General features: G+C 37.3%; 52 protein-coding genes, 1 other RNA gene, 1 pseudogene and 1 riboswitch. Of the genes and pseudogenes, 37 read left to right on the top strand and 17 right to left on the bottom strand.

The features are described from left to right. Positions 1-100 precede the first annotated feature (100 nt). Together D1839_RS15620 and D1839_RS15615 are read left to right on the top strand one after the other, a co-directional pair. The gene (locus D1839_RS15620; protein ID WP_120380786.1) at positions 101-799 is read left to right on the top strand and encodes an N-acetylmuramoyl-L-alanine amidase family protein; all 699 of its coding nucleotides are present in this window, start codon (positions 101-103) and stop codon (positions 797-799) included. 39 nt (positions 800-838) lie between these two features. Next, the gene (locus D1839_RS15615; protein ID WP_120380787.1) at positions 839-1,852 is read left to right on the top strand and encodes a D-alanyl-D-alanine carboxypeptidase family protein; all 1,014 of its coding nucleotides are present in this window, start codon (positions 839-841) and stop codon (positions 1,850-1,852) included. A 315-nt stretch (positions 1,853-2,167) separates the two neighbouring features. Here the strand turns inward: D1839_RS15615 and tenA are convergent, their stop codons facing one another. Together tenA and D1839_RS15605 are read right to left on the bottom strand one after the other, a co-directional pair. Continuing rightward, complete coding sequence (tenA, locus tag D1839_RS15610) at positions 2,168-2,860, bottom strand: thiaminase II (RefSeq protein ID WP_120380788.1); 693 nt, start codon at positions 2,858-2,860, stop codon at positions 2,168-2,170. 178 nt (positions 2,861-3,038) lie between these two features. Then, positions 3,039-3,138: riboswitch (TPP riboswitch) on the bottom strand. Positions 3,139-3,859: 721 nt separating this feature from the next. Continuing rightward, complete coding sequence (locus tag D1839_RS15605; RefSeq protein ID WP_286164832.1) at positions 3,860-4,483, bottom strand: serine hydrolase; 624 nt, start codon at positions 4,481-4,483, stop codon at positions 3,860-3,862. A gap of 91 nt (positions 4,484-4,574) precedes the next feature. Here D1839_RS15605 and D1839_RS15600 point away from each other — a divergent pair, with 91 nt between their 5' ends. Next, the gene (locus tag D1839_RS15600; protein WP_120380790.1) at positions 4,575-5,264 is read left to right on the top strand and encodes a copper homeostasis protein CutC; all 690 of its coding nucleotides are present in this window, start codon (positions 4,575-4,577) and stop codon (positions 5,262-5,264) included. 228 nt (positions 5,265-5,492) lie between these two features. On the opposite strand, the gene D1839_RS20440 is transcribed toward D1839_RS15600, so the two are convergent. The 7 genes from D1839_RS20440 to D1839_RS15580 all read right to left on the bottom strand — a co-directional run bounded on the left by D1839_RS20440 (position 5,493) and on the right by D1839_RS15580 (position 8,766). Continuing rightward, positions 5,493-6,083 (bottom strand): ABC transporter permease, encoded by a 591-nt coding sequence (locus D1839_RS20440; RefSeq protein WP_199690246.1) that lies wholly within the window; start codon positions 6,081-6,083, stop codon positions 5,493-5,495. A gap of 133 nt (positions 6,084-6,216) precedes the next feature. After that, positions 6,217-6,447 carry a hypothetical protein gene (locus D1839_RS20435; RefSeq protein ID WP_199690247.1) on the bottom strand — a complete coding sequence of 77 codons (231 nt, stop codon included), beginning with the start codon at positions 6,445-6,447 and terminating at the stop codon, positions 6,217-6,219. A gap of 135 nt (positions 6,448-6,582) precedes the next feature. Then, positions 6,583-7,431 carry an ABC transporter permease gene (locus D1839_RS15590; RefSeq protein WP_199690248.1) on the bottom strand — a complete coding sequence of 283 codons (849 nt, stop codon included), beginning with the start codon at positions 7,429-7,431 and terminating at the stop codon, positions 6,583-6,585. A 31-nt stretch (positions 7,432-7,462) separates the two neighbouring features. Continuing rightward, a complete protein-coding gene (locus tag D1839_RS20430; RefSeq protein WP_199690249.1) occupies positions 7,463-7,822 on the bottom strand; it encodes a hypothetical protein in 360 nt (119 codons plus the stop codon). Between the two features lie 84 nt (positions 7,823-7,906). Further along, positions 7,907-8,227, bottom strand: a complete 321-nt coding sequence (locus D1839_RS20425; protein ID WP_199690250.1) for an ABC transporter substrate-binding protein — start codon at positions 8,225-8,227, stop codon at positions 7,907-7,909. Positions 8,228-8,279: 52 nt separating this feature from the next. Continuing rightward, positions 8,280-8,612 (bottom strand): ABC transporter substrate-binding protein, encoded by a 333-nt coding sequence (locus D1839_RS20420; RefSeq protein WP_199690251.1) that lies wholly within the window; start codon positions 8,610-8,612, stop codon positions 8,280-8,282. After that, positions 8,581-8,766, bottom strand: a complete 186-nt coding sequence (locus tag D1839_RS15580) for an ATP-binding cassette domain-containing protein (RefSeq protein ID WP_183030253.1) — start codon at positions 8,764-8,766, stop codon at positions 8,581-8,583. The genes D1839_RS20420 and D1839_RS15580 overlap by 32 nt, the downstream gene beginning before the upstream one ends. A gap of 197 nt (positions 8,767-8,963) precedes the next feature. Between D1839_RS15580 and D1839_RS15575 the strand changes: the two genes are divergently transcribed. From D1839_RS15575 to D1839_RS15565, 3 genes are all read left to right on the top strand, one after another. Then, on the top strand, positions 8,964-10,055 hold the full coding sequence (locus tag D1839_RS15575; RefSeq protein ID WP_120380792.1) for an oxidoreductase: 1,092 nt from the start codon (positions 8,964-8,966) through the stop codon (positions 10,053-10,055). A gap of 669 nt (positions 10,056-10,724) precedes the next feature. Continuing rightward, on the top strand, positions 10,725-11,261 hold the full coding sequence (locus D1839_RS15570; protein WP_120380793.1) for an HD domain-containing protein: 537 nt from the start codon (positions 10,725-10,727) through the stop codon (positions 11,259-11,261). Between the two features lie 389 nt (positions 11,262-11,650). After that, a complete protein-coding gene (locus tag D1839_RS15565) occupies positions 11,651-12,862 on the top strand; it encodes an MFS transporter (protein ID WP_158589678.1) in 1,212 nt (403 codons plus the stop codon). Positions 12,863-12,949: 87 nt separating this feature from the next. Here the strand turns inward: D1839_RS15565 and D1839_RS21395 are convergent. Further along, positions 12,950-13,293: pseudogene (locus D1839_RS21395) on the bottom strand (hypothetical protein). Positions 13,294-14,465: 1,172 nt separating this feature from the next. Between D1839_RS21395 and D1839_RS15555 the strand changes: the two are divergent. From D1839_RS15555 to D1839_RS21390, 5 genes are all read left to right on the top strand, one after another. Then, positions 14,466-15,701, top strand: coding sequence for a dicarboxylate/amino acid:cation symporter (locus tag D1839_RS15555; RefSeq protein ID WP_120380795.1), 1,236 nt, complete (start codon positions 14,466-14,468; stop codon positions 15,699-15,701). Positions 15,702-16,249: 548 nt separating this feature from the next. Next, the gene (acsA, locus tag D1839_RS15550; RefSeq protein WP_199690272.1) at positions 16,250-17,953 is read left to right on the top strand and encodes an acetate--CoA ligase; all 1,704 of its coding nucleotides are present in this window, start codon (positions 16,250-16,252) and stop codon (positions 17,951-17,953) included. A 71-nt stretch (positions 17,954-18,024) separates the two neighbouring features. Continuing rightward, positions 18,025-18,885 (top strand): aminoglycoside phosphotransferase family protein, encoded by an 861-nt coding sequence (locus D1839_RS15545; RefSeq protein WP_120380797.1) that lies wholly within the window; start codon positions 18,025-18,027, stop codon positions 18,883-18,885. A gap of 592 nt (positions 18,886-19,477) precedes the next feature. After that, positions 19,478-19,600, top strand: coding sequence for a hypothetical protein (locus D1839_RS20900; protein ID WP_286168752.1), 123 nt, complete (start codon positions 19,478-19,480; stop codon positions 19,598-19,600). Next, the gene (locus D1839_RS21390) at positions 19,563-19,907 is read left to right on the top strand and encodes a protein rep (RefSeq protein ID WP_158589679.1); all 345 of its coding nucleotides are present in this window, start codon (positions 19,563-19,565) and stop codon (positions 19,905-19,907) included. The genes D1839_RS20900 and D1839_RS21390 overlap by 38 nt, the downstream gene beginning before the upstream one ends. Positions 19,908-20,033: 126 nt before the next feature. Here D1839_RS21390 and D1839_RS15535 read toward each other — a convergent pair whose 3' ends face one another. Beyond that, entirely contained in the window at positions 20,034-20,630 is a 597-nt protein-coding gene (locus D1839_RS15535; RefSeq protein WP_120380798.1) for a hypothetical protein, read from the bottom strand. Between the two features lie 38 nt (positions 20,631-20,668). Then, a complete protein-coding gene (locus tag D1839_RS15530; RefSeq protein ID WP_199690256.1) occupies positions 20,669-21,190 on the bottom strand; it encodes a matrixin family metalloprotease in 522 nt (173 codons plus the stop codon). A gap of 742 nt (positions 21,191-21,932) precedes the next feature. On the opposite strand from D1839_RS15530, the gene D1839_RS15525 reads away from it, so the two are divergent. The 3 genes from D1839_RS15525 to D1839_RS15515 all read left to right on the top strand — a co-directional run bounded on the left by D1839_RS15525 (position 21,933) and on the right by D1839_RS15515 (position 24,145). After that, positions 21,933-22,496 (top strand): helix-turn-helix domain-containing protein, encoded by a 564-nt coding sequence (locus tag D1839_RS15525; RefSeq protein WP_120380799.1) that lies wholly within the window; start codon positions 21,933-21,935, stop codon positions 22,494-22,496. Between the two features lie 420 nt (positions 22,497-22,916). Then, positions 22,917-23,417, top strand: a complete 501-nt coding sequence (locus D1839_RS15520; RefSeq protein WP_120380800.1) for a nucleotidyltransferase family protein — start codon at positions 22,917-22,919, stop codon at positions 23,415-23,417. 113 nt (positions 23,418-23,530) lie between these two features. Next, positions 23,531-24,145, top strand: a complete 615-nt coding sequence (locus D1839_RS15515) for a class I SAM-dependent methyltransferase (RefSeq protein WP_120380801.1) — start codon at positions 23,531-23,533, stop codon at positions 24,143-24,145. Between the two features lie 219 nt (positions 24,146-24,364). Here the strand turns inward: D1839_RS15515 and hmpA are convergent, their stop codons facing one another. Continuing rightward, entirely contained in the window at positions 24,365-25,597 is a 1,233-nt protein-coding gene (hmpA, locus tag D1839_RS15510; protein ID WP_120380802.1) for an NO-inducible flavohemoprotein, read from the bottom strand. A 140-nt stretch (positions 25,598-25,737) separates the two neighbouring features. Here hmpA and D1839_RS15505 point away from each other — a divergent pair, with 140 nt between their 5' ends. Together D1839_RS15505 and D1839_RS15500 are read left to right on the top strand one after the other, a co-directional pair. Further along, positions 25,738-26,172, top strand: coding sequence for an RrF2 family transcriptional regulator (locus tag D1839_RS15505; protein ID WP_120380803.1), 435 nt, complete (start codon positions 25,738-25,740; stop codon positions 26,170-26,172). 63 nt (positions 26,173-26,235) lie between these two features. After that, positions 26,236-26,751 (top strand): type 1 glutamine amidotransferase domain-containing protein, encoded by a 516-nt coding sequence (locus D1839_RS15500; RefSeq protein WP_120380804.1) that lies wholly within the window; start codon positions 26,236-26,238, stop codon positions 26,749-26,751. Between the two features lie 122 nt (positions 26,752-26,873). Here D1839_RS15500 and D1839_RS15495 read toward each other — a convergent pair whose 3' ends face one another. Then, on the bottom strand, positions 26,874-28,166 hold the full coding sequence (locus D1839_RS15495) for a glycoside hydrolase family 18 protein (protein ID WP_120380805.1): 1,293 nt from the start codon (positions 28,164-28,166) through the stop codon (positions 26,874-26,876). Between the two features lie 66 nt (positions 28,167-28,232). Next, positions 28,233-28,766, bottom strand: coding sequence for an isochorismatase family cysteine hydrolase (locus D1839_RS15490; RefSeq protein WP_199690258.1), 534 nt, complete (start codon positions 28,764-28,766; stop codon positions 28,233-28,235). A 153-nt stretch (positions 28,767-28,919) separates the two neighbouring features. On the opposite strand from D1839_RS15490, the gene tadA reads away from it, so the two are divergent. Continuing rightward, positions 28,920-29,393, top strand: a complete 474-nt coding sequence (gene tadA, locus D1839_RS15485) for a tRNA adenosine(34) deaminase TadA (RefSeq protein ID WP_183030254.1) — start codon at positions 28,920-28,922, stop codon at positions 29,391-29,393. A gap of 134 nt (positions 29,394-29,527) precedes the next feature. After that, positions 29,528-29,793, top strand: an RNA gene (ffs, locus tag D1839_RS15480) — signal recognition particle sRNA large type. 692 nt (positions 29,794-30,485) lie between these two features. Here ffs and D1839_RS15475 read toward each other — a convergent pair. After that, positions 30,486-31,049, bottom strand: a complete 564-nt coding sequence (locus D1839_RS15475; RefSeq protein ID WP_120380808.1) for a beta-class carbonic anhydrase — start codon at positions 31,047-31,049, stop codon at positions 30,486-30,488. Positions 31,050-31,621: 572 nt separating this feature from the next. Here D1839_RS15475 and dnaX point away from each other — a divergent pair. The 16 genes from dnaX to rsmI all read left to right on the top strand — a co-directional run bounded on the left by dnaX (position 31,622) and on the right by rsmI (position 43,727). Then, on the top strand, positions 31,622-33,313 hold the full coding sequence (gene dnaX, locus D1839_RS15470) for a DNA polymerase III subunit gamma/tau (RefSeq protein WP_120380809.1): 1,692 nt from the start codon (positions 31,622-31,624) through the stop codon (positions 33,311-33,313). Between the two features lie 32 nt (positions 33,314-33,345). Continuing rightward, complete coding sequence (locus D1839_RS15465) at positions 33,346-33,660, top strand: YbaB/EbfC family nucleoid-associated protein (protein WP_050350515.1); 315 nt, start codon at positions 33,346-33,348, stop codon at positions 33,658-33,660. Between the two features lie 17 nt (positions 33,661-33,677). Then, positions 33,678-34,274: a recombination mediator RecR gene (gene recR, locus D1839_RS15460; protein ID WP_120380810.1), complete on the top strand. Its 597-nt coding sequence runs from the start codon at positions 33,678-33,680 to the stop codon at positions 34,272-34,274. 15 nt (positions 34,275-34,289) lie between these two features. Further along, positions 34,290-34,502: a YaaL family protein gene (locus D1839_RS15455; protein ID WP_120380811.1), complete on the top strand. Its 213-nt coding sequence runs from the start codon at positions 34,290-34,292 to the stop codon at positions 34,500-34,502. Positions 34,503-35,068: 566 nt separating this feature from the next. Continuing rightward, complete coding sequence (locus D1839_RS15450) at positions 35,069-35,335, top strand: pro-sigmaK processing inhibitor BofA family protein (RefSeq protein ID WP_050350512.1); 267 nt, start codon at positions 35,069-35,071, stop codon at positions 35,333-35,335. A 91-nt stretch (positions 35,336-35,426) separates the two neighbouring features. Continuing rightward, on the top strand, positions 35,427-35,618 hold the full coding sequence (locus D1839_RS15445) for a sigma factor G inhibitor Gin (RefSeq protein ID WP_050350511.1): 192 nt from the start codon (positions 35,427-35,429) through the stop codon (positions 35,616-35,618). 573 nt (positions 35,619-36,191) lie between these two features. Further along, positions 36,192-37,622 carry an aminotransferase class I/II-fold pyridoxal phosphate-dependent enzyme gene (locus D1839_RS15440; RefSeq protein ID WP_120380812.1) on the top strand — a complete coding sequence of 477 codons (1,431 nt, stop codon included), beginning with the start codon at positions 36,192-36,194 and terminating at the stop codon, positions 37,620-37,622. Between the two features lie 2 nt (positions 37,623-37,624). Next, positions 37,625-38,254 (top strand): dTMP kinase, encoded by a 630-nt coding sequence (gene tmk, locus D1839_RS15435; protein WP_120380813.1) that lies wholly within the window; start codon positions 37,625-37,627, stop codon positions 38,252-38,254. A gap of 17 nt (positions 38,255-38,271) precedes the next feature. After that, positions 38,272-38,601, top strand: coding sequence for a cyclic-di-AMP receptor (locus tag D1839_RS15430; RefSeq protein ID WP_050350508.1), 330 nt, complete (start codon positions 38,272-38,274; stop codon positions 38,599-38,601). A gap of 29 nt (positions 38,602-38,630) precedes the next feature. Next, the gene (locus tag D1839_RS15425; protein ID WP_120380814.1) at positions 38,631-39,065 is read left to right on the top strand and encodes a YaaR family protein; all 435 of its coding nucleotides are present in this window, start codon (positions 38,631-38,633) and stop codon (positions 39,063-39,065) included. A gap of 15 nt (positions 39,066-39,080) precedes the next feature. Beyond that, the gene (holB, locus tag D1839_RS15420) at positions 39,081-40,070 is read left to right on the top strand and encodes a DNA polymerase III subunit delta' (protein ID WP_120380815.1); all 990 of its coding nucleotides are present in this window, start codon (positions 39,081-39,083) and stop codon (positions 40,068-40,070) included. 6 nt (positions 40,071-40,076) lie between these two features. Continuing rightward, a complete protein-coding gene (locus D1839_RS15415) occupies positions 40,077-40,901 on the top strand; it encodes a PSP1 domain-containing protein (protein ID WP_120380816.1) in 825 nt (274 codons plus the stop codon). A 13-nt stretch (positions 40,902-40,914) separates the two neighbouring features. Then, positions 40,915-41,262 (top strand): DNA replication initiation control protein YabA, encoded by a 348-nt coding sequence (yabA, locus tag D1839_RS15410; protein WP_120380817.1) that lies wholly within the window; start codon positions 40,915-40,917, stop codon positions 41,260-41,262. A 567-nt stretch (positions 41,263-41,829) separates the two neighbouring features. Beyond that, positions 41,830-42,573: a tRNA1(Val) (adenine(37)-N6)-methyltransferase gene (locus D1839_RS15405; RefSeq protein WP_120380818.1), complete on the top strand. Its 744-nt coding sequence runs from the start codon at positions 41,830-41,832 to the stop codon at positions 42,571-42,573. Next, positions 42,563-42,838, top strand: coding sequence for a GIY-YIG nuclease family protein (locus D1839_RS15400; protein ID WP_120380819.1), 276 nt, complete (start codon positions 42,563-42,565; stop codon positions 42,836-42,838). The genes D1839_RS15405 and D1839_RS15400 overlap by 11 nt, the downstream gene beginning before the upstream one ends. Further along, positions 42,831-43,727 (top strand): 16S rRNA (cytidine(1402)-2'-O)-methyltransferase, encoded by an 897-nt coding sequence (gene rsmI / locus D1839_RS15395; RefSeq protein WP_120380820.1) that lies wholly within the window; start codon positions 42,831-42,833, stop codon positions 43,725-43,727. The genes D1839_RS15400 and rsmI overlap by 8 nt, the downstream gene beginning before the upstream one ends. 75 nt (positions 43,728-43,802) lie before the next feature. Here the strand turns inward: rsmI and D1839_RS15390 are convergent, their stop codons facing one another. Beyond that, the gene (locus D1839_RS15390; protein WP_050350500.1) at positions 43,803-44,081 is read right to left on the bottom strand and encodes an AbrB/MazE/SpoVT family DNA-binding domain-containing protein; all 279 of its coding nucleotides are present in this window, start codon (positions 44,079-44,081) and stop codon (positions 43,803-43,805) included. A 695-nt stretch (positions 44,082-44,776) separates the two neighbouring features. Here D1839_RS15390 and metG point away from each other — a divergent pair. From metG to D1839_RS15375, 3 genes are all read left to right on the top strand, one after another. Further along, entirely contained in the window at positions 44,777-46,732 is a 1,956-nt protein-coding gene (metG, locus tag D1839_RS15385) for a methionine--tRNA ligase (protein WP_120380821.1), read from the top strand. 568 nt (positions 46,733-47,300) lie between these two features. Then, positions 47,301-48,065: a TatD family hydrolase gene (locus D1839_RS15380; RefSeq protein ID WP_120380822.1), complete on the top strand. Its 765-nt coding sequence runs from the start codon at positions 47,301-47,303 to the stop codon at positions 48,063-48,065. 275 nt (positions 48,066-48,340) lie between these two features. Continuing rightward, positions 48,341-49,597 carry a G5 and 3D domain-containing protein gene (locus tag D1839_RS15375; RefSeq protein ID WP_120380823.1) on the top strand — a complete coding sequence of 419 codons (1,257 nt, stop codon included), beginning with the start codon at positions 48,341-48,343 and terminating at the stop codon, positions 49,595-49,597. Positions 49,598-49,742 lie beyond the last annotated feature (145 nt).

Genomic DNA, 49,742 nt, shown 5'->3' with positions numbered 1-49,742 from the left:
TGTGTGGTAACTTGATTCTACAAGAAAAGGTCTTCCTTTTTCTATTTATTCATTTACACAAATTATTTTACGCTCTCCTTGAGCGAAAGGAATGTGATTTATGCAAAGAAATATATTTAAGTTTATTATATTTCCTTTTTTATTTATTGTATTAACTGCATGCGGAGGTGACAATGCAGAAACCTCTAAAGGAAAGACGAAAACAATTAGTGAAACAAAAGAGGTGACAATAAATGCTACAACTGATTCTGTAGCACTAAAGGGGCACACGGTTATGATTGATCCTGGACACGGCGGAAGAGATCCAGGTTCCGTAGAATCTAACGTTGTACATGAAAAAGATTTAATTACGAATACATCAGATGCGATAAAAAAAGCATTACAAAATGCTGGAGCTAATGTTATAATGACAAGGACAGAAGATGAAAAAGTATCGTTAGAAGATAGAAGAAACATGAGTAATGAAGAATCACCAGATGCTTTTATCAGTGTTCATTACAATACATTTACTGATCCAAGTGTAAGTGGTTTTAGTACGTTTTATTTTTCTAAGGAAAAGGATCATCGGTTAGCGCAGAGTATTAATCAATCACTTACAGCAGCTATTGAATTACGGGATCGGGGAGTCAAGGAAAACAATTATTTTGTATTAAATGATAACGATGTCCCATCTATACTGTTAGAATTAGGTTTTATGAGTAATCCAGATGAATTAGCAACCATCCAGTCTGAGGAATATAATCAAATAGTGGGTGAAGCAATTGTAGATGGATTGAAAAACTATTTTGAAGTAAGCTAAAATGCTTCAATTTAGGAACGTTTCGAAGGAGAGGGAATCATGAAACGGAAACATATCATCACCTTTATTGTTTTATTGCTTATGTTTATATTTACATCAGCATGTACGAATAACGATAAAGAAGAATCAACTGGTAAGCAGTCCAATGCTGAAAAAAACGGTGAAACAAATCAGAGCTTACAGCTTCCTGAAGGGGATTTGCAAAAATTAGATAGTGGCAAAGATGTAAAAGCTTTACAACTTGCTTTAAAGAATATTGGCTACGATATAAAAGATAATGGGGAATTTGATGATGCTACTGTATGGGCAATTACAGACTTACAGATGCAGAAAGATTTACCTTTAACTGGTATCTATGAACAAGAAACTGCAAAAGTGGTTCAACAACTACTTGAAGATAAATCTAGTGGTTTTGAAGCAGGGAAAGAATTGCCTGCTAAAGCAGAGCCTGTTACCACAGATAGTGGGACAAATGTTACTACAAACCCTCACGAACAATTAGTATTAGTAAATAAGGAAAATGCCCTACCAGCAGACTACACACCTGTGGACTTAGTGACACCTAATGTCCGTTTTCCTTTTACAGAAGATTTACCGAAAAAACAAATGCGTAAAATTGCTGCTCCTGCGCTTGAAGAGTTATTTGCAGCTGCAGATAAGGAAGGGCTGGAGTTGTTTGCCCAGTCTGGATATCGTTCCTATGATCGACAAACGTCGGTATTTGCTTCCAATGTACAATCTTTAGGTGAAGCAAAAGCAAACCAAGTAAGTGCTCGTCCAGGTGAAAGTGAACATCAAACGGGTTTAACGATGGATGTGACTAGTTCTGATGTTGATTTCCAATTAAACGAGGATTTTGGCAATACAGATGAAGGTAAATGGTTGGCAAAGAATGCAGCTGAATATGGATTTATCATTCGCTTTCCAAAGGGAAAAGAAGAAATTACACAATATCAATATGAACCATGGCATATTCGTTATGTAGGTAAGAAAGCCGCTCAAGAAATCATAAAGAATGACCTGACATTAGAGGAATATATATATCAAGAATAAATGTATATCCGAAAGCAGAAAAACTCCCTTCTCAAATAGAAATATGCAGGGAGTTTTTCCCTTAAAAGATAAGAAAGAATAAAAATTGTTGCTTTGGGGATACGGTCTTAACGGAATAGCCACATCCGGCGCATGAGCCCAGCAACTAGGGGACTTCACGAAATCGCCTTCCGATAAGTCATCATCGGTACGTGCCTCACCATGATTCCTAAAACTTTAGTTGATTTGTTCCAGTCACTACGTTGCTAACCGGACGCTCTGCGCCTTTGTTCTATTAATTTGATAAAATATATAGTAATGGAATGCCATGCACATTTAAACTAATGCTGTGGATGGGATTGGCCACATTGCTTGATTTTCTGCCATATCCCAGAACATATACTCAAAGTAACTTGTCTTGACAACGATATCTTCTAATATAGCCAACTCATGCTCTGGTTTATCTTTAGCAATGGCATTTATTAAATCAATGCAGTCGTTAGCAAGTGCTGTGAATTCATCTGAGGAATACATTTGTATCCAATTTCCATAAAATTCATGTTCCAATGCGTTTGGCCATGTTGCTAGTATTTTCCCTATATAGTTGTAGCTCCAAGCACATGCGAGAACAGCAGCGATTGTATTTTCTATGCCACCTCGTTGAGAGACATTTAGCATATAACTTGTGTATGCAGTCGTTGTCGCAGCCGCTGCTGTTTTTTCTAACTCTTGGTTAGAAATACTGAATTTATTTGCATAGTTACGGTGCAAATCCATTTCCATATGTAACGTGCCGTGTAATAGATTGGCAAAGGTTGTCATGGTTGTTAAATCATTTGCCTTTGCACTACCTAGTGCAAACAGGCGAGAATATTCGATTAAATAAACATAATCTTGCTTCATCCAATGTTTAAACTTTTCTTTGTCTAGCCAACCTTCTCCTATTCCCTTCACAAACGGGTGTTCCAAATATGACTTCCAAATGGGCTCCACCTTTTTCCATAAACGGTCTGTAAATAATGGTTGCACGTTTAATTCTCCTCTTCCATGTTATTATTTTAATGCTAGAGAGGTTATGAAAACAACTCACCTTTGCATTATGAGGAAAGATTACTTAGCTCTTTGATGAAATGAAGCAAAAGCCATAAAAAAATCCCATTCAACGCGTGTAAAGAATGGGAGTGCATGCTTGACTAGCTTGTTAATCTGTTGCAAGTCATCACTTCCCTACGCTAGTGTAAACTAGATCAGGTTCAAAGGGTCAAGTTTCCTTTCTCAGCAATAAAATTGCTCCCCTAGCGAATTTATAATATGAAACTATTTACAGGCTATTTAACCATATATGATGGAATAGAGCAAATAAAATGAGAAAATAAGTGTTTTTTAATAGATTGATAACTTAAAATAGCACACTATGTTTGTATATTTAAATCATTAAAAAAGGAGATGGGAATGGGATTTATTCCAGATTTTTGTATTAATCAGTTGCATTTTCATGTTATTGGGGTGGTTCATTTTGGAAAATGAAATTACTCGTTGTGATTGTAGGCTATAATGAGTCAACTTTTAAGGGGAACAAAAATCAGTTAGCTAAAGTAAGATTATTTTCAATAGGGTATGGTGGTTTATTGATTCTACTCTCTGTTGTGGAATATCTTTTATACGACTGGGGATTATGAATAGTTAGCGCCTGCTTACTCTCGCATCAATTGGAATATTTATATAAGGGTACTTCTGTTACTTTAGAAGTTAATTTGCACCTATTTTAAAGTTCTATGTTGCACATTTAGCTGATAAACTCTCTTTACATTTGGTGACATCAGGAAATCATATTTAAAATTTTTGGAAAACCCAAAAATAAAAAGCTGAATTTCTCGGTGTTGTAAGTGAGAAATATGGCTTTAGTTACTTTATAAAAGCGCCGTTGTTGGAAGACTAGCTATGCTGTTAAAAACAAGTTTTCTCTCCATCCGCACTATTCTTTAAGTCATTTTTCCTCTTCGTTTTTAAGATAATAATGAAAAATAATTAAAACCCATTACCAGCCAGTACACCTACTAGACACTTAATTAAAAAAGCTGTATCAGGTGCATAATAGTAAATAGTATGCCAAGGTGAACCAAATAAATAGATTAATGTTGGGATTAAAGCAATTGAAAAAATAATGGACGTTAAACCAACCACACTCCATAATTTTACTCGTACGATGTTTTTCTTCTTCAAATGGAATAGATTCCATATAGAAAATAAAGTCAATAAGATAGTCACAATTAATGTCATCCATTGCATCTGATGACTTGCCGCCGGGACTTCAGAAAACTTACCGTCTTCTATAATTGTTTTAATACCTTCCCTAATATGGACTGTTTGTAGAACTTCAGAAAAGTTGTTCTTATTTGTCAGCAGTATGAATCCATAATTCTTTTTGGGGTTTACCAAAAGCTCAGTGCGTGAATCAGGAGTTTCTCCCCCATGAAAGAAATAAGTATCTTTCTCCTCTGTAGAAATTCTCCAACCTAATCCATAATACATATCTTCCCTTCTATGAACTTGTGGTGAAGTATAAATTTCAAAATAATGATCAGATAATAAGTCTCCACCCTTTAACAAGAATTGTATGTATTTCGTCATATCGTTAGCTGTGGAAGCAATGTATAATGGATACTTTGCATCTTTTTGGTCTATTAAAAGGTGCTCCCATCAGGTAGGATGAGGGTAGAGTATGTAAAGGAGAGGAATATTCATGCTTTTAGAAGTAATTGCAACGAATTTAACAGATGTGATTGAGGCAGATCGGTATGGAGCGGATCGGATTGAACTTAGTCCTGCAATGGCTGAAATTGGCTTAACACCTAGCTTTGGTTTACTAAAAAATGCGGTAGAAGCTGTAAACATTCCTATGAATGTAATGGTTCGTCCACATAGTCAATCGTTCGTATATAATAAACATGATTTAGATACAATGAAAGCAGATATAGAGTTAATTAAGAAAGTTGGAGCAAATGGGATTGTGATTGGTGCATTAACGGTTAAACAGACCATTGATGAGGAAGTTTTAAAACAGTTGTTGGATGTGGCTGATGGTTTGGAAGTAACCTTCCATCGGGCGTTTGATTTTGCTCGTGATCAAGTAGAAGCATTACAATGCTTAGCAAAATATAAGCAAATTACAACGATTTTAACAGCCGGTGGTAATTATAAAGCTCCTGACGCAATTCCACAACTGCAGCACATAATTGATTTAGCCAATGATACACATTTATCCGTTATGGTTGGTCACGGCTTAAGGCCAGAGACGTTTGCCGATGTGTATCATCAGGTAAAGCCACAAGCTTTTCACTTTGGTTCAGGTGTACGAATAAATAATTCGTTTGCTCATTCGCTTGATCGTAGTAAAATACAACAAGTAAAAGGAACAATGAAAGGAAATTAGCCTGTTTAAGAACAAAGGCGCAAGGCGCCCGTGTAGCCACATAGCGATTGGAACGAATTAACTAAAGTTTTAGGAATCATGCTACTAAAACAGGGGTGAGCGGCAAGCCGGGTATTTAGTCGGTCTTCCTCTTAGCTACGAACCAATGATGACTTATTGGAGGACGATTCGTGAAGACGCCTAGTTGCTGGGATCATGCGCCGGACGTGGCTTATTTAGTTCAATTCGTTATCCCAAAGCGATAAAATTTACTTTCTTATCTTTTGAAAAGACCAGGGTTCTATCATTGATAAAACTCTGGCTCAAACTATTATTTCTTTGTTTTTGGGTTAAAAGCATCTTTAAACCCTTCACCGATAAGTTGATGGATAAAATAGTTAATGTAATTAATAAACCTGGTGGTAACCATACCCACCATAGGTTTTCGAACGTACCAGGGTCACGGGCTGCTTGTAGCATATTCCCCCAGCTTGGCGTGCCAACTGGTACACCGAAGCCAAGGTAACTCAATCCAGTTTCGGCAACAATCATCGCTGCTAATAAAAGTGTTGCCTGAACGATAGTGGTTGATATGACGTTAGGGAGTATATGTTTAATCATTACTTTAGAAGGCTTGGTACCGATTGATACCGCACTTAATACATATTCATTTTCCCTTTCAGACATAACCTTACTTCGAATTACTCTTGCGGCTTCGGTCCAGCTGAGTAAGCTAATAACAAGAATTAATGCTAACACACCACTGTCAACAAAAATCGCTTGTAATACAATAACAAAAATCAGGAACGGGAAATTCATCATAAAATCAGTAAATCGCATAACCTGAGATCGTTCCTATTAAAGTAGCAATGAATATAATGATGGCCGTACAAGAAAATCCAATTAATAACGATGTCCGTCCACCATATAATAGCATGGTAACGATATCCCTACCTGCACTATCTGCACCAAGTCAATGTTCAGCAGAAGGCGGTGCTTCAACAAGCCTTGGATTTATGCGACTTGGATCAATATCAGATAAAAGTGGTGACGCTATGGATAATGCTGTTACAACTAATAGGAAAATAAGACTTGCCATTGCAGGCATATTTCGGATGAATTTTTTTCGGGCTATTGCCCATTGTGATAAACTTTTCTTCTTTGGAGGGGTCTGCTGAACAGTTTGGTTTGTTATTGGTTCCATTTAATCTACCTCTTCCATTAATCCAATCGTATTCTAGGATCCACTAACGCATAGAAAATATCAGCTAGCAGATTTCCAATAAGTGTCATAACGGTTAATAGCATCGTGATCGCCATAACTACTGTGTAATCTCGATTAATTAATTGAATCTACAAATAGTTGGCCTACCCCTGGATACGTGAAAATGGTTTCAATAATAACAGATCCTCCGATAATACCAGCTAAATCAAACCCTAATAGCGTAACAATAGGGATAACAGAATTACGTAAAATATGTTTATTATATACTTTCTTTTCAGGTGTTCCTTTTGCGCGTGCCATACGCACAAAATCTTTTTGAGAACTTTCAATCATGTCATTACGTAAAAATTGCGTATAGCTAGCAATTGGCAATAAACCAAGACATAATGACGGTAAGATAACATGTTCTACTTTACTAACGATATATTCCCATGTCCCAAGATCTACCCCTGAACCAATACTTCCAGTTGCTGGAAGCCACCCTAATTGAAAGGAAACAAAGTAAATGAGCAATAAAGCTGCTACAAAACTCGGCATGGCAAGTGCTAAGTAATTTAATACTTGTACACCATAGTCGCCTAATGTGTAGGGATGGCGGCCTGCATATCTTCCCATTAAAAAGGACACTATGTATGTAATGATCATGGCTACAACAGCTAGTAATATGGTATTAGGCAGTCGCGATAAAATTAATTCTGAAGCGGGCATCTTATGCACGAATGATTGCCCAAAACCCCCTTGAAAAAATCCACTGACCCAGTTTAAATACTGAACATAAGTGGGATCATTATAGCCAAGCTTTTCTCGCATTTCTTCAATATACGCTGGGTTTGTATTTAATGGATCAATTCTCCCTGTAAGGGCATCTCCTGGCATGAGGTTTGCCAGGAAAAACACCACTACAGAGACAAGGAAAATAATGGGGATCATGATGGCTATTCTTCTTAATGTGTATATGAGCATATTATTTCCCCCTTATCGTTAATTTTATATTTTATTCTTCGTTAGCGTCTGTTACCCACCATAAATGTGTGTTTTGCTGAGATGTAAATGAATTGGTGTGGACATTTTGTAGACGTTTGTTTACTGCATATACATCCACTGGTGCGTATAGGAAAATGTTTGGCAATTCGTCGTTAATCAGTTTTTGCCATTCAACATAAACATCTTTACGGTATTCTTGATCAAAAGCTTCATCGCTAAGCCCTTTTTCAATTAACTTATCTGACTCTTCATTTACCCAACGCGCATAGTTCGATATACTATCTGATTTCCATAAACCTGTTGGGTCTGGATCAGAAGCAAGTCCCCAAGCGCCCATAAAGGTTTCGACAGAGGGTTCATCCTTTTCCAAGACATCATAGAATAAATTAAACTCTTTTAGACCACCGTTTAATTTCGCATTGATGCCAACATCCTGCCAGTTCTGTAGAATGTATTAAGCACGTGGTTCAGAAATATCTGAACCTGACATCGTATCGAAGTTTACCGTAAACTCTTTTCCGTCTGGATCCTCTCGCCATCCATCATCATTGACATCAACATAACCAGCTTTATCCAATAATTCTTTTGCTTTTTTAGGGTCGTAATTGTATTGTTCAAGCTCTGATTGATCCGCATATGCCCAGCTGACAGGAGGTACAGGTGCTCCAATTATCTCGCCAAGGCCATTGGAAAAGGAATCGAGAATTCCTTGAACATCAATTGCATAAGCCATTGCTTTACGAAGCTCTTTGTTTTGGAATTTTTTATTGTCCATCACGTTTACGCCTTTCTCGGCATCCCAATGACCTAATTTAAAGCCGATATAGTTAGCTCAGTGCTGGCTCCTCAATCGCTTCTACGTTATCAAGCTTTTTAATTTCAGGGTATTGGTTACTTGGAGCTTGCATGATATCTATCTCCCCATTTTTAAGAGAGCCTGTTGCTACGGAAGCATCGATAACCTTATAAACGACACCGTCCAAGTATGGCTCGCCTTGCCAGTAATCGGCATATTTCTCCATTTCTACCATTTCGCCTGGTACGATGTTTTTTATCTTAAACGGTCCAGTACCAATTAGGTTTTTACGTACGGCATCTGATTCCGGTAAATCAGCTACTTCTATTCCCTCATAATGGTGCTTCGGCATTTGACATAACACTTTTTCCACATCCTGATTCGCCAACGACGCAAACAATTTCTTTAGAGTTGACGTTGAAACTCACATCCATTACGGCATGATGTAATTCATTATCTATTAAAAAACCTGTATGTAAATTTTTTATTTCAAGTACGCTTTGGTGTTTCTGCGACAAAATAAAACCCCCTTATCCTCCAAAAATAATACATGGAACTTTAAGGTATTGAAAAAATATGCAATGTACTAAAGATGTTTGTTAAAGTTTGCCTTGAGCTGATGAGTTGTAGAATATTAAATTATCTGGAATAATAAATGGCATAAAATTAACGAAATAGTTAATTTTAAAATAACAACAAGAATAGGGTGATTATGATGAACAGGCTGTTTGAACAAGGGTATTTAGGTACACAAGTATTAAAAAATCGCTATATTCTAGCGCCCATGACTAGAGTAAGCTCGGAAGCAGATGGAACACCCAATGAACGTGTACACCGTTATTACGAACGATACGCAAAAGGTGGTTTTGCCGTTGTTATTACGGAAGGTGTTTACCCTGATACAAAACATAGTCAAGCCTATGCATTTCAGAGCGGATTAGCTACTGAACAACACGCTGCGAATTGGAAACCAATTGTAGAAAGTGTCCAATCCCATGGTGCATTAATGATTGCACAATTAATGCACGGTGGGGCACAAACTCAAGGGAATTATTATACGAATGTTACTGTGGCACCATCTCCATTCACTCCTCCGAGTGATAAAGCTGAAATTTACGGAGGTAGCGGTTCTTACCCTAAAGCAAAGGAATTAACACTTGCTGAAATTAAAGAAGTGAAACAAGGATTTGTTCAAGCGGCTAAATATGCGAAAACAGCTGGTTTTAATGGAGTGGAATTGCATGGAGCAAATGGTTATTTACTCGATGAATTTTTATCGCAAGGGATTAATCAGCGTACGGATCAGTATGGCGGCAGTATAGAAAATCGGGTCCGCCTTTTAAAAGAATTGATAACTGATGTTCGTGAGGCGGTAGGGGGGACAATGATTGTAGGTATTCGCATTTCCCAATTAAAAGCAACAGATAAAGATTATAAGTGGCCTGGTGGAGAAGAAGAAGCAGCTACTATTTTCTCTGAGCTTGGAAAAACAGATGTGGATTATATTCATATCTCGGATGATGACGCCACTACGCCAGGATTCGGTGTGGGAACGATGACAATGTCAGAATCAGCCAAAAAATATTCCGGTAAGCCAATTATTGCTTGTGGAAGCTTGGGCGACCCAGAAAAAGCTGCTACGGTTATTGAACAAGGACTAGCTGACTTTGTAGCAATTGCCCGTCAGGCGTTAGCCAATCCTGATACGCCAAATCGAGTGAAAAACGGGAAACCGTTAAATACATTTGATGGAAAAGCGATTCTGACACCAAAAGCATATGTAAAAGATTTTGAGCTAGAAATGTAACGTGTCCTGAACGACTGTCGTAAATAGAAGCATGCTATTGGGTGCTTTTATTTACGACAGTTGTTTTTTAGAAGATAAGAAGTATAAAAATTTTGGCTTTGGGGATACAGACTTAACGGAATAGCCACGTCCGGCTTAAGCACCCAGCAACTAGGCGACTTCACTCCATTGCCCTACGATAAGTCATCATCGGTTCGTTACCTCACCGTGATTCCTTTATCTCACGTAATTCGCTCCAGTCGCTACGTTGCTAACCGGGCGCCCCGCGCCTTTGTTCGAAGATAAGAAAGTATCCTTTTCAACATCATTATCCCGCATGTGGCTTTTAAGTAATAAGACTAGCCTTTCTCTTCTGCAAGCTAAACCAAAGGCGGATAGATAAAGCTCTAAAAAATATCCAATCTTGTTTAGGCTACATTCTTGCGTAACTAACAATTAAAGGTAGAAAGGAGAAAAATCCTCGCTGATGATGTGGTTGCGATTTTATTAAAGCGGCTTAATAGAAGAAAAGACAAGATGAGAGAAAGCCCGGTAAATATTTGCAGACTTGTGGGATTAATATAACTTGCAATCAATGCCTTTTATATGCTATAGTTTTTAAAATTTACTCATATTACTTGAGTAATATTGGTGGGAAATATGTCAAATAATTAAAGGAGGTATGTTTAAATGAGAAATGTAACATTAGAAGCTGTATTTTTACATCCGATTACGCAACGATATCTGAAACGTTCAGGTGTGGCTCACGCGATTGCTGTAGCAGAGCATGCATTTGTATTAGCGGAGCAATCTCACGTAAACCCTGACCATGCTACAAAGGCTGCATTATTACACGATGTGGGTCACTACACCTGGTACCGGGATGGCAAATGGGATTATGATATGTATCGAAAAAATGATATTCATGCGATTAAAGGAGCAAGCCGTGCGCATAAATTACTAATTCGAATTGGTGAGGATCGTCAGGTGGCTAAGGAAATAGCAGTAGCTATCCTCCTTCATACAGATTCTTATTTGCCAAACGGGGAATTGCAATTAAAGCCATTACAGCAAGTGGTTCACTTGGCGGATGAAGCTGATGAAGAAAGTGGCGGAAATCATCATTATAGGCGCATTGATGATAAAGTAGCGTTAGAACGAGTTCAATTATTAGACCAAAAGATTGAGCAATGGTTAAGAGTGAACGAGATGAAACATATTATTTAGAATCGAGAAAAAGTAGGAAAGCACATAATTAAGGGTCGAAGCTATACGCCTTCATCCCATTTCTCTTGCTTTCTGGTTTACATATTTTCTGTTAACTGCTAAGGACTCCGATATTATCCGCTTTGAAAATGTCCTCCCATATAGATCTTATTCACAAATATTCGTCTTTCCCTCTATCCATGACATCCAATTCTATGATTTTCAACTTGAAAAAGATTTGCCTGCCAATAAAATTTTGCTTCAATTCCTCTTTACCCCACCTTTTTAAACCGACTTTATATTACATGTTTTAAAGGTTTTTCGCTTTTTCTGAATTAGACTATCAGCACATGAATCAGCAGGGAATCATATAGTTAAAACAAGAGTGAAGTAAAGTGGGAGGTTTGATGGTGAAGCCACCATTACTTAAAAATAATTATATCTATACGATTCTCTTATTTTGGGGTGCCCTTGTTGTTGTCTCTGCTGTTTATATAATAATCCCTATTACGGATTCTTTAGCAGCTTATTTTCAGGTAACAGAACAACAAGCCGCTTGGATGAGCAGTGTATTTTCTGTTTTTTATGCTTGTGGTTTTCTGTTGTTTGCTCCTTTATCACAAAAATTTGGAAATAAACAGATTATCGTTTTTGGACTCTTGGTACTAGCTTGCTTTACGTTCTTGACAGCCCTGCCCCAAGCTTATAATACGGTTTTAACTTTCCGAGCATTGCAAGGCTTGTTTGCGGCAACATTCGCTCCCACAGCTCTTGCATATGTGTTTGAACTATTTCCTGACCATTGGCGTATTACCGTAATTGGTTATATTAGTTTTGGCTATGTGTTATCTGGTGTTATTGGTCAAGCTGTTGCAGATCACGTAAGCCAGTTATTGGATTGGCAGTCGGTGTTCTATTTGTTTGCTGCTATTTATATCGTTACGGCTCTTTTGTTTATATGGTTATTACCAAAAGTAAGCAATGAAACGAAAAAAAATGTTATGGCTGAATACATGCGACAATGGAGAGTGATTTCAAAACGGAAAAATTTACTATTATGTTACGGTATTACTTTCCCCCTGCTGTTTACTTTTATTGGCATGTATACGATTTTAGGAGACTATTTGCAAGCAGCACCCTATTATTTATCAGATGAGGATATTTTCTATGTGCGGGCCTTAGGAGTTATTGGTATGATTTTTTCGCCAATTGCAGCGAAAATAGCTTGTCGGGTGAAAGAACTGACGCTTCTCCGCTTTAGCTTGTGCCTCAGTATGATTAGTTTAATTCTGATGGGTGTAAGTAGTAGCCTGCCGCTTATCGTGATTATGAGTATAACGTATGTAGCTGGGATAGCTTGTACCTTCCCGGTTATTATGAAGATAATTGGTGACATTAGTGGACTAGAAAGATCTGCTGCTTCCTCATTTTATGCATTTGTTCTATTTATTGGTGCTTCTCTTGGTCCGATTATTTCGCTGGTTGTGGTAGAAATATGGGGGAGAGCAGGTACACATTTATTCCTAGCAGGATGTATAGCAATAGCCTTCTTAATGACACTAAGTATGAAGCTTCATGGAGGATATAAAAGAGCAGACCCATTCTCAGAAATCCACCTGTAATCACACATGCATAAACGATAAGGGAATAGTTTGCTGTCATACTTTATCGTTTATCCATAGATGCCGCATCCAATTATAGCTGGTTCTTTAATATACAGATGCTTTCGTTTCTCCATAATCAATTTCAAAACCAAGATCTTTTAACATTTGAAAATCTTTTGTGGCTACTTGTCCAGTGGTGTTTAAATAGTCTCCTATGAACATAGAATTTGCTGGATATAAGCTTAGAGGTGTAGACTTCTTAAATTTACTTCATGCCCTCCAGACATTCTAATTTCGGTGGTGGGGTTCGTAAAAAGAAACAAGCATAGAACTTTTAAGCAATACAATGGGTTTAACTCATCCGTTCCTTCAAGTATCGTTCCTTCCATTGCGTGTAAAAAATTTACAGGAATAGAAGCAGCTTCTAATTCTTTTAAGGCCAATGCCATTTGGATAACATCTTGTTTCGTTTCTTTCATTCCGATAGGTATGACTTGTAGCAATATTATGGTGGTGAGCTTTAGACGTATTTATATGGTGATTATATTTGTCAACACCTGCATCTTTTAGTTGCTCTGCTTGTCCTGGTTTTGAGATGCCAAGACAAACACAAATTTTTAAAGGGTAACTTTTCTTTAATTTCCTTAACGGCACTTGTAATGTGGTTCAATTCCCGTTTTGTTTACCCTCCCACTGGCAACAATGCAGTACGTACCAGCATTCATTTGCTTGGATCTTTCTGCCTCTTTTATAATGAAAGCTTTGTCCATCATTTTGTATTTTTAAATGGGATTTGTGGAAACGCGGAACTGTGCACAATACCCATAATTTTCTGAGCATGCTTTCGTATTTATAATCATAGTTAATTTTACTTTATTGCCGTAGTAGAGTTTTCTAATAGAATAAGCACTATGCAATAGCGGTAGAATAGCATTGTCTGGGCAATTTAAAATGGCTAGACTTTCACCCTCGGTTAATGCGTACCCTTCTATAATATCATTTGCTAAATATTGAAAATTTAACATAAATAGAATTTCATCCTCTCATATTTATATGTAAGTAAAAACAACATAAAATCGTATTATTGTTAACTTTTTTTTTTTTGATTAACGATAATGCAAATGTAAGAAAATGTAGGTATAACTAGTGTTAAAAGTGTTGAAACTTAACTCTTACATTAAAGAAGAGATTGCGATATTCTATTGCATTATGTGAAGCTGATAATTTAATAGATATGATAAAGAGGAGAAAATGCTCTTTTTCTTTCTTCCAAAAAATAGAACTATTCAAGCAGCAGAAAAAATGGTAAAATAAAAAAGCAACTCTAATTTTTTTTAACACCTTGCTAGACGCTGCTCGTTATATCCCATTTCTTAAACTCTACCACTCATCCAAATATTCAATAGGATAAGGTTGTACAAAAAGCAAGTTCTTATATCTGAAGAAAGACCTTCTACAACGAAAAAGTAAAGAAAGCGCATTCTTTTAACTAGACTAAAGGCTTTAAAAGCTGAGACCTAAAAAAGTTGAGAATACTGAGTAGTCTTTCGCTTTCTATTTTATTAATTATTCGGTTTTTGGTCTACGGTTAACAGAGATAGAACAAGAGAGGAAGATGCTTATGAGTCTTACAAAGAAAATATTAATTGCCCTAATATTAGGAGTTGCTGTAGGTATTGGCTTAACGTTTGCACCTACTAATGTGTTTTCTGTGATTGATACGTATGCATTGAACCCAGTTGGAGAAATATTTTTAAATTTAATTATGATGATTGTAGTGCCAATTGTCTTTGTGTCTATTGTACTCGGCACAGTGGGATTAGGTAATCCATCAAAATTAGGAAAAATAGGAATACAAACGATTAGCTTTTACTTAATAACTACAGCTATCGCTTTAGTTATAGGTTTAGGGGTAGGAGTGGTTCTGAAACCAGGTGAAGGTGGAACGTTTGACATAGGTGATGCTTCATATGAAGAAGAGGCAGCGCCACCAATTATGGATACAATTGTGCAAATTATACCAAAGAATCCAATTGAAGCAATGTCTACAGGAAACATGCTACAAATAATCGCTTTTGCTATTTTTATTGGAGTAGCATTAGCTGTGCTTGGTAAGAAAACGAGTGGTATACGCAATTTATTTGAACAGGCAAATGAAATATTGATCTTCCTTGTTAATGCAATTATGAAAACTGCTCCCTACGGTGCGTTTGCCTTAATTGCCTCAGCAGTGGGAGAAGCTGGGTTAGATGCGTTAGGTTCGATGTTTATGTATATGTTTGCAGTTATTTTAGCCTTAGTGTTACACGGTGTCATTACGTACAGCATTGCTATTAAGACATTAGGAAAAGCAAGTCCAGTGAAATTTTATAAATCGTTTTTCCCGGCAATGTCCGTTGCTTTTAGTACTTCTAGTTCAAGTGCTGCATTGCCAGTATCGATGAAGATGGCGCAAGAAAAACTGGGTGTAAAAAAATCAATCAGTAGTTTTGTTCAACCATTGGGTGCGACGATTAATATGGACGGGACTGCAATTATGCAAGCAGTTGCTACAGTCTTTATTGCACAAGTTTATGCAGAACCGTTAGGCTTAAGTCAAATGCTAATGGTTGTTTTAACAGCTACGCTAGCAAGCATTGGAACTGCAGGGGTACCTGGGGTAGGATTGATTATGTTAGCGATGGTGTTAAAACAAGTAGGCTTACCTGTAGATGGAATTGCCTTAATTATTGGAGTAGATCGATTATTGGATATGTTACGTACATCCTTAAATATAACAGGAGATGCGGCGTGTGCGTATATTATCTCAGAAAATGAAAAACGCAAAAATGATCTGCTGGAGGAAAAATCAGCTTAAACCATGTTAGCTTTAAAACACGTCTATCCGTAGGCGTGTTTATTTTGAAGGATAAGAAAGCATAAAATTAGTGCTTGAGATAACGAAATAACCGAATAGCCACGTCCGCCGCATGCGCTCAGCCACGCGTGACTGTAGAAATGCGCCATAAGTCATCATTGGTTCGTCTCTAAGAGGAAGACCGACTAAAAACGGGCTTGCCGCCTGATGTCGGCATACTCAGTTTTAGTGGCATGATTCCTTTACCTTTAGTTGATTTGTTACATTCGCTACGTTGCTAAACAGGTGCCCCCTTTCTTCATGGGGTTCCTGCCCTCTTTTTCATTCATCGTATGGATGTAAAATAAAGATAACACTTTAAAAATGTCACAAAATGTTCTAAAATAGATACTAGTTACCTAAATGTTTACATAATTTTAAAAAGAATGCCTCTTGGCTGCTTTCATATTTAGGTAGTGTTTAGTATGAATCAGCTTAATTAAAGTGTAAACAGCAGGAATATGTAACCGATACCAATTTTAAAGCATACGAGGTGATGATACGTGGATATGGAAAAGATCCCTGCTAGAGAAGGGAATCATAATCTTAAGGATTATGAACGATCGAGACAAACATTTTCGTGGGACAGTATAAAATCGAACTTTTCTTGGTTTGAAACAGGCAAGGTAAATATGGCTTTTGAGGCAGTGGATCGTCACGCTGATAACCCGGAGAAAAAAGATCAGACTGCGTTGTTATTTTCATCACCGGATCGAGAAGAAAAGCTAACCTTTGACGACCTGCGTCGAGAGAGTAATAAGTTTGCGAACGTATTAAGGAAATATGGAATAAAAAAGGGGGATCGAGTATTTTTATTTATGCCGAGAACGCCAGAGTTTTATGTTGCTTTCTTTGGTATTTTAAAAGTTGGTGCCATTGCAGGGCCATTATTTGAAGCATTTATGGAGCAGGCAGTTAAAGATCGACTTCAAGATAGTGAGGCGAAAATGCTGATTACAACGCCTGATTTATTAGAACGTGTACCAGAAGCTGAATTACCAGCACTTGAGAAAATTATTCTAGTTGGCGAGGAGCGGGCTGAATCATACATTTATTATCACGAGGAAATGAAAGCAGCTAGCGATCAAACAGAACTGGAATGGGTTGATTTAGAAGATGGTATGCTTCTTCATTACACCTCTGGGTCGACAGGAAAGCCAAAAGGAGTTTACCATGTGCACAATGCAATGCTTCAGCATTATGCAACAGGTGATTGGGTGCTGGATTTAAAGAGAGATGATATTTATTGGTGTACCGCTGATCCTGGCTGGGTAACAGGTACGAGCTATGGAATTTTTGCACCTTGGCTCCACGGTGTGACGAATGTTGTCCGAGGGGGAAGATTTACCCCTGATGATTGGTATCATACGCTTGAAAAATATCGTGTAACAGTTTGGTATACAGCACCAACTGCATTACGTAAATTGGTCAGTGCAGGGAAAGAAACGGTTGATAAATATGATCTTTCTCCATTACGTCATATCTTAAGTGTTGGTGAACCTTTAAACCCAGAAGTAATTTCATGGGGACTGAAGGTCTTTCATCTTCGTATTCACGATACATGGTGGATGACAGAAACCGGAGCACAATTAATTGTCAATCTTCCCTGCTTGGAAATACGCCCTGGTTCCATGGGTAAACCGATTCCAGGCATCGAAGCAACGATTATTGATAATGAAGGAAATGAATTACCCCCTTATCAAATGGGGAATTTAGCTATTAAAAAAGGTTGGCCATCGATGATGCGTGCCATTTGGAATAATCCTGGGAAATTTGAGAGTTATTTTATCCAAGGTTGGTATGTATCTGGGGATAGTGCTTATAAAGATGAAGATGGATATTTTTGGTTCCAAGGACGCTTAGATGACGTCATTAATACATCAGGGGAAAGAGTTGGCCCGTTTGAAGTGGAAAGCAAGCTTATCGAGCATCCTGCTGTAGCAGAAGCTGGTGTAATCGGTAAACCGCATCCAGAACGAGGAGAAATTATTAAAGCATTTATTACGTTAAATGATGGGTACGAGGACTCGGAAGCATTACGAGATGAAATAAAACAATTTGTAAAAACCGGATTAAGTGCTCATGCTGCACCTAGAGAGATAGAAGTAAAAGATTCTATTCCAAAAACGCGCAGTGGAAAGATCATGCGGCGTTTATTAAAATCCTGGGAACTCGGATTGCCAACTGGCGATACATCTACATTAGAAGAATAAGAGGTAACAAAACTGGTTATCCCATAGTTGGATGACCAGTTTTTATCGCGCTTAGAAAAAGGGGGGGTTTGATGTTACGCCGCGTCATCGAAAAATTTGGATTAAATGTACTACAATGGAATGAGGTGGACGACTCACATAGCTCAACCGTTTATCAATGTACTTTGTTATATGGTAAAAATATTTATTTGAAAATTCCTTTTACAAGGCTGAAATTCCAACGTGAGTTAGCGGCGTATAAAATTTTACAAGGAAGTGTTCCAATCCCTTATTTGATAGATTATTGGCCCGGGGATGAGGAGTGCCCTGGTGCTTTGTTATTATCTGAATTAAGAGGAAAGACGTTAACAGCAAGAACAACAACGAAAGTAATTTATCAAGTTGGGACGCTTCATGCTAACATGCATTCGGTTACCCCATCTTACGATAATTTTATAGGCATAAATAACGAATTTGACAACTGGTCTAACTTTATTGAACGCCAGTTTCAAAGTTTTGCTGCAGATGTAAGAGACATCTTGGATGAACGGTTATACGAAAAAGCTATTGAAAAATATAAACAGATGAAACAACAATTGCCACCTCCAGATGGTCCAAGTTTTGTACATATGGATTTTCGCCCAGCAAATATCATTGTTCATGATGGTAGTGTTTCAGGAGTAATAGATTTTGAAAGTGTAAGGTTTGGCTCAACAGAAATAGATTTTACTAAGCTGTATCGCGATATTTTAAGTTTGGATAGTAGTTTGTATCAAGCATACAAAGATGGCTATAACAGTATTCGACCACTCATTAACTTAGAGGATGTATTACCTTTTTATCAATTTACGGATGCTTTTAATAGTATCGGTTGGTGTAAACGTAGAGGAGTGGAAAAAAATGCTCTGTTTTTAGAGGAAAACGTAGCGAGGCTAAAAAAATGGGTACGATAAAAGAAATAGCCTTAAAAAATTGGTGATCAATCAAGATTTCTAATGTTATTGACTCTCATGAATTAAACCTGATGTTGAAGCACTAATAGCCCCGCTTAAAGTTAAAAACAAAACACCTAATAAAACAATAAACTTTTTACGAATATTCCCTCCTTTTAAAATAAATATAACATTTCACATATATAATTGAAATGTTATTCAGATAAATGGTAATTTTGCTGTATATTGAGTTTTTTAAAAAGCAGGTTACCATAATATAAAGGAGGGATAAAATTTTGGATTTCATATTATTTATGCTACTTGGATTTATTGGAAGCATTGCTTTGATTTTTTTATGCATAGTCGGTTTATTGAGGTATTTCAGGAAATAATTCTACACCATACAAAAAAGGGATTGGATAAATTATGTTATAATCCCTTTTAAACTAGATAGATTATAATACCAAAGATGATGTTTTAGTTTTGTTTTCTGTCTTCAATTTTTACAAATAAACCGGATTACTGAAAATTTAAAGATGCAATTCTAACTAGCGTAAAATAGCCTACATCTACGTAATAGGTGCTAATAATTTATAAATAGAGGGTGAAGCGATTGTTATCAACGAAAGAAGATATTATGAAGGCTATTGAGCAAGACGTTGAAATGATGACGATATTAAAAGCAGTGAAGTCACTAGATTTACCAGATTGCTGGGTATGGAAAAGAAGTTTCTGAGCTTGCTAAGTACTCCGCAAAAGACAGTGATTATCTTGTAGATAAGCATGTATTTGAAGTTTTTTATAAATCGTTAAAAGGAAAAAGGCTTATTGTTTATTCGGGTTTATTTAAAGATACGTTAAAGAAATTTAAAAATGGGGAACTTGACAAATATAAGGAACTCGATCAAACCGAATATGTGTATGCATTAATGTATAACTGGGGAAAGAGAAATTATGTTTTGAAGGAACAAAGAGAATTAACAGAAGAGGAAAGAAAGCAATTAAATTGTGAGTTAATAGATGAGATGGATATAAGAGATTAAGAATTACTAAACGTCTTTTCTATTCCCAGGCTCCATCGCTCAGCAACTCCATTCCAGTTGCTACGTTGCTGAACGGGAGCCTCGATCCTTTTTTGAGTTTTGGAAAAGATCTTCGAGAAATTTTGGTTAGTATTTCTGCTTTGCTTTATTAAAAATTTTATCTAAATTGTTCGATTCACTGTCACTGTATAATTCCAAATCCGTGGTTTCTAGAGGCACTTTTCCATAAGTAACACCCCTTGTTGCATAACTTCCATCATTTTCTGGCTGTAAGAAAAGTAAATATTTTCCTTTATTGTTCATATTTTTGTACCCATTAACTGAGTAAATTTTATTAGTTTCTTTATCTTTAAAAGCACTTTCTAATATAGTTATATTACTATCTACTTTGATTTTACTATCTTTTACATCGTTTTTATGAACCGATTCAATTTTGAAATCCGATAATGTATAGCCAGCGTTTACGTTTCCATTAATTTCTGAACGGAATATTTCTGTTTTGATATCTTTCTCTTTTATTCCGGAAACTATAATAAGACTTCCATTTTCCAATTCTTCCAGATTATCAAATCCATCTGCCTTTGCATTAAGTATTTCAAATTTATTTTCAGCAGTATTGGTTTTATCTTGAGTTTTAGCGTTGTTTTTCGTTGGTTCAGAATAAAACAATAAAATTGCGACTAAAGCTATTAATGATACTGCAATAGTTATAATTTTTTTCATAATATCCCCCTCCGTGCCTTAGTTTTTGTAAAATAGCTTTAATACTTTTTCTTTATTCCAGCTAAATCATCGCTTAAAGGAACAGTTTTATTATTAAATCCAAGTGCTCTCATTACAGCTTTGCTGTTATTTTTTTCTTGTGTATGAGCTAACCCCAAAGCGTGACCGACTTCATGAACAGCAGTTTCTGTTCTTTTAGTTTTGTTTAATTCCGTTTTCCATTTTTTATTAAATGTAATAATCTCATCACTAGCCCTATATTGCGCGTAATAATCCCCTAAATTTCTATTTATATATTCAATTCGAACCTCTGCTCCAGGAGTATTTACTCTTTTTGTAAATTGTATTTCTGGAGCTTTATTCCAAGCCAAAACGCCTTTTTTCACTTCAGCAACAAGACCACTAGTAAAGTTGCTATTAGGTCCTTGAATATAATAATGAGCATCTTTAGGATTACTAATTTTTGACCCGTTAAATTTGTATGCACTTACATTAACTGGCATCATTAGAAGCATAAGAATAACAACAATTAAAACTTTAGTTCCCTTTCTTTTTTTCATTTTTTCTCCCTCCTCTTTATTTTATTAAAAACTATCATCAGCAGATATAAATGTCAATTTAATATATTCCAATAAATCTGAAATGTAAAAAAACGATAAATATGATAGTATATTTAGTTATAATCAAAGTTTGTTTGATGGAGGGTGATTAGTTATCAAGAAAGTAATTGTATTTGCATTAGTAACAACAATTATTTTATCTGCATGCGGTAATACTAAAGAAAAAAACAAAGAAAAATATAATGAATCAATTAATAAAGTTATTTTACTTGAGAAAGACAGAATACAAGAAGAAGGAGTTAACAGAAAAGATATAGGGATCGCGGTTTTTAAAGATGGCAAGTATATTAAACTCATTTATACATTAAAATCTAGGCAAATTGATTCTGTATACAAACTAGATAAAACTCATAATTCATATACATACTTAGATTTAAACCAATTAAGTGAAAAAGATCAAAAAAAAATGGATGAAATTTTAGATGAAGAACCGGAATATCTTGAGAACCTTGGTTTAAAATAAAATTAAGTGAACTTGTTTTGTGAAGTAAATATTTAAGTTCAAAATAAAAGAAGAAAACAAGTTAAATCAGGAGAATTTAATATGAATTTACCGCACCCAACCCATCTTGGCACTGGCACTGAATCGTTCGAATAGCGAGCTATCTCTTTTGCAATTAAACAACAATTGTTGTAATGTAAGCGTAATGAAACAATTGTTGTTTAAAAGGTTGGGGTAAGAATGGAAATCTATGATGTCGATCAAGCTTTTGCATTGCTGAAACAATACAAGATTACAAGTAACAAAGAAAGTGTACGCAGATGGCTCCGTACTGGTGTCATCAAAGGAATACCGCCAAAATCTCGTAAAGAAGGCTGGCGGATTACCAAAGATGATTTACAAGCGTTTATCAAAAAGCGTTTGCCAGAAGAAATGCTGTTTTCAAACACAACATATGTTGCAAAAGAACAACCAAAAGAAACTGTAACAGAACAACAAGCACGGGAAAAAATGTGGTGGGAACTCGTTCGGCAAAATATTTTTGAAGGATTTATTGATATCAAGAAAACAAGAATGTATGAATGCGTAGAACATGCAGGTCACTCGAAAAAGTTTGCCCATGAAGTGTGGGATGAGGTAAAGGAACATAAAAGAGGAGCTACCAAACCACGTATACCGTATTTACTAGATGCCTTTCTCTATGACGGAGAACGCGTTTTGATGGATGAAAACTATGAAATACATGAAGAAAAAATTCTTTTTGCGTTGATGGAACATATACGACAAAAACGCGTCAACAAATAAAACAACATGTGTTGTATAACCCGTGTTGTTTTTAAATATATAGTTATATATAAAAATGTGCACGGCGTGTAAAACGAGAGGCAACAGAAATGATGCGAATGTATATATATTAAAACAACATAAGTTGCATAAAACATAAAAGATTTGAGGAAATCGAAAGACTGGTTTAGCCAGTCTTTTTTTATTGGAAAGCTGATTCTCCTCCAGTAAAAGAGATGAAAGGAGGGAATCAAAATGAAAATAAGAGTTCATTTTGAAATTCAAGTGCATCGTTATATGTTGCACTTTTTAATGGCATTAGCAAAGGTCTTTATTCTTTTTAGTTAACATGTTGTAAATGAAAAAAAGCAACATCAGGCATTCGTCAACGGTAAATCGGACGGAATGAAGCGATAGCGGAATGAAGGAGAATTTAAGGAGTTGACGAATTCACTGCACCCAAACCCTTGTGGCATCTGGGTATGTGCAGGTTTTGTAAGGACGAAAATTTGGGATATATTGCATGGAATAGAAAAGACACCACTTCCTGATATTGATGTTATTTATTTGAATCATCAAAACACGGCAGAATATTTGGATAAACAACTTGAGGAGAAACTTCACGCCATTTTGCCTGCCTTTCCATGGTCGGTAAAAAATCAAGCAAGAATGCATACTAGAAACCATGTTCCACCATATTTTTCATCCGAGGATGCTATTGCGAAATTTCCAGAGACCGCAACAGCGTTAGGAGTAAGACTTGACCAGCATGAAAATGTTATTCTAACAGCTCCGCATGGTATAAAAGATGTTCTTAAGCAAGAAGTAAAACCGACGCCATTTTTTTTGCAAACGGAAGCAAGAATGCAAATCTATCGACAAAGAGTAAGTAAGAAGAATTGGCAATCTACGTGGAAAAAGCTAAAGATTTATAATATGTAAATACGATAGAAGCCCATTTTATTTCGCATCTAATGCTTATCTGTTACATTACGTATAGGGGTATTTTATGATATATAACTATTTAATCTATCATGAAGCAAGGAGAGGAAACAATGTCAAAGGAATTTTGGGATGAAAGTTTCTCTGAAAAGGAGTTTGTTTATGGGAAAATAGCGAATGCGTTTGTTCGTTCGATGAATGAGGTGCTTGCAGCAGGTTCGACAGTAGCTTGCTTTGCAGAAGGGGAAGGAAGAAATGCGGTCTATTTAGCGGAACGGGGACATCATGTAACAGCATATGATCAATCCAATGTAGGGCTTCAAAAAACAACTCAACTAGCTCAAGAAAAAGGCGTAACTGTTAAAACCGTCGTCAAAGATCTTATCACAGAAAGCGTACCTGTACAACAATATGACGCTGCTGTTATGGTGTTTGGCCATGTTCCTAAAGAAAAGCAATCCTTTTTTATTGATAATATGTTTAAGTCGCTCAAAACGGGTGGCTATTTCATATTTGAAGTTTATTCAGAAGATCAATTAGCATATAAAAGTGGAGGACCAAAGGATAAATCGATGTTGTATCATCCTGTAGATTTGTTGAACTGGTTAGGTGGTCATAAATGGGTTCATTTTTATTATGGAGAGGCAGAACGGCATGAAGGAAAGAGACATTCAGGACTTTGCCATGTTGTACAAGCAGTCGTTCAGAAAACAAAAATGAATGGATGAAGAAATTGAACCATAGGTGAGGAGTTCGCAAATTAGCACCTAAGGAAAGTAGTCCATTTGAGAATGCAAAGCGAAGGGAGTTCCTATAAACATTTAATAATACTCAGCCGTAGCTACGGCTACTTGCAGTCAGTGAGGGGTAAACCCACCCTACCCCTTACTGATTAGATTTTCTCTTATTCCAAATTTAATACGAGCTTCAAAACAGAATAAAAACAGTTACGAAGCGCTCATATCAGCCGCAGGACCAAAAATTTCATAATGGATATCTGTATCGTCGACATGTAACTGTTTAAGGATAAGCATGGTTGTTTTCATAAATCCTTTTGGACCGCAGAAATAAAAGGATGCATGGATAGTTGGCAGCACAGATTGTAGCCAGTTGTAACTGATATAGCCATTTACATCACATGGATGCTCTTTTTCAGGTTGACTATATAAAGTATAGCTTGAAACATTGGCATGTTGCTTACTAATTGTACTTACACGATCCCTAAATGCGTGATAATTACCTGTTTTTGCAGCATGAATAAAGACGACTTTTCTATTGGGTTGTGTTTGAATAGCTGTTTCCAACATGCTCATCATCGGCGTTATCCCTACTCCGCCACTAATGAGCACGATAGGTCTGTTATCGTTTCTATTTAGAAAAAAATTACCAGCTGGAGCTGTAAGTGGTAAAACACTTCCTTCATTTACGGATTCATGTAAGAAATTGGATACCATTCCTTTTGGAGTTTTGTCATCACCTGTTTCACGTTTAACACTAATTCGGTAGTAATCTTTGTTAGGCGATGTAGATAAACTGTATTGGCGCAGATGGGTATAAGGTTCTTCTGGGATTTCTGCTTTCAACGTTATATACTGCCCGGGAAGGAAACTAGGTATGGCAAGACCATCTTCGGCTTGTAAATAAAATGATGTAATGACGTCACTTTCTTTTATTTTTTGAGTGACTTTAAAGTTACGGAATCCTGCCCATCCACCCAATTGTGCTTCTGCTTCTTTATATAGCTGTTGCTCCATGTCGATAAAAATTTGCGCAATGATACCATATGCTTTTTCCCATGCAGCCATTATTTCATCATTCGCTGCATCTCCTAACACATCTTTCATCGCTAATAATAAGTATTTACCTACAATTGGATATTGATCTGGTTTTACATTTAAACTTCTATGCTTATGGGCAATTTGCCTGACGTGAGGTACAATTTTGGCTAATTGTTCAATGTTTGCTGCAGCCGCATACACCGTATTGGCTAATGCGACAGGTTGGTCGCCACGTCGTTGATTCGTTTGATTGAAAAGGTGATTTAATTCAGGGTGATTACTTAACATCAGTTGATAAAATCGCTTTGTAATGGCTGTTCCTTGCTTTTGTAAAATTGGAACCGTAGCTTTAATCAATTGTTTACTTTGTTCATCTAATTGAGTTTTTGCTGTTGTTTTCATAAAAAATCCTCCCATACAATAAAGATGTATTGAAAATACATCTTTATTGTATGATAAAGAAAAACGATATAAAACCACTTCCACCACATTTGTGTTACAATATTGTGAAAAACAAAAACAATTATTTAGTAGGTGACATCATGAATCTTAAAAAATACACCGACTTCTCACTTCGCGTATTAATATTAGCTGGAATGGAAAAAGAACAGGAACTAACTACTATTAAGGAAATTTCTACCGTTTATCATATATCACAGGAGCATTTACGAAAGGTCGTTCACAACTTGACAAAGCTAGGACTTATCGAATCCATTCGAGGCAGGAATGGGGGTATCCGTTTGGCAAAGGCAGCGGAAGAAATCAATATCGGCCAATTAGTTCGAACATTGGAAGATGATTTTGTATTATTGGAGTGCTTTAACAAGGAATCCAACCACTGTGTTATTTCGCCAGCCTGCACTTTAAAACATGCACTAAACAAAGCATTGGTGGCTTTTTTTCAAGTGTTAGATGAATATACATTGAAGGATTTGATCCATAACGAACAAGAATTACGTAAGCTAATGGGCATATGATGTTTTAGTTTATGATTTTCGGGAAAACTTACTTATGTAATATTCATAAAGGAGGAATCGTTTGTGAGTAAAAGAATTGCTACTGTCATCACAGATATGTTTGAGGATGTAGAATATACAGATCCAGCCAAAGCTTTTCGAGATGCTGGGTATGAAGTAGTTACAATTGAAAAAGAAAAAGGGAAACAGGTAACAGGGAAAAACAACCAAGCTACTGTTACCATTGATTACGGAATTGACGATGTAAATCCGAGTGACTTTGATGCGTTGTTTATACCAGGTGGTTTTTCTCCGGATATGCTACGGGCAGATGAACGGTTTGTTACATTTGCTAAACATTTTATGGATGAGAAAAAACCTGTCTTTGCCATCTGTCATGGTCCACAGCTGTTAATTACAGCGAAAACGTTAGAAGGAAGAAAAGCGACTGGATTTAAATCCATCCAAGTGGATATGGAATATGCAGGCGCTAAGGTTGTAGACGAAGAAGTAGTTGTTTGCCAAAATCAACTCGTTACAAGCCGCCAACCAGATGACATTCCGGCTTTTAATCGTGAGTCTTTAAATGTATTAAAATAGGAATTAAAAAATAAGTCCTCTTTCAGCAGAGGGCTTATTTTTTCCAACTATTTGAATTAAAGTTGTATCGTACAAGCAGTTTTCTAATGCTCCATAAACGTAGTAAAAGTGACTGCATAAACTTATGTTAACTTTGTAATCTTAAACTGATCTTGTAATAATAACCAATTTTGTGGGAAGGCGAGCCCTAGCTTCCAATAAGAAATGCCTAACAAGCCTAATTCTTTAATTAGATTAAACTTTGCCTGAATGGATCTTGCATCCTCAAACCAAACCTCATGTCTCGTTCCTGTGCTATCCGTATAGGTGAAGAACGGAGCCTGTGCTCCTTGATCAAACATAATTTCCGCATTATTTTCCCGAGCGATAACAATTGCTCGTTGCGGACTAATAGCTTGTGCAGGCTTTCCATCATCCGCCGCATAAGGCAGTGTCCAATCATAACCATACAGATTTTGTCCTAATAAAATTTTGTCCGCAGGCATTTCTGTGAGAGCATAATCCACTACTTTACGTACTTCATCAATAGGGGAAACCGCTAATGGCGGACCATAGCTATAGCCCCACTCGTAGGTCATTAAGACAACAAAGTCAGCAACTTCCCCATGCACAGCATAATCATGTGCTTCATACCACTGACCGGGTTGAGTGGCACTTGTTTTCGGTGCTAATGCAGTTGACATTAGTAATCCTGCTTGGGAAAGTCGTTCCTTTGCCTTACGCAAAAATGCGTTATATGCTTCGCGATCTTCACTTGGCAAAAATTCAAAATCAAAATGGACATCCGTATATCCACCAGTGGTTGCGGTATTAATAATATTATCGAGCAGTGTATTTTGTACGCTTTGTACAGTTAAAATAATATGACCGAGTTCCTGACTGAATTCTCCTCCCTCAAGGTTGGTTACGACGAGCATTTTTGCTGTATTATTCTGCTCTGCAATTTCTGCAAGCCCATTTAACGGTGGTGGCATTAAGCTTCCATCCCGACCTACTCGATAGCTAAAGATGGCTAAGTAGGTTAAATAAGGTGCTGCTTTTTGGGCTGAGTTTTTAAGTGTTTCCGAAACGGTATCGCCGGTAGGCTCAATGTAAGCATTTGTAGTTATAGGGACCTTAGGAGCGGGCGGTATATAAAGACGAAATCCTACGGGTAAAACATTGCCTGGAGGAATACGATTAATTTGTGCCAGCCTTTCATAGGATATCCCAAATTGTTGTGCAATTGAAAACAAGCTGTCACCAGGCTGGACAAAATAAAACTGTCCAATGATAGGAATAACCAAAGCTTGACCGACCACAAGGTTATTAGGCGCATCTAGCTCATTAGCATTGATTATTGCCTGGGTCGATGTACTGTATGTAGTAGCAATTTCAAACAACGTATCTCCAGCAGTAACGACGTGGATTTGCAAACAAACTCCCTCCTTTCAAAGTTTTGCTACTTTTAGTTTATGAGGAGGAAAGCTTGGATATGTCAATTATATTGCTGTAGTATCTGCTTTCATGACAGCATGTAATAAATATAAAGCATAGTCATTGTTATCCTTTCCTTCTGAAGCCATACAATTTTCTGGTATATACATGCTGTACCCATACATATAAGCGTCTTTAGCCGTGAATAGAATGCAAATATCTCCAGCAATACCCGCCAAAATAAGATGTTTTTTCCCAAGTTCTGTTAATAATGCTTGTAAAGGAGTTTGAAAAAAAGCAGAATGCTGTGGTTTAATTAAAAAATAATCATCGTCGTCTGGCTCTAACTTTTCAATGATATTTTTACTTTTATCGTTATAGCAATAATCGGTGATTTTCCGAAAGTCTGCTTGCCAAAGTCCGTAATGATCATTAACATAAATGATTGGAAGCTTCTTTTCTTTAGCGAAGTTACGTAATTTAATTAGATTTGGAAGGATTTGTTTTGTATTCGCTTCTAATTCCTTCCCGCCAGGAAAATTAAAATCATTAATAATATCTACAAACAAAACAGCGCTATCGTTTAAAGGTACGTTCACTATTGTTGCTCCTTTCTTCATGTATGCGCAATTGCTATGGAAAAGTGGATAAACGAGGATTCTAGTAACATCTTTGCTTTTCCAAAAGTGCTTTTATGTATTATTACCGATTCTCTATTTTTCAAACTAAAATGAAATGTTGGGATACCTTTGATGGATGAATATATGATGAAAATGGCTATTCAAGAGGCAAAACAAGCAGCAGAGCAAGGGGAGGTTCCGATTGGGGCTCTTATTGCATATGATAATGAAGTGATTGCTACTGCGCATAACTTACGTGAAACGACCCAAAGCACATTAGCACATGCAGAACTACTTGCCATTCAAAAAGCGAATGAAAAGATTGGCAGCTGGCGCCTGGAGGATTGTACGTTGTATGTTACGTTAGAGCCATGCCCGATGTGTGCGGGTGCAATAGTACAATCACGAATAAAACGGGTAGTCTACGGTGCATATGATCCGAAAGCTGGCTGTGCCGGCACACTGTTTAATTTACTAGATGATGCACGATTTAATCATCAGGTTGATGTGACTGCAGGCGTATTGGAAGAAGAATGCGCCAATTTGTTAAAGGATTTTTTTAAAATGATTCGCGAGCGAAAGAAGTTGGATCAAAAAGAGAATTAGAAGTTTTAGGATGCCTTCCATAAATTTCAGCAACTACGTTTTCTCTTTTAATGTCCTTTTTTAACAAATTCGGTTCCGATCTTTCCATCATCTTCTATTGCAATTTGCTTGTATTCTCGTTATAATGGTTAGTACCGTGCTAAGCGGGGAGGTAGCGGTGCCCTATACTCGCAATCCGCTATAGCGAGGCCGAATTCCCGTCTGAGGTACGATGACTTTATGGTCTGCCTTAAGGGATTGGTGTTGACGCTTAGGTCCTGCGCAACAGAAACCCATGAACCCTGTCAGGTCCGGAAGGAAGCAGCAGTAAGTGGTCATTTCTGTGTGCCGCGGGGAAGCCTAATCCGAGCCATGAACTTAAGTAACGCATAGGGTCACCGTATCGATGAGGGGTGCACGGTATACATAATGACTATAAAAAGCTCTGTCCAATATTGGATAGAGCTTTTCTAATATTATAAGAAAACCCAATCGTTTTGCCGAAAGAATGGCTCTGATTTTCTTATGCAATAATGGGCTTATGGAAAATAGTAGGTAAATACGTTTGCATCTACCTACTTTAAATTGCCCGTTTTTAATGTCATGATAGGATCTCCATAAAGCAAAATCTTCACATTGTCTATTACGCTATTCTTCAAGTCACGCACTCCTTGTTCTGTATTCTTGTATGAAAACAAACGCCTAGATTATAACTCATTAAATAAAGAGCTGTTGTAGACTCCCTAAAAACAATTTACCAAAAGCTCTGTATGTTGGGTTACTCATCTACAGTTATGGCTTTCAGTTTAAGTTACTATACAAAAAAAGTACAAGAGGAGGTGAAACTCATGTACTTTCATATAACAAAACGGACAAATAAGGCGAACAATCTATTCCTAATTATCTAATGGGCTTATTCCCATGAAAAAAATCTATCACCGCTATGGTAAAATACTTCGCTTTCCTGTAGGATCTTTAGCTCTTCCCATTCCCGCAGATGTCACCTATCTTTACTTGGGTAAAAACTTTGCGTGTATATAATTGGCGATTCGATTTATGGTTAGTTTTTTAATCAGTTGCCAATTATTTACCAGCTCTTTAATTTTCATTAGACTATTTCTTATAACCATCCACAACAAGATTAAGCTTTCCTGTTTCTGGATCCATCACAAGTCCGTGAACAGGGACTGTTCCAGGCATTAACGGGTGGTTTCCAATCGTGGAGACGCTATGTCTTACACTATCTTCCACACTATCAAACCCTCGAAAGAAACGGTTGAAATCAACTCCTGAATACTGCAGTGTGTCCAATGTTTCTTGAGAGATGCCACGATGCTTTACTTTCTCTAACGTTTGCTCTGCTTTTACACTGGCCATACCACAATCATGATGCCCAACAACATAAATTTCATCTACTTCAAGCTCATAGACACCTACTAAAATACTACGCATAATACTTCCGAACGGGTGGGAAACAAGCGCTCCTGCTGTTTTAAGTATTTTTGCATCTCCATTAGAGATGTTCATTGCTTTTGGTAGTAGTTCCACAAGCCTTGTATCCATGCAAGAGAGAATAAGGACATGCTTATTAGGAAACTTACTGCTTTGATAGCTTTCATACTCCTTTTTTTCTACAAAATCTTTATTATGTGTTAAGATTTCTCCTAAAAGTTTCATATACAAAACCCCTTTTTAGTAAATATAAAAGCTGTTAGCTTGCTGTTTAGCAATTAGCTTTTCAAAGAAAAAACTCTATCAACTTTTAAAAGCTAGACTGTTTTAATATATATTTATTATATCGAAAAAATTGGCATTTCGCATATTCATTTTAAAAAAGTCTGTCTTACGTTTCTCTCGATATAGATATATCCTCTATATTTTCAGTACTCTATTTATGACACTTTTATTGGTTTTTAGTGCAATAATTGTTTTAAAAAACATACAGGCGTAAGTGATCGCGGAGGAAAAACACAACGCTTTCCAGAGGCTTGTTGTCATAGCCTCCTCGTTAGAAAAGCTTGGCTTGTCAAGGCGAAAGTTTTTGTTTTACATAAACGAAAAAAACTTATACTCTCCTAATAGCGAAAAAACAATTTGCATTTTTTTCTGCGGGTCTCCCCAACAGCATTCGCTCTTGTTTAGCCATTAGCAAATAATTCAATGTTTGCTTTCACTATATATCGCTATGGTTCACATTTCCCCCATAAATAGAGTATAATTAGAAAGAGATTTTAAAGGAGAATCATATCATGAGCTATCAGGCTTTATATCGCGTTTGGCGTCCGACGGTTTTTGCCGATGTCGTTGGGCAAGCCCATATTACTCGAACATTGCAGAATGCGATTGCACAGGAGAAATTCTCTCATGCTTATTTATTCTCTGGACCAAGAGGGACAGGAAAAACGAGTGCTGCGAAGATTTTTGCCAAAACAATTAACTGTGAACGTTCCCCAGTTAAGGAGCCGTGTAATCAATGCGCTGCATGTAAAGGAATTCAGAATGGATCGATTTCCGATGTCATTGAGATTGACGCTGCTTCCAATACAAGCGTAGAGGATATAAGAGAGATTAGAGAAAATGTAAAATACGCTTCCAGTCAAGTACCTTACAAAGTATATATCATTGATGAGGTACACATGATATCGGTAAATGCTTTTAACGCCTTACTGAAAACGCTGGAAGAACCGCCAAGCCATGTAGTATTTATTTTGGCGACAACGGAACCACATAAAATCCCACTAACCATTTTATCCAGATGCCAGCGGTTTGATTTTAAGCCGATCTCCAACACTTCTATTGTCGACCGGTTACAAACGATTGTGGAAGCGGAAGGAGTTACCGTATCTAAGGAAGCTTTAGACACCGTAGCATTGGCTGCTGAAGGTGGGATGCGTGATGCGTTAAGTATTCTTGATCAAGCTATCTCCTACAGTGCTGAATCCGTAGAACTGGAGGATGTTTTAGCTGTTACTGGCGGGGTCTCCCAACACACATTAACGAATATCATTCGTCATATGTATGAAAAAAATATCCAGCAAGCGGTAATGGAATTGAATGAATTAATTCAAAAAGGAAAAGATCCTGCTCGCTTCGTTTATGATATGATTTATTTCTTGCGTGATTTGCTGTTATACAAGAGTGCTCCAACATTGGAAGGATTATTGGAACGGGCGAGGGTGGATGAGCCTTTTCAAGTGTTAGCAGATACTGTACCAAACCAATGGATACAGGAAGCCATGAGACAATTAAATCAGTGTCAACAGGAAATAAAATGGACGAATAGCCCGAAAGTTTATATTGAAATTGCTATTTTAACAATAGCCAATGGTATACAGGAACAAGGGGTAAACAATAATTCCTTAGCCGATTCAGATACGATTACAAGACTTTCTTCACAAGTTGGCAAGCTGGAAAAGGAGATAAAGTTGCTGAAGGAAAATCCAGTCATACCAGCACAGCTAGCACCACAGCGCGAAAGCAGAAAAGCACCTAATCGGTCTGCTAAAAACACGTATAAAATACCTTACGAGCGGATCCGACATGTGTTGAGTGAAGCAGAAAAATCAGCCTTAAAGCAAGTTCACTCCCAATGGGGAACATTTTTAGGGCAATTGAAAAAGGCAAGCGCTCCTGCACATGCTACGATTCAGGATAGTAAACCCGCTGCAGCATCCGATCAAGCTCTTGTCGTAGCATTTAAATATGAGATTCACTGTTCATTGTTTTTAGATAATCAGGAAACGGTAGAATCCGTTTTGACTTCTATATTAGGGAAAACGCTGACCATTATTCCGATCCCAGAGAAGGATTGGGTGGAACTTCGCAATGAGTATGTTGCTAAACAAGAAAAAACCTCATCCCAAGAGGAAGCTGTTGAAGATCCAGTAGTTATGGAAGCGCAGAAGCTATTTGGTGATGATATAATAGAAATTCACGATTAATTTGATTACAATTTTAAAAAGGAGGTATTTCCATGAAGGGAAATATGAATAATATGATGAAGCAAATGCAAAAAATGCAAAAGAAAATGATGAAAGCACAGGATGAACTGCATGAGATGACATTCGAAGCATCTGCTGGTGGTGGCATGGTGACAGTTGTTGCTAATGGTAAAAAGGAAATAACTGATGTGCAAATAAAAGAAGAGGTAATCGATCCAGATGATGCAGAAATGCTGCAAGACCTTATCCTAGCAGCAACGAATGATGTATTAAAGCAAATTGATGATAAAACAAATGATACGATGGGACAATTCACGAAAGGGTTAAATATGCCTGGAATGTTCTAATTCTAGGAGGCACATGAATGTATTATCCAGAACCGATTTCTAAACTGATCGACAGTTTTACCAAATTGCCAGGTATTGGCCCAAAAACGGCTGCCCGTCTGGCATTCTTTGTATTAAATATGCAAGAAGATGATGTCTTGGACTTTGCTAATTCATTAGTAAATGCCAAGCGTGAGCTGACACATTGTTCTGTTTGCGGACATATTACCGATCAGGATCCTTGTGCGATATGTCAGGACACATCAAGAGATCAATCTATTATTTGTGTCGTTCAAGATCCGAAAGATGTTATTGCAATGGAAAAAATGAAAGAATATCATGGAAAATACCATGTATTAAATGGTGTTATCTCCCCAATGGACGGTATTGGACCAGAAGATATTAATGTACCCAGTCTGATTCAGCGATTAAAGGACGAAGAGGTAGAGGAGTTAATTCTTGCTACCAATCCAAATATTGAAGGAGAAGCAACAGCGATGTATATTTCCCGACTTGTTAAACCATCAGGCATTCGTACCACACGGATTGCTCACGGTTTACCTGTAGGCGGTGATTTGGAGTATGCAGACGAGGTTACACTTTCCAAAGCACTGGAAGGTAGAAGAGATGTGTAGGAATTAGGTGGATACATGGCAAAAAAAATAAAGAAAAAAGATGTAGATGAGGAATTATTACGTACGATGAGAGAACTGGAATTAGAGTGGAAGCAAATAGCATCCATCGTTTCCAAGAGTGTAGAGCCTACCATAGATGGGCACTATTGGGAAGCTATTTCCAGGGCTAAATATATCTATTTACTCAGGGAAGCTAGGCACCGAAAATTACGTGCCAACTTTCATTAGTATTTTCAAAGACAAACTAGCGGAGCGGATTGATATAAATGCTGTCTTAGCCGCTATATTGAAGCAACATACAACAGAATACTATATTCAAAAAGACAAGACGAGAGAGCTTGTCTTTTATTTATCTTATAAGATAAAAATGCTGTATAATTCCTACTTCTGGAATTGGATAATTTGCATTACAGCAAGTCTTAAGTGAGAGATTATATCATCACCTAGATGGCCAATTCGTAGACCTTTAGATCTTAACATACGGTATTAACAATCAGAGAGGTGGTGAATGAAGTAGCTCTTACTGACATTCCCTTTATATAGGAATTGTTTCATTTGGTCTTTCTATCCATGGAAGAAGTAACCTATCTATAAGAGTGGCTAGTTTCCGCTTTGTTTAACGCTCGAGTTTTGGAGAATGGAATGAACAACTATATTCATAGGATGATGTTTTCCTGTCCTAACGAAGCGAAGGATTAGCTCAGGTAAGTTCTTTTTTATGTTATACATGCATACATAGTAGAAAGAGGTCATAGAAAAAAATTGCGATTGGTTAAGAAAAAGGGGTGAAGGATTTGAGCTCGACATTAGTCATTTCGATTATGGTAGGATTAATCATCCTGTTGTTGTTAGTAGGAACGCCTGTTAAATTTATGCGTATCATTGGGCAAACTACTGTAAAGTTAGGGATAGGAGTTTTGCTGCTATTTTTTATTAATGTATTTGGTGGTGCCATTGGATTACACATCCCGATCAATTTTTTCACGGCTGTAGTATCTGGTTTTCTTGGCATTTTTGGTATAGCTTCTTTAGCCGCAATTCATTTGTTTATTATTCCGTAAGACAAGCTATGAGTCCATGGAAAAAGTTTCAAAGATTCCCTGTATAAAATTCATTAGTTTAGGAGAAGCTAATGAATATGGAGGTGGGGATATGAAACAGCGAACCATATATGAACGTTGTGGCATTTGTGAAGAGGAAAAGAAGGATGGTATTCATTTATATACCATGTTTATTTGTTGCGAGTGTGAGCACAATATGATTCATACAGAACCTAGAGAAGAGAAATATAACTATTATTTACGTAAATTAAAAAATATCACGAAACCGAAACTATATTCCTAGTTTAAAAAGTCTTTGCTTGCAAAGGCTTTTTTCGAGAGATAAGAAAGTATAAAAATTTTGGCATTGGAATAACGATATAACGGAATAGTCACGTCCGGCTTAGCCCCCAGCAACTAGGCAACTTCACAAACCGCCCTACGATAAGTTATCATTGGTTCGTGGTTAAGAGGAAGGCCGACTAAAAACGGGCTTGCCGCCCGATGTCGGCATACTCCTGTTGCAGGACCATGATTCCAAAAACTTTAGTTGATTCGTTCCAGTTGCTACGTTGCTAAACGGGCACCCCGCCCGCGCCTTCGTTCGATCTAAGAACCATGACAAATAAACTTGCTATGCATCCAAGATATGTTAAGCTAGATAAAAACGATATTTGACTACTTTATTTCTATGATGTTGTTGCAAAATTCCCAATTTAGGCATTGATAATGTAAACTGCAACAAGTACGAGAGATCATAGCGCCTAATGTGGATTCGTTGATCTAACAATCATAGAGAATAAACGAGCCCCCTTTTTATCACCATGTTTAATATGGGGTGAAGTATTCAGTAGATAATATTTAGGAGTATACATATATGGAACAGCAACAATTGCCTTTGTATCATGCATTACTAGAATTTCAGAAAAAGCATCCTATTTCTTTTCATGTGCCAGGTCATAAAAATGGTCATGTATTCCCAGCTGAAGCAAGGGATGTTTTTCAATCCATTCTAAAAATAGATGTGACAGAATTAACTGGCCTAGATGATTTACATGCGCCAGAAGGGATCATTGCTGCCGCAGAGCGATTAGCGGCGGCGTTTTTTCAGGCGGAGCAGACATTTTTTCTTATTGGGGGAAGCACTGTAGGTAACCTAGCGATGATTTTAGCCGCATGTAAACAAGGCGATACCGTTATCGTCCAGCGTAATTGCCATAAATCAGTAATGAATGGGTTAGAATTGAGTGGCGCCAAACCAGTGTTTGTTGCACCACAATACGATGAAAAAGTACATCGATATACGCATCCGCCTTTTTCTGGGTTGCAGGCAGCGCTAGAACAGTACCCAAATGCAAAGGCAGTTATTCTTACTTACCCAGATTATTTTGGATCCACTTATAACCTTGGTGACATGATTGAACTTGTACATTCTTTTGATATCCCTGTGTTAGTAGATGAAGCTCATGGAGTTCACTTTTCGCTTGGGGAGCACTTTCCAGCCTCGGCTTTAAGTCAAGGGGCTGATGTGGTTGTCCAATCCGCTCATAAAATGGCACCAGCGATGACGATGAGCTCCTATTTACATTGTAATTCCAAGCGGATTTCGATCGGGCGAATAGCACAATATTTACAAATGCTGCAATCGAGTAGCCCGTCTTATCCTCTATTAGCTTCATTAGATTTGGCGCGTTATTATTTAGCATCGATGACACGAAAGGCGATTACAGAATTAATGGAAAGTGTCCAGACGGTTAAACATATTTTTGCGAACTCTTCCTATTGGGATATTTTACCAAGTGATGATCCATTAAAAATCACGCTCCATGTTAAAGATGGCTTAGCAGCAAAAGAAGTTGGTAATTTGTTGGAGCAACAGCAAATATATCCAGAACTTGTGACGGAGAAGCAGATCTTATTAATTCATAGCTTGGTACCTTTTATAGACACAGAGTATTTAAGAAAAGCAATGAAAACAGTGAACGGGCAATTAAAAAATATAGTAAAGCATGGTACAATAGACATAAATCATTTTACACCTGCTCGTATACAAGAGTTGGAATTATCCTATGGTATAATGAACCAACTCTCTATTAAGTGCATCCCTTTGAACGCTGCTGAGGGATATATTGCTGCAGAAGCAATTATTCCATATCCTCCTGGAATTGCGTTGCTTCTTAAAGGAGAAAAAATAACCAAAGCACATATTGAAAAGATACAACATATGAAAAAACTTGGATTACGCATACAACAACGACATACAAATGGCATTTATGTATATGCAGAAATAGAAAAAGGGGAAGAATGACATTGGGCGGATACTTTATCACATTTGAAGGCGGCGAGGGAGCTGGGAAGACAACCGTTTTGCATACCGTAACAAAAAGGCTAAGCCAAGCTGGTTATGATGTGCTTGCTACCCGTGAGCCAGGTGGAATAAAAATTGCAGAAAAGATTAGAAAAATTATTTTAGATCCGCTCCATACAGAGATGGAAGAGCATACAGAGGCGTTACTATATGCAGCAGCGAGAAGCCAGCATCTTGCCGAGAAGATCGTACCAGCACTTAAGCAAGGTAAAATAGTACTTTGTGATCGCTTTGTAGATAGCAGTCTTGTATATCAAGGTTACGCTCGTGGGCTAGGTATGGATGAAGTATTAAAAATTAACCAATTTGCAATTGGCGATTGTATGCCAGATCTGACATTATTTTTTGATATAGAGCCAAAAAAAGGATTAGAACGAATTGCGGCGAATAAAGATAGAGAACAAAACCGCTTAGATTTAGAAAATCTTACATTTCACGAACATGTATACAAAGCGTATCATATACTTGCAGAAAGATTCCCAGCACGAATTCAGTCTATTGATGCGAATCTGACGCTGGAAACTGTTGAGCAGGAAGCCTTTGACCGTATCCTATCTTTATTAAAAAAATAAAAAGGAGCTGGCTAACAATGAAATTACTTATTGCAGTGGTTCAAGATAAAGACGCTAATCGTCTGGTGGATGCATTAGGAGAAGAAAATTTTAAAACAACCAAGCTTGCTACAACAGGCGGATTTTTGAAAGAAGGTAACACGACGCTTATGATTGGTTGTGAGGATGATTACGTTGATGATGCTTTATCGATTATCAAAGATAATTGCTCACACCGTGAACAAATGGTTGCACCAATCTCTCCTATGGGAGGGAACGCCGATTCTTACATTCCAAAACCGGTAAAAGTAGAGGTTGGCGGTGCGACGGTGTTTATTTTACCAATCGAATCATTTTTTCAATTTTAAGGGTTAAAAACGAAAAAGGGGCTGAAGGTATGAAAATAAGTCAAGAAGTTAGAGCACAACCAGAAACGCATGTTCCTCGCATGTCTAATGAGGGAAAACGTGCTTTTCAAAATATGCTTCAGTCCCAATCCGCACATATGAAACAGCAGGAGCTACAAGTGATTGTGAAGAATATTTCACTGCAAGGGGAAAAGCTGGCTCGATTTCGCTCGTTTCAAGACTTGGCAAAAATTAAACGATTAGTGAAAGGTTTTTTACGAGAGACGGTAGGCAGTGGTCTCCGTTTACAAAAATCACAGAGCTTTAGTGTGAATGGTAACAACCGACAACTAGCAATTGTAAAACAAATTGATGAAAAACTAATGCAATTAACGGAAGATATAATGAATCAGGAAAAAAAAGCAGTAGACCTACTCGGCTTAATAGGAGAGATTAAAGGTCTGCTGATTAACTTATATATGTAAATGAAGGAGATACATATGGAAACATGGTCAGAGGTTGCTAACATTCAACCATTAGCAAGCAAAATTATCTTAAATAGTATAAGAAAAGACCGGATTTCTCATGCGTATTTGCTTCAGGGGGAACGAGGGACTGGTAAAAAAGCGATTGCCCTCCTGATTGCTAAAGGGTTATTTTGTGAAAAAAATCCAGTTTCTGACCCTTGTTTAAAGTGTAATGCATGTAAACGTATTGCTTCAGGCAATCATCCAGATGTGCATTGGATTGATCCTGATGGACAATCTATTAAAATAGAACAGATTCGCAATTTGCAAAAGGAATTTACATATTCTGGCATGGAGTCTGACCAAAAGGTATATATTATTAATGGTGCCGAGACATTAACGGTCAATGCAGCTAACCGAATCTTGAAATTCTTAGAAGAACCGAGCAAAAAGACTACCGCTATTATGTTAACAGACAATAGTCAGGCTATCCTTCCGACCATTCGATCCAGATGTCAGGTTATTGATTTACGCCCCCTTCACCCAGGCGAATTTCAAAAGCAATTAATAGAGCAAGGATTGGATCAACGCAGTGCGATATTAATGAGTGCTATTACAAATAATTTACAAGAAGCATCGGACAAAAGTCACGACGAGTCGTTTGCCACAGCCCGACGGATAGTGATACAATTAGTTGAAATACTTTTAACCAATCCTGAAGATGTTTATTTATTCATTCATCAGCATTGGGTGACTCATTTCAAAGAGCGAAATGAGCAGGAAGAAGGATTGGATCTCTTGCTTTTTGCCATAAAAGATATTCTTTATTACCAAATAGAACATGAAGCTGGGATGGTGTTTTTCGCCCCTTCTGATGAATTGCTGAAAAGAGCAGCCATGTACGTTTCACAGGAGAAACTGTTAACTGATTTACAGGCTGTTTTACAAGCAAAGCGAAAATTGAAGCAAAATGTTCATCCTACATTAGTGATGGAACAGCTTACACTTCAAATGCAGAGGTGATGGGGAATGATAGAAGTAATTGGCGTCCGCTTTAAAAAAGCGGGTAAAATATATTATTTTGATCCAGGGGGAGAGTCGATTTCACTAGATAGTTATGTTATTGTAGAGACGATACGTGGCATAGAGTTTGGGAAAGTAGTTATTACAAACAAGCATGTCGATGAAGAAGATGTCGTCCTACCATTAAAGAAAGTCATCCGTTTAGCGACTGATAAGGATAAATTAACGGTTGTAGAGAATCAGGTACAATCACAAAAAGCCTTAGAAGCTTGTACAGAAAAAATTAAACAACATGACTTAGATATGAACTTAGTGGAAGTGGAGTATACATTTGATCGTAATAAAATCATATTCTATTTTACAGCAGATGGCCGAGTGGATTTTAGAAATTTAGTAAAAGATCTGGCGGCCATGTTTAAAACGCGAATTGAATTGCGCCAAATTGGAGTTCGTGATGAAGCAAAGATGTTAGGTGGAATAGGTCCTTGTGGTAGAATGCTTTGTTGCTCTACCTTTTTAGGGGATTTTGAACCAGTATCTATTAAAATGGCGAAAGATCAGAATCTATCATTAAATCCAGCTAAAATATCTGGGTTATGTGGCAGATTGATGTGCTGTTTAAAATATGAGAATGACGATTATGAGACAGCTAAACGTGAATTACCGGACTTAGGAGAAAAGATGGAAACTCCCTTTGGAAGCGGTAAAGTGGTTGGCTTAAACATCCTGGAACGACTCATCCAAATAGAAATACCTGATAAAGAACGGGTAATCGAATATACGTTAGATGAACTAATTGATGAAGGAATTTTAGCGCAAGCCACAGAATAACGGGGTGAGTAGCGTGAAGAATAGGCGAATATTTGATCAGGTTTCGGATATGGAAAAACAAATAGGCGAGTTATATGAGCAATTAGGTGATTTGAAAGGGAAATTGAGTGATCTATTAGAAGAAAATCATCGTCTAACTATGGAAAACCATCATTTGCGCAGTCATTTAGAACATACAAATAATAATGCTGATGTAACGGACGAAACAAAGCAGCAAGAAAAGACTTTTCCGGGGGAAGGCTATGATAATTTGGCTCGCCTGTACGAGGAAGGATTCCATATTTGTAATCTGGAATTTGGCAGTCCAAGACGAGATGAGGATTGCATCTTCTGCTTAGACTTTCTTAATAAGACGAAATAACATAGACAAAGTAATTTTGTTTTCCTTTTCTATTAAAGGAAAAGTAAATTTGGCTGCCTGAAACGGGCAGCTTTTCTTTTCACGTTATTTTAGTTATGACTGCACGGCGTTTAAATGAAGGAAGTTGGAAAATAGGGGAAATAGATCAACTATGAAAATAGCTGTTATCATTTTTATTGTTGTTATGAAGAGAAAGTAGCTTTTAATCATTTAACTAGCGGCGTCGCTTAGCTTAGGTGGCAAGCAAATGAAATCAACACAACCTCTGTTTGCCACCTTGTTTGAACAGACGCTTATATGCGTAAAATGATAATAGCTAATCCAAATTCTAATTAAATCAATCATTATAAGTATAGATAAGCTTCCAATTTCAAATGGTGGATAATCTATGTTACAACAAGTACAAGTAAATAACGTACCTAAGCGCCTGTTTTAAAGCAGTCTTTAGGCACACTATTATGGTACAAACCATTAGTTAAGATGCATGAATATCCCATTGACTTTAGGGTAGCACTTGGTGGCAGGTACTAATCATATTTTTTATAAAGCAGGAGAAAGGATAGATCTATGGTTGAGTTATACGACAATGAACGATTGGATTATTTATTAGCAGAAAAAGGAATGCAAATCATCCAAAGCCCAGACGTTTTTTCTTTTTCCTTGGATGCTGTTTTATTGGCTCACTTTGCATACGTACCGATAAAACGGGGAAGAATCCTTGATTTATGTACAGGAAATGGAGTCATTCCATTACTATTATCCAGAAAAACAAGAGCTTTTATCACTGGTGTGGAATTACAGGAAAGAATTTATCGAATGGCGGAAAGAAGTGTGACATTAAACAATTTAACAGAACAAATAAATATACTTCATGCTGATTTAAATCATTTGCAGCAACTGCTTCGTCATAGCAGCTTTGATGTCATTACCTGTAATCCACCTTATTTCCCAACGCCGTTGCCCTCAGAGCATAATGAGAATCCACATTTAACAATTGCCAGGCATGAAGTATATTGCACATTAGAAGATGTGGTAAAGGCTTGTAAATTATACGTCCGACCTGGTGGAAAGATTGCCATGGTGCACCGTCCAGGCAGATTAGTGGATATTATCCATTTGTTTCGTCAATATAAATTAGAACCAAAGCGGTTGCAATTTGTTTACCCGAAGCGAGGACGTGAGGCAAATATGCTATTAATTGAAGCTACTAGAGACGGTAAACCAGATTTAAAAATCTTGCCCCCCCTCTTTATTTATGATGAGGATGGGGCATATACAATAGAAGCAAAGGATATTATTTATGGAAAATAAACACACTGTCTATATATTAAGATGTAAAGATCGGACACTTTATACGGGGTATACGAATAATTTGGAACGCAGGCTTAAAATGCATCAAGAAGGAAAAGGTGCAAAGTATACGAGAGGCCGGGGACCATTTCAGGTGGTTTATGTGGAATATTTTGAGACGAAAGAACAAGCAATGAAAAAAGAATATACCATTAAACAGTTAACAAGAGAAGAAAAATGGCGATTTATTCGGGATAGACTGAAAGAAGTGATGATAAATGAATAAGCAAAACAGTTTTGAAAAAGATCGTGCAACTGTCTATGTTGTACCGACACCTATTGGTAATTTAGAAGATATTACGTATCGTGCACTAACAACACTCCGCTCTGTATCTTTGATTGCTGCAGAAGATACGAGAAATACAAAAAATTTATTACGTCACTTTGATATAGCTACTCCGCTCATGAGTTATCATGAACATAATAAATTAGCACGTGGAGAGCAACTATTAACGAAAATAATGCAGGGGGAGTCGATTGCATTAGTGAGCGATGCGGGTATGCCGGCAATCTCTGATCCTGGACATGAGCTTATCCAAGCCGCAATCCAGCATGATATTCCTGTCGTTGTTTTGCCGGGTGCTAATGCAGCTTTATGTGCTTTAGTTGGTTCCGGTTTATCTGCTAAAGAGTTTTATTTTTATGGTTTTTTGCCTAGAAAGAAAAAAGAAAAGAGAATTGAATTACAGCGGCTGGCTTCATTACAAGCAACCCTCTTGTTTTACGAGTCACCTTATCGTGTGAAGGAAACACTGCAAGCAATTAGCGATGTAATGGGGAATCGACATGTTGCTTTGGCAAGAGAGCTAACTAAACGTTTCGAATCCTATTTGCGTGGTACTGCTGATGAAGTAATCGCTTATCTAGATACAGCAGAAATTAAAGGGGAATGCTGTCTTGTGTTGGAAGGGGAAACGAAAGCAGAACAGTCAGACTACTTATGGTGGAGCAGCTTAACGATTGTTGAGCATGTAGAACATTATTTGAATTCAGAATCCTTATCCAGTAAGGAAGCAATCAAACGTGTAGCTAAAGAAAGGGAGCTTTCCAAACGGGAAGTTTATCAAAAGTACCATGTTAGAGAAGGTGGGGAGGAGGAAGAGGGCAAAAATTAAAGTTCTGTTTATATAAAATAAGATGTATAGAAAAAAGACCTGACGGGCAATGTATGCGTCGGGTCTTTTAAGACTTTATTTATTTAGTCTTGATTCTATTTCTTGCAGGAGTTGTTGTGCACCTTCTGGGCTAAGAACAATTTTGCCGTTGGCTAGTGAAAGATTATCATCGGATACTTCACCAGTAAGATGACAAGTCATGTTCGGCTTATACTTTTTAAGTATGATTTTGTCATTTTCAACGTAGATTTCCATTGCATCTTTTTCTTGGATTTCCAACGTACGCCGAAGCTCCATCGGGATAACTACACGGCCAAGTTCATCAACCTTACGTACAATTCCGGTAGATTTCAAAATATTTCCCCCCTATACTTTCGAAAAACGGGACAGCCTTCTTGGGGCGCACATGCCAGCGTTCTTCAAAATTAGTAAACTAAAAAAATCGTCATAATTCGACATCTTTCTATGCAATAGAATACCAGTGTTTCTTTTTTCTGTCAATAATTATTTACCAGAAAATTAAATAATTTGGATTGTTTTGAAAACACTACTATATTAGGCTTTTTCGGCTCTTTTGGTTATACTAAAGCTATCCCCTTAACCAAACTTATGGTGTGTATTATTGGTAACGTAATTTATGAAATAGTTTTGATTTCGCATATGATAGTTGATCTAGACGCAGAACGAAACCATTCTTAAATTTAGCATACTATTCAAACAATTAATTTCGGGTATTTTTAATCTCGTGTGTAAGTTGCTGTAAGACCCTAGCTTTAGAAGCTGAATAATCTATGCTGCAATAAAGTGGCAGATGCCGGTACTAATATGTTTTTTTGTTCCTCTAGCACTTTGTGTGGACAAATGAAAACCACCACTAATGGAAAATTTACTTTAACTTAATTTCAAAATATCTCTACTATAATTCGACTTTACATTTTGTATCTTAGATTGTAAAGTATTTAACACTCTATTTGGCAAATAAGCTGATAAAAGCTACAATAGTAATAGCTTAAAAAAGGATGTTAGGTAATGCACAAGGAGGTAAGCAAATGGTAAATAATAAAAGAACTTTTTATATAACGACACCGATCTACTATCCGAGTGGAAATTTGCATATTGGACATGCGTATTCGACAGTTGCTGGAGATGCGATGGCTCGATATAAACGATTGCGCGGGTTCGATGTTATGTATTTAACTGGAACAGATGAGCATGGACAAAAGATCCAAAAAAAGGCGACAGAAAATGGGGTTTCACCACAAGAGTATGTCGATCATATGGTGGATGGTATTCAAAAGTTATGGGAAAAGCTAAAAATATCGAACGATGATTTTATTCGCACGACAGAAGAGCGTCATAAAAAAATGGTTGCGCAAATCTTTGATCAGCTTGTTAATCAGGGAGATATTTACTTAGATGAATACGAGGGCTGGTATTGTACGTCTTGTGAATCATTCTTTACAGAAAGGCAATTAGATGAAGGGCAATGTCCAGATTGTGGCGGTCCGGTTGAGAAGGTAAAAGAAGAGTCGTATTTCTTTAAAATGAGCAAATATGTCGACCGACTTGTTCAGTTTTATGAAGACAACCCTACATTTATTCAGCCTGAAAGCCGCAAAAATGAAATGTTGAATAATTTTATTAAACCTGGGTTAGAGGATCTAGCTGTTTCGCGAACTACATTTGATTGGGGAATTAAGGTTCCTGGTGATCCGAAGCATGTCATTTATGTATGGATCGACGCATTGACTAATTATATAACTGCGTTAGGATACGGAACGGATGATGACAAGAAGTATCAAAAATATTGGCCGGCAGATGTTCATTTAATGAGTAAAGAAATTGTGCGGTTCCATACCATTTATTGGCCAATTATGTTAATGGCACTTGATCTCCCATTGCCGAAAAAGGTGTTTGCTCATGGGTGGATTTTAATGAAGGATGGAAAAATGTCCAAATCAAAAGGAAATGTCATTGATCCTGTGAAGCTAATTGATCGTTATGGTTTGGACGCTCTTCGCTATTATTTACTTCGAGAAGTGCCATTTGGTTCGGATGGGGTATTTACGCCTGAAGGGTTCGTAGAGCGAACGAATTATGACTTGGCTAATGATTTAGGTAATTTATTGAACCGTACTATAGCCATGATTAATAAATATTTTGCAGGCAAGATGCCAGCATATCAAGCTGCTGAAACAGATATTGATGACGCATTAGAAGCATTTGGTAAACAGACCATAGAAAAAGTAGAAGATGCGATGGAGGAAATGCAGTTTTCTGTAGCTTTAGGGGCTATATGGCAACTCATTAGTCGCACGAACAAATATATTGATGAGACAGAGCCTTGGGTTTTAGCCAAAGATGAAACGAAAAAGGACCGGCTGGGTAACGTGATGGCTCATCTGGCCGAATATTTACGGAAAGCAGCTATCTTGCTTCAGCCATTTTTAACAGAAGCTCCAGCAGAAATTTTCCGACAGCTGGGTATAGAAGATGCCAAGTTAAAAGATTGGGATAGCCTTTATGAAGAAGGTAATATTAAAACTGGCGGGTCAATTGTAAGTAAAGGGCAACCGATTTTTCCGCGTTTAGAGGTGGAAGAAGAGATTCAAGCTATTAAAGCAATGATGAATCCGCCTAAAGAAAAGAAAACAAAGGTAGAAGAGAAACCAACAAAAGAAGAAATTGTGTTTGATGATTTCATGAAAGTAGATATGCGTGTTGCAGAAGTATTGAAGGCTGAGTATATTAAAAAGGCAGACAAATTATTGAAGCTACAGCTAGATTTAGGAACAGAAAAGCGCCAAGTCGTATCAGGCATTGCTCTCTATTATCAACCCGATGAGTTAGTTGGGAAAAAAGTAATTTGTGTAACGAACTTAAAACCAGTGAAGTTACGTGGAGAAAAATCAGAAGGCATGATACTTTGTGGAGAGGATGCAACAGGGAAGCTAGTGTTAGCATCTGTAGAAGCTGATCTTCCGAATGGTTCAGTTGTAAAATAAAGGAATGTAACAGACGCTGGGACATAACTAAAACAGCTAATTAAAAAAACGAACACTAAAATGAATCTTCAATGAACGGGGGATTCTTTCATCCGCTCTTTCTTTGTAAGAGTAAGAAAGTAAAAATGAGGTGCTTGGAGATAACGAAATAACCGACTAGCCACGTCCGGCGCATGAACCTAGCACGATGCGACTTCAAATCGTCCTATGAACATTGGTCCGTCGCTAAGAAGGAAGGCTGTAAAAACGAGCTTGCCGCCCAAACGTCAGCATACTCCAGTTTTAATGGCATGTTTTCTTTATCCCTGTTGATTCGTTCCATTCGCTTACGTTGCTAAACGGGCGCCCGGCGTCTCTGTTAATACTACAATGGTATGAAAAAAGTCTCTAAACGAACGGAGAATTTAAGTAGCGTTATCTCTCGCCTCGCTCGTTGTAGCATGTTTCTACAACTCTTGAAGTGGTTGACTTACAGCATTTTATATAAGGGAAATGGATCATGGCTTTTGTTGTATAGTATTTCTTATGTCTCAGCCTCTTTTCCTAAAGTTGTTAAGGAGTGAACAATTTGTTATTTGACACACATGTGCATTTAAACGCAAGGGATTTTTTTGAGGATCGTGAAGAAACAATAAAACGGGCTTTTGATGCAGGTGTCACACGTATGTTAGTCGTTGGCTTTGATCGTGAAACCATTCCATTAGCGATCGAAATTGCGGAACAGTATGAGACGATTTATGCTGCGGTTGGCTGGCATCCAGTTGATGCGGTAGATATGACAGAACAAGAGTTAGGGTGGATTGAAGAGCTTTCTTCTCATCCTAAAGTAGTAGCACTTGGTGAAATGGGTTTGGATTATCATTGGGACAAGTCACCGAAAGAGGTACAAAAGGAAGTATTTCGCAAGCAGATACGATTAGCAAAAAAAGTACAACTGCCGATTATTATTCATAATCGCGAGGCAACAGAAGATATTATTTCGATTTTAAAGGAAGAAAAGGCGGAATCAGTAGGCGGAATCATGCACTGCTACAATGATTCTGTAGACTATGTACAGGATTGCTTGGATATGAATTTTTATATCTCACTTGGGGGACCAGTTACCTTTAAAAATGCGACCTTACCAAAGGAAGTTGCTGTCCAAGTTCCATTAGAACGATTGTTAATTGAGACCGATGCACCATTTCTAGCCCCACATCCCTATCGGGGTAAAAGAAATGAACCAGCTTATGTCAAATTAGTTGCAGAAAAAATTGCTACACTAAGAGGGTCTAGTTTGGAAGAAATTGGTGAAATTACGACAAAAAATGCCCTTTCTCTCTTTCGGTTATAATTAGGGCGGTTGTCATAAAACTGAATTAATTTGTTAAAAAATAGGAAAAACAAGGTAAAAACAGCGGGAAAGTTTTAATAAAACCCTGCTTCCTTTACCTTGTTTTGTTTTTGACATAAACCTTGATATACCAAGGTTTATAGAATAAGAAACCTAATAAAAAGCCTTGCTCTTTTGTGGTGTAATGGAATTGTAACGCAAACGTAACGGTAATTACTTTGACTTTACATATAACTGTTACTATAATCAAAATGCATTAAGAGGGAGGCAAAAGCATGCGAAAGTTTTCAAAGCTAATGCCGGCGTCGACAATGAAACTGGTTCTATCTTTTATTGGTGTTTTAGCACTTGTTGCATTTTCCGGATTCATTTTATTTGATGCTACAAAGGCAGAAGTAGTCATAACAAACGATGGCGAAGACCAAACGGTAAAAACACACAAAAGCACCGTAAAAGAAGTACTGGCAGAAGTAGGTATTCGTGTCGGAGAGCATGATCACTTATCCCACAACATGAATGATTCCATTAAAAACGGAATGGAAATCAACTACAAACAAGCAAAGCAAGTGTTCGTGACAATCAATGGAAAACAAACGGAATATTACACAACTACAGATACTATAGATGCATTTTTGAAGGAAAATAACTTGTCGTACCATCAACGTGATGATGTTTCTTTCGCCAAAGGGGATGCCATTACTGATGGATTGCATTTGAAAATCGACCAAGCGTATGAGATTACGGTTAACGATGGTGAGAATGAGATGCGTATTTGGACGACTGGAGGTACTGTTGCAGAAGTACTTGAACAATCAAATGTAACATTTAATAAAGACAGCGCTGACAAAGTGAAGCCTGCTTTAAACAAGCCAGTGGCAAAGGATACAGTCATTTCCATTGTCCGTGTTAAAACGGAAAAAGATCGTGTAACAGAAGAGCTGGCGTTTGAGACAGAAGAGAGAGAAGATAGTAATTTGCTAAAAGGTGAGGAACGTGTCCTCACTGAAGGGAAAGCTGGCAAGGTGAAGAAGGTTTACCAGATCGTGAAAGAGAATGGAAAAGAAGTAAGCAGAGACCTCATTGATGAAGAGATTGTTGAGAAAAGTAAAAATCGGATTGTTGTAATAGGAACAAAAGAAGCGGAACAGGATAACAATCTAGTAACATTAGCAAATAAACAACCGAAAACAAATAATAAGCCTAGCACTGTATCAACAGCTAAGGAGAAGCAAACAAGCTCAGGAAACACCTTTACGATGTCCGCGAGTGCTTACACGGCTAGCTGTGGAGGTTGCTCAGGATTCACCACAACAGGGATTGATTTAAATGCTAATCCAAATATGAAAGTAATTGCTGTTGATCCTAGTGTTATCCCTTTAGGGTCAAGAGTTTGGGTAGAGGGATATGGTGAAGCCGTTGCTGGTGACACAGGTGGCCATATTGTTGGAAATCGGATTGATGTGCATGTCCCATCCAAAAAAGCTGCATATAGTTGGGGTGTAAAAACAGTAACTGTGAAAGTTCTTAATTAATTTCAAGCTCTTACCATGTATCGTGGTAGGAGCTATTTTTTTAGGCTCTATACTAAATGTTGGGGTTTCCACACAATTTGCGCATAAAAAAATATACACGCAAACATCCAATTCTTTTATACTTGAATTGACTAGAAACAAGAAA

The organism is Roseburia sp. 1XD42-34, assembly GCF_009917385.1.
Classification (GTDB): Bacteria; Bacillota; Bacilli; order Bacillales; family Amphibacillaceae; genus Virgibacillus.
Note: the sequence above shows the minus strand (reverse complement) of the source record. Positions and strands in the feature narration are given on the sequence as shown.

Bases quoted from the DNA above. Each gene is read 5' to 3' on its own strand.
- D1839_RS15570 (WP_120380793.1), top strand. From the start codon at position 10,725: ATGAGAAATGTAACATTAGAAGCTGTATTTTTACATCCGATTACGCAA.
- D1839_RS15425 (WP_120380814.1), top strand. From the start codon at position 38,631: ATGAAAATAAGTCAAGAAGTTAGAGCACAACCAGAAACGCATGTTCCT.
- D1839_RS20440 (WP_199690246.1), bottom strand. From the start codon at position 6,083: ATGCGATTTACTGATTTTATGATGAATTTCCCGTTCCTGATTTTTGTT.
- D1839_RS15590 (WP_199690248.1), bottom strand. From the start codon at position 7,431: ATGCTCATATACACATTAAGAAGAATAGCCATCATGATCCCCATTATT.
- dnaX (WP_120380809.1), top strand. From the start codon at position 31,622: ATGAGCTATCAGGCTTTATATCGCGTTTGGCGTCCGACGGTTTTTGCC.
- D1839_RS15430 (WP_050350508.1), top strand. From the start codon at position 38,272: ATGAAATTACTTATTGCAGTGGTTCAAGATAAAGACGCTAATCGTCTG.
- D1839_RS15525 (WP_120380799.1), top strand. From the start codon at position 21,933: ATGGAAATCTATGATGTCGATCAAGCTTTTGCATTGCTGAAACAATAC.
- tadA (WP_183030254.1), top strand. From the start codon at position 28,920: ATGGATGAATATATGATGAAAATGGCTATTCAAGAGGCAAAACAAGCA.
- D1839_RS15600 (WP_120380790.1), top strand. From the start codon at position 4,575: ATGCTTTTAGAAGTAATTGCAACGAATTTAACAGATGTGATTGAGGCA.
- acsA (WP_199690272.1), top strand. From the start codon at position 16,250: ATGGAAAAGATCCCTGCTAGAGAAGGGAATCATAATCTTAAGGATTAT.
- D1839_RS15515 (WP_120380801.1), top strand. From the start codon at position 23,531: ATGTCAAAGGAATTTTGGGATGAAAGTTTCTCTGAAAAGGAGTTTGTT.
- D1839_RS15530 (WP_199690256.1), bottom strand. From the start codon at position 21,190: ATGAAAAAAAGAAAGGGAACTAAAGTTTTAATTGTTGTTATTCTTATG.
- metG (WP_120380821.1), top strand. From the start codon at position 44,777: ATGGTAAATAATAAAAGAACTTTTTATATAACGACACCGATCTACTAT.
- D1839_RS15445 (WP_050350511.1), top strand. From the start codon at position 35,427: ATGAAACAGCGAACCATATATGAACGTTGTGGCATTTGTGAAGAGGAA.
- D1839_RS15465 (WP_050350515.1), top strand. From the start codon at position 33,346: ATGAAGGGAAATATGAATAATATGATGAAGCAAATGCAAAAAATGCAA.
- D1839_RS15575 (WP_120380792.1), top strand. From the start codon at position 8,964: ATGAACAGGCTGTTTGAACAAGGGTATTTAGGTACACAAGTATTAAAA.
- D1839_RS15505 (WP_120380803.1), top strand. From the start codon at position 25,738: ATGAATCTTAAAAAATACACCGACTTCTCACTTCGCGTATTAATATTA.
- holB (WP_120380815.1), top strand. From the start codon at position 39,081: ATGGAAACATGGTCAGAGGTTGCTAACATTCAACCATTAGCAAGCAAA.
- D1839_RS15545 (WP_120380797.1), top strand. From the start codon at position 18,025: ATGTTACGCCGCGTCATCGAAAAATTTGGATTAAATGTACTACAATGG.
- D1839_RS15475 (WP_120380808.1), bottom strand. From the start codon at position 31,049: ATGAAACTTTTAGGAGAAATCTTAACACATAATAAAGATTTTGTAGAA.
- D1839_RS20425 (WP_199690250.1), bottom strand. From the start codon at position 8,227: ATGGACAATAAAAAATTCCAAAACAAAGAGCTTCGTAAAGCAATGGCT.
- D1839_RS20435 (WP_199690247.1), bottom strand. From the start codon at position 6,447: ATGGAACCAATAACAAACCAAACTGTTCAGCAGACCCCTCCAAAGAAG.
- D1839_RS15400 (WP_120380819.1), top strand. From the start codon at position 42,563: ATGGAAAATAAACACACTGTCTATATATTAAGATGTAAAGATCGGACA.
- D1839_RS15615 (WP_120380787.1), top strand. From the start codon at position 839: ATGAAACGGAAACATATCATCACCTTTATTGTTTTATTGCTTATGTTT.
- recR (WP_120380810.1), top strand. From the start codon at position 33,678: ATGTATTATCCAGAACCGATTTCTAAACTGATCGACAGTTTTACCAAA.
- rsmI (WP_120380820.1), top strand. From the start codon at position 42,831: ATGAATAAGCAAAACAGTTTTGAAAAAGATCGTGCAACTGTCTATGTT.
- hmpA (WP_120380802.1), bottom strand. From the start codon at position 25,597: ATGAAAACAACAGCAAAAACTCAATTAGATGAACAAAGTAAACAATTG.
- D1839_RS15455 (WP_120380811.1), top strand. From the start codon at position 34,290: ATGGCAAAAAAAATAAAGAAAAAAGATGTAGATGAGGAATTATTACGT.
- D1839_RS15535 (WP_120380798.1), bottom strand. From the start codon at position 20,630: ATGAAAAAAATTATAACTATTGCAGTATCATTAATAGCTTTAGTCGCA.
- D1839_RS15620 (WP_120380786.1), top strand. From the start codon at position 101: ATGCAAAGAAATATATTTAAGTTTATTATATTTCCTTTTTTATTTATT.
- D1839_RS15440 (WP_120380812.1), top strand. From the start codon at position 36,192: ATGGAACAGCAACAATTGCCTTTGTATCATGCATTACTAGAATTTCAG.
- D1839_RS15555 (WP_120380795.1), top strand. From the start codon at position 14,466: ATGAGTCTTACAAAGAAAATATTAATTGCCCTAATATTAGGAGTTGCT.
- D1839_RS15415 (WP_120380816.1), top strand. From the start codon at position 40,077: ATGATAGAAGTAATTGGCGTCCGCTTTAAAAAAGCGGGTAAAATATAT.
- D1839_RS15375 (WP_120380823.1), top strand. From the start codon at position 48,341: ATGCGAAAGTTTTCAAAGCTAATGCCGGCGTCGACAATGAAACTGGTT.
- D1839_RS15405 (WP_120380818.1), top strand. From the start codon at position 41,830: ATGGTTGAGTTATACGACAATGAACGATTGGATTATTTATTAGCAGAA.